Genomic DNA, 57,671 nt, shown 5'->3' with positions numbered 1-57,671 from the left:
CCGGGCCGCCCGCGTGCCAGCCCCTCCACGGGCACCCAAGACTTTCCCCCTTCGCGGCACCCCCGCCGCGTATCCCCCATTTCAGGGAGGCAACCATCATGGCTACCACTCTGCTGCGCAAGACCGTTCTGACCGCTGCCGGTGTCGTCGCCACCGCCGGTGGCATCGCCGGCCCCGCCATCGCCGCCCAGGCCACCCCGGCCGAGCGCGCCGCCGCCCAGGTCACCACCGACCGCAAGGGCCACGGCGAGCGGGAACTCGACGTCCGCTACGAAGCCCAGCCCAACTTCTACTTCTGCGGCCCCGCCGCCGCCCGCAACGCGCTGAGCGTGCAGGGCAAGAACATCGACGTACACGCCATGGCCGAGGAGATGGGCACCACCGAAGCCGGCACCAACTCCATCAACGACATCACCCCCGTGCTGAACAAGGAGACCGGTAAGGACGTCTACAAGTCCACCGAGATCCCCATGGACAAGGCCCGCGACCGCGACAAGGTCGACAAGCTGCGCGCCGACGTGGTCAAGACCGTCGACGACGGCCGTGCCGTGGTGGCCAACATCGCCGGCACCGCGACCGACACCGACGGCAACGCCCACTCCTTCGAGGGTGGCCACTACATCAGCGTGGTGGGCTACCGCGACGGCGGGAAGGTCGTGACGATCGCCGACTCGGCGAACCCGAACCAGGCCTCCTACCGGATGGACGTGGACGAGCTCGCCCGCTGGATCGCCAGCCGCGGCTACAGCTCCTGACCGATGACGAAGGGCCCGACCCCCACCACGGGGTCGGGCCCTTCGGCGTATCCAACGGCTGCCGTCCGGTCACCTCGTCGTCACGCGGGTGTCGTCACCCGGACGGGTCGCTCCACCACGCTGGGTCGCGCCGGACCATCCGGGCGACCGTGAAGGAGCAGCAGTGGCAGCCGAGGAGGCGACGAACCGCCCCGACGTGAGTGTCGTCGTACCGGTCTACAACACGCTGCGCTACCTGCGGCAGTGCCTCGACTCGCTGCTGCGGCAGACGATCGGGCCGGACCGGATGGAGATCGTGGCGGTGGACGACGGGTCCACCGACGGCAGCGGCCGCCTGCTGGACCGGTACGCCGCGCGGTACCCGGGCACCGTACGGGTGGCGCACCAGCCCAACTCCGGTGGCCCGGCCGCGCCGTGCAACCGGGGACTGGACCTGGCCACCGGCCGGTACGTCTTCTTCGTCGGCTCGGACGACCGGCTCGGCCCGGAGGCCCTCGAACGCCTGGTCGCCGCCGCCGACCGGTACGGCTCGGACGTGGTGCTCGGCAGGGTGGTGGGCGTCAACGGCCGGCACGTCTTCTCCGACGTGTTCGCCGACGGCAACGTGGTCGACGTGAGCCTGTTCGACTCGGCGCTGCCCTGGTCGCTGGCGAACACGAAGCTGTTCCGGCGCGAGGTGGTCGACCGGCTGGGGCTGCGCTTCCCGGAGGACATGCCGGTCCTCAGCGACCAGCCGTTCACGCTCGCCGCCTGCTACCACGCCCGGCGGATCTCGGTGCTGGGCGACTACGACTACTACCACGCGGTGCGCCGCCTGGACGCCCGCAACATCACCTACCACAGCCGGGTCGAGCAGCGCCTGGTCAGCGTGGAGCGGCTGTTCGCGTTCGTCGCCGGCCTGATCCCCGCGGGACCGCGCCGGGACGCGGTGCTGTGCCGCCACGTCGGGCTGGAGCTGGCGAACCTGGTCGGCGACGACTTCCGGCACCTGGACCGGGCCACGCAGGAACTGGTGCACGCCGGTGTCGCCCGGCTGGTGCGGCGGCACGTCACGGACGGCGTGCGGGACCGGCTCGGCATCGAGGCCCGGCTGCGGCTGGGCGCGGTGACCGCGGGCGGGGTCGACGAGCTGCTGGCGGTCATCGAGCAGGACACCGGCCGGGGGGTGCCGGCGACGGTGTTCGCCGGGGACCGGTGGCACGCGGGCTATCCGGGCGCCCCGGCCGGCTGGACGGACGTCACCGACGTACGCGCCGGCTGGCTGGCGCGGCTGGACGCCGTCGACGTGAGCTGGGCCGACGGGGACACGCTCACGGTGACCGCGCGCAGCCCGTACCCCCGGTTCGCCGCGCAGGCGGGACCGGTGCGGCTGCTGGCCGGTGCGGTCGTGGGCGCCACCCGGGTCGACGCCGGCGACCCGACCGGCCGCACGGTCCGCACGGAGTTCCCCCTCGACCGGCTCCTGGCCGCGAGCCGCGCGGGCGGCCGGCGGCATCCGGTACGCGCCGAGGTGGACGGCGGCCACGGGCGCGGCGGGGCCGCGGTGCGCGCGCCCCGGCTCGCCGCCGGGCGGCCCCGCCTGCTGCGGCACGGCGCCCGGCTGTACGCGGTCGCGGCCACCGTCGACCCCCGCAACGGTCAGCTCGTGCTGTCCGTGGTGCCGGTGACCGTCGGGCAGCTCGTCGGGCGGCTGCGCCGGCGCGGCCCAGCCGCCGCACAGACGTCAGCGCGCGGCCCGGCCGCCGCGCAGACGTCAGGGCGCGGCGCGGAAGGCCGGCTCGGCCGGCATGGACACCTGGAGGTACGTGGTGCCGCGCAGGTCCAGCCAGGCCCGCTGCGGCGCGCGGACCAGGCGCACCATCACTCCGGAACAGGCGGGACATCGCCCGACCAGGCCCGGGGCGTGCGAGTAGACGTGTAGCCCGGCCATCGGGCCGGTCGTCCCGCAGGTGTCGCAGCGCCCGGTGGTGGCGCTCAGGTCGACGGCGAACACCTCGCGCAACGGCCCGTCGAGCATGTTGCCATCCAGGTAGGACAGGTCGGTCATCCGCTCTCCTCGGGTCGTCAGCCGGTCGGGCCGAACCGTTCGGTCCGCACGCGCCGGGTCGGGTGGCCCAGCCCCACCAGCAGGTCGGCCACTGTCTCCACGAATCCGGTGGGGCCGCAGACGTAGCAGAGCGGCTCCAGGTCCGGCGGCCAGCCGTGGCTGTTCACGTCGGCGAGGCCGATCCGGTGCGGCTCGCCGCGCCAGCCGTCGGGCGCCGCGCGGGTGTAGACGTACGCGACGTCCAGGCCCTGGTCGTCGCGGGCGCGGCGGCGCAGCTCGTCGGCGTAGATCACGTCGTCCGGGGTGCGCACCGAGTAGACGAGCCGGAACGGGGTGCGGCTGCCGGCGGCCCGGCGCGCGCGGATCATCGCCATCAGCGGCACCACTCCGGATCCGCCGCCCACCAGCAGCACCGGCGCGGTCTCGTCGGTACGCCAGACGAACCAGCCGCCGACCGGCCCGCGCACCTCGATCGGGTCGCCCTCGGCGTAGGTGTCGGTCAGGTACGGCGACACCTCCCCGTCGGGCACCCGCTGCACCGTCACCTCGATCCGCTCACCGTCGGCCGGGCCGGCCAGCGAGTACGACCGGGCCGCCTGGTAGCCGTCCTCGGCGGTCAGGCGCAGGTCGACGTGCTGCCCGGGCAGGTGGCCGGGCCAGCCGGGCACGTCCAGCACCAGCGTCTGCGCGGTGGGCGTCTCGATCCGCCGCTCGACCAGCCGGGCCACCCGCCACATCAGCGGCGCGACGCGGCGGCCCTGCGCCTGCGCGGTCACCTCAGTCGCCCTGGTAGCGCTGCTCGCGCCACGGGTCGCCGTAGTCGTGGTAGCCGGCGGTCTCCCAGAAGCCGGGCCGGTCGTCGACGAGCAGCCGGATGCCGTGCACCCACTTCGCCGACTTCCACAGGTACAGGTGCGGCACGAGCAGCCGCGCCGGGCCGCCGTGTTCGGCCGGCAGCGGCCCCCCGTCGTACGTGTGCACCACCCAGGCCCGCCCGCCGCGCAGGTCGTCAAGCGGCAGGTTGGTGGTGTAGCCGCCGTAGGAGTGCGCCAGCGCGTACCGGGCGGTGGTGTCGACGCCGTCGAGCAGCGTGTCCAGGGAGACGCCCTGCCAGGTGGTGCCGAGCTTGGACCAGCGGGTGACGCAGTGCAGGTCCACCGTCGGCGTGTCCTGCGGCAGGCCCATCATCTCGTCCCAGGACCAGCGGTACTCCGCGCCGGTCTCGCTGGTCAGCACGAACTCCCAGGTGTCGAGCGGCACCCGCGGCGTCGGGCCGGCGGAGAGCACGGGAAAGTCCTCGGTGAGGTACTGCCCCGGCGGCAGGTCGGTCGCGGACGAACGGGGCCGGCCCTGGAAGCCCGGCGAGACGATTCCCACCCGTCAGTCGTACCACCGCCGGCCGTGCCGGGGCAGCGGTTCCCACCGAGTCAGGCGCCGCCTCCGCCCTGCACTTCGTGCACGACGGTGCGCTGGCCGTCGCCGCTGTTGCGGGTGGCCCGGAGGCTGGTGATGGTGACGATCACCAGGACGCCGATGATCACGCCGAGCGAGGCCAGCGTCGGAATCTCCGGCACGCCCTCCCAGATGCCGTGCGCCCAGTGCAGGCCCAGCTTGAGGCCGATGAACGCCAGGATGACGGCCAGGCCATAGCTGAGGTGCACGAGCCGGCTCAGCGCGGCGTGCAGCACGAAGTAGAGCGCCCGCAGGCCCAGCAGCGCGAAGGCGTTGGTGGCGAAGACCAGGTACGGGTCCTCCGTGATGCCGTAGACGGCGGGCACCGAGTCGACGGCGAACACGATGTCGGTGGCCAGCACCGCGACCACGACGAGCGCGAACGGGGTGAGCGCCCGGCGGCCGTTCTGCCGGATGGTCATCCGGGTGCCGTGGTATTCGTCGACCACCGGCATGACCTTGCGCAGCAGCCGCACCGACCGCATCTTGTTGATGTCGACCTCCTGCTCGTGCCCGCTGAGGGCGTCGCGCAGCAGCTTCACCGCGGTGGCGACGAGGATGAGCGCGAAGAGCAGGAAGGCGAAGTCGAGCGTCTTGAGCGCGGCGGCGCCGAGCGCGATGAACACACCGCGCAGCACCAGGGCGCCCGCGATGCCGTAGAGCAGCACCCGCTGGGCCAGCACGGAGGGCACCGCGAACGCGGCGAGCAGCAGCATGAAGACGAACAGGTTGTCGACCGACAGCGACTTCTCGACCAGGTAGCCGGTGAGGTACTCGATGCCCTGCTGGCTGCCCCAGCGGGACCAGATCCAGGCGCCGAACGCCAGCGGCAGCGCGATGTAGAAGGCCGACCAGCCCAGGGCCTCACGGATGGAGACCTCGTGCGGCTTGCGGGTGACCAGGAAGTCGAGCACCAGCAGCACGAGCACGCCGACGATCGTCACCGCCCACAGCGTGGGCGTGCCGACCGACGACAGTTCGGCCGCAGCCAGCGGGGACAATTCGGGCATGGAACCTCCTCGAACACCGTGTCATGTTCGAGGTCTCCTTCACCCACGTTTCCGTGGGCAACCACCCGGGGCTCGCCTCGGCGGCTTGCCGTACTGACCGGAATGATTTTTGGGAAGTACTCCCCTCGCCTGGACAAGGCTAGGTCACCGCCGGACCGGACGCCAAGTCGGGACACGGATGCTTGCCCTGGTCAACAGACTGGGCGGCGGCTCAGGGCATGGCGCCTGGTCACCGCGGCCCCTATGGTGACGCAGGTGACAGTCCAGGGACCGCTGACCGGCGTACGGGTGATCGAGCTGGCCGGGATCGGCCCCGGGCCGTTCGCGGCGATGATGCTGGCCGACCTCGGCGCCGACGTGGTGCGCATCGACCGGCCCGGCGGCGGCGGGTTCGGCGCGTTCCCGGGCGACCTGCTGAACCGCAACCGCCGCTCGATCGCGGTGGACCTGAAGCAGCCCGCGGGCCGTGACCTGGTGCTGGCGCTCGCCGCCCGGGCCGACGCGCTGGTGGAGGGCTTCCGGCCCGGGGTGACCGAGCGGCTCGGCCTCGGCCCGGACGACTGCCTCACCGCCAACCCGCGCCTGGTGTACGGGCGGATGACCGGCTGGGGGCAGGACGGCCCGCTCGCGCACAGCGCCGGACACGACATCGACTATCTGGCGCTGACCGGGGCGCTGCACGGGGTGGGCCGGGCCGGTGAGCGTCCGGTGCCGCCGATGAACCTGCTCGGCGACTTCGGTGGCGGGGGCATGATGCTGGCCCTGGGCGTGGTCGCGGCGCTGTACGCGGTACGCGGCGGCGCGCCCGGCCAGGTGGTCGACGCCGCCATCGTGGACGGCGTCTCGGTGCTGGCCACCCAGATCCACGCGCTGCGCGGCATCGGGCTGTGGCAGGACCCGCGCGGTGTGAACCTGCTCGACGGCGGCGCGCCCTTCTACGACACGTACGAGTGCGCCGACGGGCGGTACGTGGCGGTCGGCGCGCTGGAGCCGCAGTTCTACGCCGAACTGGTCCGGCTCACCGGTTTTCCGTTGGACGGCGACGACGGCCCGGACAGCGGCGACGCGCTGGACCGGGACGACCCGGCGAACTGGCCGGCGTTGCGGGCCGCCTGGGCGCGGCTGTTCCGCACCCGTACCCGGGACGAGTGGACGCAGCTGCTGGCCGGCACTGACGCCTGCGTGGCGCCGGTGCTCGACTGGGCCGAGGCGCCCGAGCACCCGCACCTGCGCGCCCGGGACACCTTCGTCGCGCCGGACGGGGTCACCCAGCCGGCGCCCGCGCCGCGTTTCTCGGCCACCCCGACAAGTGTGCGGCGCCCGCCGCCGGGGCCGGGCGAGCACACCGACGAGGTCCTCGCCGAGGCGGGGGTGGACGCCGCCCGGATCGCCGCGCTGCGGGCGGACGGTGTGATCGCCTGATCGTGGGCGGTCAGCGCCGGCGCGCGGCGGCCGGGGCGAGCGCCGGTTCCACCATGTCGCGGTAGTCGCGCGGGAACTGGACCACGACGTCCTGGAACTCGCCGCCGCCGATCGCCTCGCGCATCGTGGTGAACACCGCGCGTACGGCGTCGCGGGCGGTGTTCTCGTCGCAGTCCGCCCGGCGGGCGACCCGGGCCACGAACTCCGCCGCGCCGAACCGCTCGGCCGCCTCGTCCCGCGGGTACGGGCTGAGCAGCCCCTGCAGCGGTTTCGGCAGTTGCGCGGCCAGGTCAAGCACCTCGCCACCGGTCAGCCGCTGCGCGAACGTCTCCAGGGTGGCCGCGGTGAGCGTGGCGGCGCGGTCCTCGCTGGTGCCGGTGAGCCGGGCGACCCGGCCCACGAACGTCAGGTAGTGCATCGGTGGTACCCCCTTCGGTGCGCCCAGCGCGGCTACCCGCCCCGGCGCGGCGGAAACGGTTGCGACGGGGCGGCAGGTTTTCCGGTGGCGGCGGGCGTGAGCGGCGGCGCGGCGGGTAACCGCCGCCCGGTCGTGACCCCAACTACTGCCGCGAGGAGCCCGACTGATGGCGAGTTACTCGGATGTCCTGGAGTACCTGTCCGCGCTGGACTACCCGGCCGGGAAGGACGACGTCATCCGCGAGGCGGAGCGGGAGGGCGCGCCGCCGGACGTGTTGCGGGCGTTGCGCGCGCTGCCCCCGGTGGACTACGCCAACGGCACCGAGGTGGCCCGCTCGGCCGGCATCGACGCGGCCCCGGAGGTGAGCCGCTCGCAGCGCGCGGCGCAGGCCCGGGACAACCACCCGCGCGTGTCGCAGCACCTGCGCGGCATCTGAGCACGGCGGGAGAGCCGGCGGGCGACACGGCCGCCGGCCTCTGCGCGTGCGGAAAAGCTGGGCTCCTCTGTGGCCGGTCGCGCAGCCCGGACAGGCGAGCGCCCCGGGTCACGAACCGCGACCTGGGGCGCCACGCAGCACCTGTCCCCCGCGGTTCACGCCCGAACCGGGTCGCGACCGCGAGGCGGTGAGATGTTCGCCCGAACCGGGCGGGCATCGCTGCCACGATCATCATACGACGCAACATCAGCCGAACGGGTGAGATTCGCGGAACTGTGTCCGGGCGCACGTACGCGCTCAGGCGGTCACCTCGGCGTACCGGCGTTCCAGCTCCACTCGCGCCAGCGCTCCGACCAGCCACGACAGTTGTTCCGACTCACCACTGCCGGCCAGCCCGGCGAGGTCACCGGCGGTACGGCCCAGGCCGAGCCGGCGGGCCGCCGCGAGCGCTCGACGGTCGGCCACCGGCGCCGCCTCGCGCCACAGCGCCTGCGCCTCGCGCAGGAACAGGTCGCACACCTCGTCGTCCACTCCGGGCAGTGCGGTCAGCAGCCGCCGCTCCCCCGCCGGGTCCTGACGCGCGGCGGTGCGCAGCCGGCGCAGGTCGCCCCGGTACGTGTCGACGACCGTGCGGGCCAGGTCGCCGAGCGTGTCGGCGAGCCCGGCCAGGTCGCCGCGCAGCCCGGCGGCGCGCAGCACGCGTACCCGGTCCTCGTGGCGCGAGCGGGCCATCCGCGCCGCCGTGTCCCACCCGGCGTCCCGCAGCGCCGTGGCCGCGTCGACCGCGCGGTGGAAGTCGCCCCGGCGGGCCAGCAGGACGGACAGGTAGAGGACCTGGAACAGCTGGGCCGGGTTGTTCGTCACCCGGAACCCGAAGCACTCGGCGAACCCGCGGCCGTCCCCGGCGAGCCGGCGGGCGAGCCGCTTCTTGTCCGCGACGTCGCGCGGGGCGGTCTTTGTCGGCATGCCGTGGACTACCCAGGCGACGGCCCGGCATGCGGGTACGACGGTCAGCCGGATACGCCGCCGCTGCGGTCGCGGGCCTTGAGCCGGGTGGTGGGCAGCGCGGGCGCGGGCAGCGGCGGCGCCGCGTCGTCGGCGACGACGCCGAAGCGGCGGCCGGCCATCCAGTCCTCGCGGGCGGCCACCACCTCCTCGTGCGAGCGGCCGACGAAGTTCCACCACATCACCAGCGGCTCATCGAACGGGGCGCCGCCGAGCAGCAGCAGCCGGGTGCCCGGTTCGGCGCTCAGGGTCAGCGCGCTTCGCCCGAGGCCCAGGTACAGCAGCGCGCCGGGGGCCAGCGCCACGCCGTCGCAGTCGGCGGCGCCGGACATGGCCAGCAGCGCGTACTCGAAGTCGGGGCGCAGCGGCAGCGTGGCCGGCGCCGCGCCGCGGGCCTCGAGCTGCGCGCCAACGAGCGGGGTGTGCACGACGGCGGGCGAGCGTTGCCCGCCGAACTCACCGACGAGCACCGTGACGTCCAGGTCGCCGTCGCGCAAGCGGGGCAGGTCGGCGTGGTGGGCGAAGTCCGGGTCGCCGGCGCGCGCCGGGTCGGGCAGCGCCACCCAGAGTTGTACGCCGTGCATGAGCGGCGGGTGCACCAGCGGGGAGCGCTCGGAGTGGGCGATGCCGCGCCCGGAGGTCATCACGTTGAGCTGGCCGGGGCGGATGGGCTGGACGTTGCCGAGGCTGTCGCGGTGCAGGATCTCCCCGTCGAGCAGCCAGGTGACGGTCTGCAGGCCGGTGTGCGGGTGCGGCGGCACCTCCATGCCGGGCCGGTCGGCGACGTCGTCGGGCCCGAAGTGGTCGACGAAGCACCACGCGCCGACCATCCGGCGCTGCCGCTGGGGCAGCAGCCGGCGCACCGTGGTGTAGCGGCCGAGGGGGACGTCGTGCCCGGGCAGCAGCACGCTGCCCGGGTCGGTCGGGCCGACGCCGGGCGGGAGCGTCTGCGCGGGCAGGGATTCGGTGCGGTCCACCGCCCCGACTGTACGCTCAGTCCGCCGTGACGCTCACCGCGTTCGCGCCCGCCGCCAGATCGAGGTAGAGCCGTTCGGCCGCCCGGTCCCAGCCCGGTGAGCTGACCAGGTCACCGGCGGCGATCCCGCCGTGCCGCTCGTCGTAGACGGTCAGCGAGCCGGCCCCGGCGGCGACGCGCACCCGCACCGGCGGCCCGCCGGGCACGGTGACGGTCAGCTCGCTGACCCCGCCGGTCATCCGGACGGTGAGCGACCCGTTCAGCCGGGGCAGCAGCAGCCGGGTCCGCGACGCGCCGCCGACCAGGTCGATCCCGGCGAGCCGGGCGTCGCCCAGGTCGAGCCGCTGCTCGCTGACGCCGCCGACGAGCCGTAGCCGCCAGGTGACCCGGGAGTTGAGCACGACGTCCACGGCGGCCGGACCGCGACGGCCGTTCTCCTCGACCCGCAGGCGGACCCGGTCGCCGACCATCTGCGGGCGCGGCGTGACGCCGCCGTCCTCCGGCACGTCGATGCGGTAGAGGTCGTCGCCGAGGTCGGCGGCCCGCAGGGTGAACCTGGTCAGACCGTCGGCCAGCTCGAACTCGGCGCGCTGCCGGCCGCCCCGGGGCTCGGCGAGCGTCTGCGCTCCGGCGGCCTCGGCCGCGCCGACACCTCCGGCGCCGGTGGCGGGCGACGGCGGCGCGCCGCCGGAGAAGACCACGCCGAGGCGGCCCGGGTTGGACAGCGTCACCGCCACGGCCACCCCGCCGAGCACGACCACCAGCGCGGCGGCGGCGGCCAGCAGGCGGGCCGCGCCGGACCAGCGGGGTCGGGTCAGGCCGGGCTCATCCTCGGATGTGGTCATGGTCATCCCCTCTCGCCGGTCCCCAACGGGTCATACGTGTCCGTTTCCCGGTCGGTTCACTCCTTTTCCGTGGCAGCGGTACGGGAGCGCACCTTGTCGGCGCACGTGGTCAGCACGGCCTGGGCGTCCAGGCCGAGGCTCTCGATGGCGACGAGCGCGGTGAACGCCACGTCGGCGAGTTCGGCGGCGACCTCCTCGCGGGTGTGCGTCACCCCCTTGCGCGGGTTCTGCCCGAGCATCCCGATCCAGGCGGCGGCGACCTCGCCGGCCTCCTCGCCGATCTTGAGGATGCGACAGGTCAGCTCGGTGTCGCCGCGGCCGTTCGCGGCGTCCAGCCAGGCGCGCGCGTCCCGCGCCGTTGTCCAGATGGTGGCGTCCACGGCGACCAGTGAACCTGATCGCGCAGACCGTTCGTATCCTGGGGCGACGCAGGCCAGCAGGTCTGCGGCCCAGGCGAGAGGAGGTGCCCGTGATGCCGGAGACCGTCGAGTCGGTGTTCGCCGGCGTGGTCGCCCGGAACCCGGGAGAGCCCGAGTTCCACCAGGCGGTCCGCGAGGTACTGGAGAGCATCGGTCCGGCCCTGGCCCGGCATCCCGAGTACGCCGAGGTGGTCGAGCGGATCTGCGAGCCCGAGCGGCAGGTCATCTTCCGGGTGCCGTGGGAGGACGACCAGGGCCGGGTACGGGTGAACCGCGGCTTCCGGGTGGAGTTCAACAGCGCGCTCGGCCCGTTCAAGGGCGGGCTGCGCTTCCACCCGTCGGTCTACCTGGGCATCGTGAAGTTCCTCGGCTTCGAGCAGATCTTCAAGAACGCGCTGACCGGCCTGGCGATCGGCGGCGGCAAGGGCGGCGCGGACTTCGACCCGAAGGGTCGCTCCGACCGCGAGGTGATGCGGTTCTGCCAGAGCTTCATGACCGAGCTGTACCGGCACATCGGCCCACAGACCGACGTGCCGGCCGGGGACATCGGGGTGGGCGGCCGGGAGATCGGCTACCTGTTCGGGCAGTACAAGCGAATCACCAACCGCTACGACGCGGGCGTGCTCACCGGCAAGGGCCTGGCGTACGGGGGCGCGCAGGTGCGCCGGGAGGCGACCGGGTACGGCGCGGTGTTCTTCGCCGACGAGATGCTCCGCCAGGCCGGGGACAGCCTGGAGGGCAAGCGGGTGGTGGTGTCCGGCTCCGGCAACGTGGCCATCTACGCGATCGAGAAGGTGCACCAGCTCGGCGGCACGGTGGTGGCGTGCTCCGACTCCGGCGGCTACGTGGTCGACGAGAAGGGCATCGACCTGGCGTTGCTGCGGGAGCTGAAGGAGCAGCGCCGGGGACGGCTGGCCGAGTACGCCGAGCACGCCCGCAACGCCGTGGCGGTCCCGGACCGCAACGTCTGGGAGGTGCCCTGCGACCTGGCGCTGCCCTGCGCCACGCAGAACGAGATCGGCGGCGCGGAGGCCGCCGCGCTGGTCGCCGGCGGCTGCGTAGCCGTGGTGGAGGGGGCGAACATGCCCACCACGCCGGAGGCGGTGCGGATCCTCGGCCGGGCCGGGGTGCGGTTCGCGCCGGGCAAGGCAGCCAACGCCGGTGGCGTGGCGGTCAGCGGGCTGGAGATGCAGCAGAACGCCAGCCGCGACACGTGGACGTTCGGCGAGTCGGAGCAGCGGCTGCGCGAGATCATGCGGGACGTGCACGACAGGTGCTGGGCGACCGCCGAGGAGTTCGGCCTGCCGGGCGACTACGTGGCCGGGGCGAACATCCAGGGGTTCCGGCGGGTGGCCGAGGCGATGCTGGCGCACGGCGTGGTGTGAGCGGCACGCGGGACGGGCGCTGACCGAGCGGTCGGTCAGTGATTGACAGCTCTCGACGCCCGGCCTAGGTTCAGGGCGCTACCGGCCGGTAGGCATCCGTCCCGCGTCGTCACCCCCGTCCCGGGGTGGCACCGTCCCCCCGGGGAGCAGCGATGCAGCCCTCACCCGTGCGCCGCCGGCTGCTCGCCGTCGGCGTGGCCCTCACGTTGACGCTCGGCCTCACCGGCGCGGCCCCCGCCGCCGCCACCGGCCGCGACGACGGCAGCGGCCCGCTGCCCGGCTACACCATCGTCAACCCGCCGCTGCCGCCACTTGTCGTCGGCGGCGCCGCCACCACCGTGCGGCAGGGCGTGCACGCCAACGCCGGGTACGTCATCGAGATCCCCAGGCGCTGGAACGGCGACCTCGTCATGTGGGCGCACGGCTACCGCGGCCAGGGCACCGAGCTGTCGCCGGAGCCGCCCGGCTTCGACCTGCGGCAGCGCCTGGTGACCCAGGGGTACGCGTGGGCGTCGTCGTCGTACGACCGCAACGGCTACGACGTGCGCTCCGGCGTGCGCAGCACCCGCGCCCTGGCCGACCTGTTCAGCCGTACCGTCCGGCGCCCGCACCGGGTGCTGATCGCCGGGGTGTCGATGGGCGGTCACGTCATCGGCCGTTCGCTGGAACAGTACCCGGGCTTCTACGCCGGTGCGCTGCCGATGTGCGGGGTGCTCGGCGACCAGGAGCTGTTCGACTTCTTCCTGGACTACAACCTGGTCGCGCAGGCCCTCGCGGGGGTGCGCGCGTACCCGACGCCGCCCGACTACCTGACCTCGGCGGTGCCCCGGATCCAGGTCACGCTCGGCCTGGCCGGACTGGCTCCGGGCGGCCCCGACACCACCAACGACCTGGGCAAGCAGCTGCGCGCGGTCACCGTGGAGCGCTCCGGCGGGCCGCGGCCGGGCGCCGACGCCGCGTTCGCGGTCTGGAAGGACTTCCTGTTCGGCATCGCGGTCAGCGAGGCGGACGGCTCCCCCGCCCGGCGGCCCGGCCAGCTCGCCACGAACCTGTTCACCAGGTACGCGCCGAACCAGCCGGTCGACCTGAACGCGACGGTGCAGCGGGTCGCGCCGGAGAACCTGCGCCAGCGGCTCTCACCGAGTCTGACCGAGGTGCCCCGGATCGCCGGGCGGCCCACCGCGCCGGTGCTGAGCCTGCACGGCCTCGGTGACCTGTTCGTGCCGTTCGGCATGGAGCAGGCGTACGCCCGGGACGTGGCCCGGCACGGCCGGTCCCGGCTGCTGGTGCAGCGGGCCGTGCGCACCGCGCAGCACTGCGAGTTCAGCCCGGCCGAGGCCGGCGCCGCCTGGGACGACCTGACCCGCTGGGTCCGCACCGGCAAGCGGCCGGCCGGCGACGCGGTCACCGACCGGCGCGCGGTGGCGGCGCCGGACTTCGGCTGCCGGTTCAGCGACCAGGCCGCCCGGGCCGCCGGCACCGGCACCCGCCCGCTCTACCCGCCCTGCCCGCCTCAGTCCTCCTCGCGGCCGTACCAGCCGCCGCGGTAGACGGTGCCCTGCCGGGCCGACTCCGGCCCCGATTCCGGCGCCGGCGCCGCCTCCGCCGCGAGGGCGCTCCGGCGCGAGCGGCGGACCCGGCTGACCACGAACCAGCAGAACCCGGCGATCACGGCCACGATCACGATCTTCTGGAACGTGCCCGCGTACGCCTCGACCACGTGCCACTGCTCGCCGAGGAAGTACCCGGCGAGCACGAACGTGGTGTTCCAGATCAGGCTGCCCAGCGCGGTGTAGAGCAGGAACACCGGCACCGGCATGCGTTCCACCCCGGCCGGAATGGAGATGAGACTGCGGAAGATCGGAATCATCCGGCCGAAGAACACCGCCTTGACGCCGTGGCGCAGGAACCACGCCTCGGTGCGGTCCACGTCCTCCAGCTTGATCAGCGGCAGCCGCTCGGCCAGGGCGCGCATCCGGTCCCGCCCGAGGGCCGCGCCGATGTAGTAGAGCGCCAGCGCGCCCACGATCGACCCGATCGTGGTCCAGACGATCGCACCGACCAGGCTCATCTTGCCCTGGCTCGCGGTGAAGCCGGCCAGCGGCAGGATCACCTCGCTGGGGATGGGCGGGAACAGGTTCTCCAGCGCCACCGCGAGGCCGGCGCCGGGACCGCCGAGCCGTTCCATCAGGCCGGTGACCCAGCCGGTCACTCCGTCACCGGACGGCTCTGCCGCCCGCGCGGCGCTCACCCGGGGGCCGGCGAGCAGCTGTGCGTTTCCGATCATCCGACCAACGTTACGGGGCGAAGCTGCGGACGACCACGCGTCATGGAAACCATTATCGTGTACGCCATGCGTACGCCGTTGCGGATCGCCGTCGCCCAGCCGCTCACCCGCTCCGGCGACGTCGCGGGCAACGCGGCACGGCACGCCGACGCCGTGCGCGCCGCCGCCGCCCGCGTGGTGGTCTTCCCCGAGATGTCACTGACCGGGTACGAACTGGACGCCGCGCCGCTGGACCCGGACGATCCCCGGCTCGCGCCGCTGCGCGCGGCGTGCGCCGAGACCGGGACGCTGGCGCTGGCCGGCGCGCCGGTGCCCGGACCGCACATCGGGGTGCTCGCGATCGACGCCGAGGGCGTGCGGGTGGCGTACCGGAAGATGTGCCTGGGTGGCGCGGAGCCGCAGCACATGCGGCCGGGCCGGGAGCCGGCGGTGCTCGATGTGGACGGCTGGCGGCTGGGCCTGGCGGTCTGCAAGGACACCGGCACGCCGGAGCACGCGGCGGCGACGGTGGCGCTCGGCGCGGACGCCTACCTGGCCGGGGTGCTGGAGTCGGCCGACGACGCGGCGGTGCCCGACGAACGCGCCCGCCGGGTCGCCGCCGCGCACGGCGTGTGGGTGGCGACGGCGAGTTTCGCCGGGTCGACAGGGGGCGGGTACGCGCGCGCCGCGGGTGGTTCGGGGATCTGGTCACCGGCGGGTGAGCCGGTGGCCCGCGCCGGCACGGACACCGGCGAGGTGGTCACCGCCACGCTGCGGTGACACTCAGCCCTCGTCGCCGCCGCGCAGCCGCTCGTAGCCGTCGAGCAGCTTGCGCAGCGCGGTGGCGGTGACCGGGTCGATCTTGTCGTCCTCGGCGGCGTCGTCGATCTTCTCGCGCAGGTCCTCGACCCGCTTCTCCCGGTCCTTCGGCTTGCCCCGGTCCAGCTCGGCGACCTTCTTGCGCAGGTCGTCGGCGACCTTGCGCTCGATCAGCCCGATCGACTCGGCCCGGTCGAGCAACTCGTCGAACCGGTCGCCGAGCTGCCGCAGCGTCACCGGTTCGGCCGCCGTCGACGGCGGCGCCGCGCTGCTCGGCTCGGGCGCGGGCGGCTCGGCGGCGCCGGTCGTGGGGCCAGTCGTGGGCGCGGCGGCCGGCGGGGCGCCGGAGCCGTCACCCCACACCAGCGAGCCGACCACCGCGAGTAGCAGCACCACGGCGCCGGCGACCAGCAGCCCGAACAGCCGGTTCGAGGAGACCGCCGGACGCGGCGGCGCGCCGGGACGCCCCGGCGCGACCGGGCGGGCCGTGGCGGCCGGAACCCGCTCGACCAGGGTGGGCGAATGCGTCACCGGCGCCACGGTGGGCAGGATCGCGGTCGGCGGATCCACCGGGCGGCCCGCGCCGAGCCGCTCGGCGAGCCGGGCCGCGCTCGGCCGCCGCGCCGGGTCCACGTCCAGGCAGGCCAGCACCAGGTCGGCGATCTCCGGCGGCAGGCCGGGCACGCGCGGCGGCGGCACCGGCGGCCGGTTGCGCCGCACCTCCAGCACGTCGTCCCAGCTGCGCACCGGCAGCGGGGCCCGGCCGGTGAGGCTGCGGTACAGCAGCACGCCGAGCGCGTACACGTCACCGGCCGGATGCGCCGGGCCCGGGTCGAGGCGTTCCGGGGCGAAGTAGGCGGGGGTGCCCATCAGCAGCACACCGGTCTGCCCGGTGACCGGATGCGGGCCGGCGGGCGCGGCGATGCCGAAGTCGAGCACCTTCGCGCCGGTCTCGGTGAGCATCACGTTCGCCGGTTTGATGTCGCGGTGCACCACGCCGATGCGGTGCGCCGCGGCCAGCGCCCCGGCGACCTGCCCGGCCGTGCGGACCGCGTCCGGCCAGGCCAGCGGCCCGCCGGCCAGCCGGTCGGCGAGCGTCTGCCCCTCCACCAGCTCCATCACCAGGTACGGGACCACGACGCCGCCCGCAAGCGTCGCCTCGGCGTAGTCGTACACCTGGGTCACGTGCGGGTGGGTCAGCCGCGCCGCCGCGCGGGCCTCGCGCTGGATGACCGCGCGCAGTTGCGGGTCGGCGGCGAGCTGCCCGGCGAGAACCTTGACCGCGACGGGCCGGTGCAGCACCTCGTCGTCGGCGCGCCACACCTCGGACATCCCGCCGAGGCCGATGCGCTCACGCAGGACGTAGCGGTCGTGCAGGCGCAGGGCGGGCGTGAACGGCGACATAATTCACCAGGCTGCCATGCGCGGCACCGGCCGCACCAACCCGCGCCCCCGTTTCGTCCGTGTTCCGGCGTTCTTCCGCCCGAGTCAGGGCTTGCGGGCGACCCCGCCGTACATGCTGACGTCGACCACGGACGGCCGCGGCTCCGGCTCGCCGTCGGCGCGCCACTCGGCCACCGAACAGATGCCCGGCTCGACCAGTTCGAGGCCGTCGAAACAGCGTACGACCTCCTCCCGGCTGCGCAGGTTGATCACGCCGTGCGGGCCACCGCCCCGGGCCGCCGCCTTCGCCTCGGCGGCCACCTCCGCCGGAAGGTAGTCGTGGGTGGCGTGCGAGGCGGCCAGGTAACTGCCGGCGGGCAGCGCGTCGAGAAGCGTGTCGACCAGCGCGTACGGGTCTTCGCCGTCGGGCACGAAGTGCAGCACCGCCAGCAGCATCAACGCCACCGGCTGGGACAGATCGAGCGTGCGGCGCAGGTCCGGGTGGGCCAGGATCCGCTCCGGGTCGCGCAGGTCCGCGTCGAGGTAGGCGGTGACGCCGTCGGCCGAACTGGTCAGCAACGCGCGGGCGTGGGCCAGCACGATCGGGTCGTTGTCGACGTACACCACCCGGGCGCGCGGGTCGATCGCCTGCGCCACCTCGTGGGTGTTGTCGGCGGTGGGTATGCCGGTGCCGATGTCCAGGAACTGCCGGATGCCCGCCTCACCCGCCAGGTGACGCACCGCGCGGCGCAGGAACCGCCGGTTCTCCAGCGCGCTGATCCGGATGGTCGGGAACCGGGCGGCCATCGCGTCGCCGGAGTCCCGGTCGGCCTGGAAGTTGTCCTTGCCACCGAGCCAGTAGTTGTACCGGCGGGCGGGGTGCGCCACTGTCGTGTCGATCCGGTCGCCGGGCGGCCCGGAAACGGGCGCCGTCCCTGCTGCGTCGCTGGTCAAGGCCACCTCCACGACTCGGGTCCCACCGTCCACTGTCTCCGGTGCGGATCATGGTACTGCCCGGCGCCGGTCCGGTCAGGCCGGGTACAGCTCGTCACGGAGGCGGGCCAGCAGCTCACGGGTGCGCTCCGGCGGCGCGGCCTCCACGCACAGCCGTTCCATCGCCTCGGCGTAGAACTCGAGGTCGTCGCGCTTGTCCAGGTAGATCGCGCTGGTCAGCTGCTCGATGTAGACGATGTCCGGCAGGTCCGCGTCGCCGAAGCGCAGGATGCTGAAGGCCCCGCTGGCCGCGGCGTGCCCGCCGGCGGAGAACGGGACGATCTGCAGCCGTACGTGCGGCGCGGCGGTCGCCTCGATCAGCGCGTCCAGCTGCTCGCGCATCACCGCGGCCCCGCCGATCGGGCGGCGCAGCGCCGCCTCGTCGAGCACCGCCCACAACTGCGGCGGGTTGCTGCGGCGCAGCAGCTCCTTGCGCTGCATCCGCAGCTCCACCCGCCGGTCCAGCTCCGCCGCCGACGCGCCGCGGTGCCCGAGCAGGATCACCTGCCGGGCGTACGCGGCGGTCTGCAACAGCCCGGGCACGAACTGCACCTCGTACGTGCGGATCAGCGCGGCGGCGGCCTCCAGGCCCAGGTACGCCTGGAACCACGCGGGGAGCACGTCACCGTAGCGGTGCCACCAGCCGGGGCTGTTCGCGTCCCGGGCGAGCTTGAGCAGCGACTCACGTTCGCCGGCGTCGGTCACGCCGTAGAGCGTGAGCAGGTCGGCCACGTCGCGCTCCTTGAAGCCGACCCGGCCCAGCTCCATCCGGCTGATCTTCGACTCGGAGGAGCGGATCTCCCAGCCGGCGGTCTCCCGGCTGACCCCGGCCCTCTCACGGAGTCGCCGCAGCTGCCCACCGAGCAACATGCGCAGCACGGTGGGCCCGCTTGTCGGACCACCCTCGACGGGCACCGTCGCCACCTGACCGCCCTCGCATCCCGACTGCCCCGGCCGGGCGCCCCCCGGCCGACGAGTAAGCATGCCATGAACCGACAGTGAGGTGAACTCCTCCGGAGCGGTTAATCAGTCCCGTGTGCGGGACGGCGGGATCAGGTGGTCGAAGTCGCCGTCGCGCGCGCCGAGCACGAAGGCGGCGATCTCGTCCACTGTGTAGATCAGCGCCGGGCCCTCCGGGTGCCGGGAGTTTCGGACCGCGATTCCGGTGCCACCGGGCAGCTCGGCCAACTCGACGCAGTTGCCGCTGGGGTTGCTGCGACGACTCTTCGACCAGCGCATCGGGGGCAGCTCGGGCACGGGCACACCGTTCGGCGGTTGTTGCATGGGCGTCCTTCGGGATGAGCCAGCCGAGGCCGCGGGGAGGAGCGGTGGGTGGCGACGTCTGTCGACTGAGGAGTGAGATGCACGTGCATCTGCTATTGCATCTGCAATGGACGGAGAGCATGATAGCCGAAACGTACGGTGTGCCGGGTCGCTCACATTCGGTGACCCGAACCCGGCCTCCGGATGCCGCCGCGCGCGGCTAGGGGACTGCGGTGAGGAGGACGCGCGTGCCGGATCCGATGACCGTCGCCTCCGGCATATCCGCCGCGGGGGCCCTCATCTCGGCCTGGCAGTTGCGCCGCCGCGCCGTACGCGCCGAGGCCGAGATCGAGCTGCTCCAGGCCGAACTGGCCGCCGAACGGCACGCGGCCAGCCACGACCCGCTCACCGGCCTGCCCAACCGCCGCGCGTTCTTCCGGCTCGCCGCCACCCTGCTCACCGACCCGGCCGGCCAGCCACTGGTAGCGGTCGTGCTCGACCTGGACAACTTCAAGCAGGTGAACGACCGCTACGGGCACGCCGCCGGCGACCAGGTGCTGATCAGCGTCGCGCAGCGGCTCGCCGCGTTCGCCGGCAACAACCTGGTGGCCCGCCTCGGCGGCGACGAGTTCGCCGGCCTGCTGGCCAGCCCCACGGCCGACCGCCGGTGGATCGAGCACGCCACGCGGCGGCTCTGCGAGGCGCTCGCCGCGCCCATCCCGCTGGGCGCGCGCAGCATCCAGGTCACCGCCTCGGTCGGGCTCGCGCCGGTGCACTGCCCGACGCAGCTCACCGACGCGCTGTGCCGCGCCGACGCCGCCATGTACGAGGCGAAGACGCTCGGCGCGGCCCGCCCGACCCGGCAGCTCGTCGCGGAGTACTGACCGGCCCGGCCCAGAGCGCCCACGTGCCCGGCCGGTCCGTGTGCTCAGCCAAACAGCGTGGCCGGTCGGTCCGCGTTCCCGGCCGGCGCGGCTACCTGGCTGGCGCGGGTCCCGGGCGCGCGGTCAGCGCCAGCCGTAGCCGGCGCGCAGCGCCTGCCCGACCCGGTCGAACCGTGGCCGGTCCAGCACCGCGCCCTCGCGGCGGATGCTGTCCTCGCGCATGGTGAGCACCCGGTCCAGGCGCACCCAGGAGGGCCGGTTGTCCCGGTCCCACTCCCCCGGGCCGAGCGCCAGCCAGTGCCGCTGGCCGTCCCGGTCGCTCTGGCTGGACAGCATCAGCCCGAACAAGGTGCGGCTGTGCCGTCCGACCACCAGCACCGGGCGGTCCTTGCCCTGGCGGGGGTCGTCCTCGTAGGGCACCCACGTCCAGACGATCTCGCCCGGGTCGGCCTGGCCGTCCGGCTCCGGCGCGTACGACAACTCGCGGCGCTGCAGCGCGTTGACCTGGCGGCGGCGCGCGACCTGAGCCGGGATCGGCGCGCCCGTGCGGGGCGGGGCGGGCACGGCCCGGGTGATCCGGCTGAGCCGCGACGCCACGTTCTTCAACAGACCTGCCACGGCGGGCAGCCTATCGGCCGGGGTACGACCGCCCGGGAATCGGGTCGCCCGGTCGGGTGGACGGCGCCCGTTGCTCTGGACTGTTCACAGGTGTGCAGCGATTTGTGGCCGACCGACGCCGCCGACCGGCAGGTGTTCCCGAAGCGCCCTTGCGGCCGAAGCGCGAGGCAGCCGACGATCCGGCCATCTCTCCGACCTGAATGATCGATGTGTGTGACGCCGACGCTGTGTAACCCTCTCGCGATGCACGCTGAGGAGCAAGTCCGCAACCGGATCCGCGATGTGCTCGCCGACCCCGGCGTCAACGGCCTCGTCGCTGCCTACTTCGACCCCGATGGACCGTTCGCCGGCACGTTGTTCGACCTGCTCGGCGAGAACCCCCCTTGTGTGCTCACCCTTGACGACCTGCTCGCAACCACGCTATTGGACATCTCCTGGCAGCCCTTCGCCGTCCGTGCGCTTCTCGCTGCCGGCAACCAGGTCACGGCAGCACTCGCTGCGATCCCCACTGATCTGGATCTGTGGACTGCCGGTCCGGACGTCCTGCAGTCAGCAACAGCCTTGCATCATTGGTTGGACCGACTGCCGGGGGTAGGTCCAGTGATCGCGAGCAAGCTTCTTGCCCGCAAGCGGCCCCGGCTCGTGCCCATCCATGACAGCGTCGTGTTTCGGGTGCTGGCTCCGCCAAAGAACAAGTTCTGGATGACACTTGGGGCCGCGCTGACCGAATCCACCCTCCGACAGCAGATAGAGGACCTCCGCCCAGCAGGCGGCGACTCAATCAGCCTCTTGCGTCTGCTCGACGTCGCAATCTGGATGCGTCACAGCCGTTCGCGCAACGCCCGCAATGCCCGCAGGGCACTCGCGGTACCCGAGCCCGACCCGCTTCCACGCGCGAATTTGTGACGACCGCCGGAAGGATGCATGCGACCGGCGACACAAGGAGATGACATGAAAGCGCGACGGGTGCACCTGATATCCGGCGGTCTCACAGCGGATCTGCGCCCTGTCCGAGATCCTCTCGGTAGCCCCTCCTCTCGCAGACCTTTGCCCACCAAGGAGAACCTGGTTCGCAACCGCTTGAACGTCGACCTCGCGAACCTCGTCGCCGCGATGCGTACCGGTAGAGAGTCGACCGCGTGGGAGCTGCTACGGGAAGCGAGAGCCCTGGTGGCTCGGCTTCCCCGAGGCTCGTGCGAAGCCGAACGCCGCAAGATCAACTCTGCCGCGCTCGTGCTTCGCTCCACCGCCTGGCGGCAGAAAGCTGCCGATACAAGACATGGCCGAGGTAGGGCGTTAACGACGTAGGCGTCTTCGTTCCCGGCCAGCCACCCGGCCTGGTCGCGCTCCGCGAACGCGGTGTGGTGCGACCTGGCGTGCCAGGCGCTGCGGTGGCCGTGCGGGATGCTCCCTGTTAATAGGGGGCCCCTCTACTACCGGAGGCGTTAATAAGGGGCCCTTCCTTACGCTGGGGGCGTGCGGCTACCCGATGATCTGCCGGTGTTCGAGCGCAGCGCGGTGCGGCTGGTCGTGCTCGACGCCACCGACCACCTGCTGCTGTTCCACACCCGCGACCCGGACCACCCCGACCTCGGCGTGTGGTGGGAGCTACCCGGCGGCGGGCTGGACCCGGGCGAGACCTACCGGGAGGCGGCGGTCCGCGAACTGCGCGAGGAGACCGGCATCGCGATCGGTCCGGACGAGGTGGGCGCGCCGACGTGGCGGCGGCGGGCCAGCTTCCGGCACCGGCAGCGCCGCCACCTCCAGGACGAGGTGATCGTGGCGGTACGGCTGCCCGGCCCCGGACCGGACGTGGACGAGGCGCTGCGGCTGGACTACGAGGTGGAGGACTACTTCGGGTTCCGCTGGTGGCCGCTGGCCGAGGTGCTCGCCGAGCGGCCGCGCTGCTATCCCGGGCGGCTGCCCGAACTGCTGCCCGCGTTCCTGGCCGGCGAGGAGATCGACGAGCCGTTCGAGCTGTGGTCCTGAGCGCGGGCGTGCCACCCGGCGCGTGAGCGGGCAGAGTGGAGCCGTGACTCCCCTGCACGCACCACTGGCCCGATACGCCGAGCGGCTGCACCGCGCCGCCGGTGACACCCACCACGTCGCCTCGCCGCTGGGCGCGTGGCTGCTGCTGGCGCTGACCGGCCCGGCCGCCACCGGCGAGACCCGGGCGGCGCTGGCCGAGGCGCTCGACGCCGACCCGGACGACGCCGCCGCGGAGGCCCGGGCGCTGCTCGCCGCGCCGCACCCGATGGTCGCCGCGGCCACCGCGCTGTGGGAGCGCGCTCCCGCGCCGGAGCTGGCCGCGTGGCGGGCCGCGCTGCCGGAGAACACCGAACGCGGTCCGCTGCCCGACCAGGCCACGCTGGACGGCTGGGCCCGGGAGCGTACCGGCGGGCTGATCGACAGCTTCCCCGTCGACGTCACCCCGGACACGCTGCTGCTCCTGGCCAACGCGCTGGCCACCCGCGTGTCGTGGGCCGATCCGTTCGACACCGCCCCCGGCGCGGGGCTGGGCGCGGGCAGCGCCTGGTCGGGCCGGCTGAGCCGGGTGCTGCGCACGCCGCCGTTCGGGCACCGGTGCTGGGTGGCGGCCACCGACCGGGCCGGTGACGTGGCGGCGCACGCGGTGCCGGCCCGCACCGGCGACGACGGCGCCGGAATGCTCGTGGTGTCGGTGGCCGCCGCGCCCGACGTGCCGGCCGTCGACGTGCTGGCCGCCGCGCAGGAGCTGGCGAGCGCCGCCGCGCTCCTGCCGGACGCCATGCCGGGCCGCCGGTCGCTGTTCGACCTGCCGCTGGGCGAGACGCCGCTGTGGACGCTGCGGGAGGAGCCGACCCGGACGTACGCGGACGACGGCCGGGAGGAACGCGCCACCGCGGTGCTGCCCTGCTGGTCGGCGCAGAGCCGCCACGACCTGGCCAGGCCCGGGTTCGGCTTCGACGCGGCGGCGCGGGCGCTCGGCGAGCTGCTGGGCCTGACCGGGCCGAGGTTCGACGCCGCGCAGTCCGCGGTGGCCCGGTTCGGCCGCTACGGCTTCGAGGCCGCCGCGGTGACCGCGTTCGGCCGGGCGACAGCGCTGCCGCCGGAGGGTGTCGCCCGCGTCGCGGAGCTGCGCTTCGGTCACCCGTACGCGGTGGTCGCGGTGACCACCGACCCGGCCGGCGGCCCGTGGCACGCGCTGCCTGTCTACTCCGCGTGGGTGGCCGACCCGGAGGAGTTGCCCGCCGACGAGGCCGGATAGGCGGGAAGCGCGCTCGCGAGCTGGTCCAGTCCCAGCGAGCCGAGTTCCAGCGCCCGGTTGTGGAACGCGCGCCGGTCGCCGGGGAACGCCGCGCGTCCGTCGCGCCACACCCGCTCCCCCACCTTGTAGGTGAGCGCCTGCCCGGGCCGGCCCAGGTACCGGGCCACTTCCAGTGGCGCGTACGGGCCCTGGTGGCAGCGGTCGCGCAGCAGGTCCAGCGCGGCCTGCGGCGTCCACGGCGCGCTGCCCGACGGCATCGGCAGCTTCAGGTGCAGGCCGATGTCGAGCACCACCCGGGCCGCCCGCAGCAACTGCATGAACAGGTGGCCCAGCCGGGCGCCCGGCTGCTCGTAGAGTCCGAGTTCGTCCATCAGCCCTTCGGCGTACAGGGCCCAGCCCTCCTGGGCGCCGGAGAGCCCGCCGAGCAGGTTCAGCCGCTGCCCGGGGCCGCCCCGGCACGCCTCCGAGCCGAGGTGCAGGTGGTGGCCGGGGACGCCCTCGTGGTACGCGGTGCTGTACGCCCACCAGGTCGGGAAGCGCTCCTGACCGTCGGGCAGCAGCCACGAGACCCGGCCCGGCCGGGTCAGGTCCCGCGACGGCGCGATGTAGGCGGTGCCGCCCGACGTGGTGACCCGGGACTCGATGCGGCGCAGCGGCGCGGGGATGTCGAAGTGCGTGCCGTGCATCCGCTCGGTGGTGGCCTCCAGCAGCTCCTGGAGCCAGGCGGCGAACTCGTCCCGGCTGCGCAGCACACCTGGCGCGTCGGGGCGGTCGAGCCGTTGAAGCACCTCGGGCACGGTGCCACCCAGGGCTCTCGCCTCCGCGACCAGGTCCGCCTCGATGGCGGTGAACTCGTCCCAGCCCCACTCGTACAGCTCGCGCAGGTCCGGTTCCGTGCCGAGGAAGGTCCGCACCCAGAGGGCGTACCGCGCCGGGCCGAACGCCTCGTCGTCGCGCGCGAGCGGCGCGAGGTCCGCGGTGAGCGTCGTGGCGAACCTCCGGTACGCCTCCCGCGCGTCCCGCGCCGCCGCCTGCAACGACGCGCGCTGCGGCCCGTCGCCGTAGCGCTGCACGAGCGCCGTGTCCTCGTCGATCCAGGTGCGGCAGCGCTGCGTCACCAGGTCCACCTGGCGTCGTGTGGGCAGGTGACCGCGTTCGGCGGCGACCAGCAGGCTGGCGGCGTACCCGTCCAGGGATGCCGGGATCGCGGCCTGGCGCGCGCCGACGCGGGCCCAGCCGTCCTCGTAGGCCGCGCGCCCGGCGTCGCGGCCCGGCACCGCTGATTCGACGCACTGGCGGATGAGCTGGAGCGGGCCGGTGGCCGCGACGTGCAGTTCCCGCAGGTCCTCCCCGGCGTCGTGGAAGGCGATCCGGGCGCGCAGCCGTTCGGCGAGGTGCTCGTGCAGCGGGCTCGGGGCGGGCAGCGCCTCGATCCGGCGCAGGGCGCGCGCGGCGAGATCGGCGCGGGCCTGGTGACCCTCCGGGCTGTAGTCGGTGAGCCCGTCGACGTCCTGCTCACCGGCCTCGACCACCGCCACACACGGATCGAGGCGCCCCATCTCCCGCAGCAGCGCGTCGGTGACGTCCTCGCCCATCGCACCGATGCTACCCCCGGTGATCAAGAAGTTCGTGCCGGCCGGAAGGCCCGGAAAGGACACGAACTCCTTGATCAACCGGATGGGAGGCGGGGTCAGACCGAGACGAGCTCCTTCTTCTCGGCCTTGGCGGCCAGGCGCTTCTCACGCTCCTGGGCGCCGATCAGGTCGTCCGGCAGGGAATCCTCCACCTCGATGTCGAAGCGGCGCAGCAGCCGGATCGCGAACCCGCCGAGCGTGACCAGGACCAGCGCCGCGCCGAAACAGATGTACGCGAACCCGATGCCCCGGCCCGGTCCGGTGCCGATCACCGCCCCCACCGTGCCGGCCAGCGCTCCGCCCGGCGCGAGCATCGGCTCGAACAGCGCGGTGGCGCCCGGCGCCAGCAGCGCGAACCCGATCGGCAGCGTGGACCAGGAGATGGTCTGGTTGAGGCTGAACACCCGGCCGTGGAAGCGCTGCGGCACCTTCACCTGGACGATCGTCGCGTAGATCGACTGCGCGGTGGTCATCGACATGGCCAGCCAGCAGAACCCGACGCAGATCATCGCCACCGAGGCGTCCAGGCCGATCAGCATGCAGCCGATCGCGGTGCCCAGGTTGCCGATCAGCACGCCGATCATGCGGCGCTTGCGCGGCCCGCCCCACAGCGACATGAGGATGCCGCCGAGCACCGCGCCGACCGCCTCGGCCAGCGCGACCTGGGCGACCTGGGTGGGGCTGCCGAACGACAGCACCAACGGGGTGATCAGCACCAGCGCGGGCGCCAGGAAGATGTTGCCCAGCGCGAAGTAGCCGAGCATCAGCCGGAATCCGCGGTGCCGCCAGGAGTAGCGCATGCCGTTGGCGATGGCCACCAGCAGCCGCTCCCGGGGCCGCCAGCCGAGCGCGTCCGGGAAGCGGACCACGGCGAGCGTGAGCACCGCGAGCACGTAGCTGGCCACGTCGACGAGCAGGATGCCCTTCAGGTCGATGGTGGCGAGCAGGCCGGCCGCGAACGCCGGCATGAGCAGCGTGGCCACACCGGTGGACAGCTGGGTGATGCCCATGGCGTGCCCGAGGTAGCGCTTGGGCACCAGCTGCGGCACCGCCGACTGGAACGCGATCCGCTGGAACGACCCGGCCACCGAACTCAGCGCCACCAGCAGGTAGATGTGCCAGAGCACCAGGTTGTCGGTCCACAGCAGGCTGGCCAGCACCAGCTGGATGGAGCCGGCGAAGCAGCTGGCCGTCATCATGATCCGGCGGCGGCTGACCCGGTCCACCAGCGCGCCGGCGACCGGCAGCATGAGCACGCCGCAGATCAGCGCCAGCGCCCACAGCAGACCGAGGTCGGCCACCGAGCCGGTGCGGTTGAACAGCCAGATCGGCAGCGCGAACGCGGTCAGCGCGGAGCCGGTGCTGGAGACGAGCTGCCCGACCGTGATGGCCAGGAAGCGGCCCATGCTCGGCTTGACCGCGGTGCTGGCCTTGCGGGCCACGCCCACGCGCAGCGTGTCCGCCACCGCCCAGCCGGCGTCCTCACCCCGCGCCTGCGGGCTCAGCGCGCCGATGTCACCGGCGACCACCGCCGGGTGCGCCTGCGTGACGATCTCGGCCAGCTCCTCGGCGCGGTACTTCAGGAAGAAGTGACCTGCCTGGTCGAGCACGACCAGCCCGAGCGTGTCGCTGAGGAACTGCCACTCGGTGTACCGCTCGCGGTAGTAGTCGGTGACCGGGTCCTCGGAGCCGACCACCGAGATGATCGGCGCGCGCAGCTTCGTCGCCTGCTTGTCCAGCAGCCGGGTGAAGTACTCCTCCGAGGCGCGGGAGTCGGCCCGCATGTTGCTGATGATCCGGTCCGCCTGCTCCGGGTCCAGCTCGTCGGTGTCCACGCCCATCGACTTGAGCCAGCTCGCGTAGTGCTTGTTGCTGCGCAGTTGCTCCAGCTTGTTGCGGGCCGCCGAGAAGACGCCCTTGGGGCGGGCGAACGGGAACATCGCGCCGATGTAGACGGCCTCCAGGTCCCGGCCGGACGCCTCGACCTTGCGGGCCACCTCGGCGACGATCGCGCTGCCCACGCCGCAGTGGCCGTACAGGGCGATCGGTCCCTCGACCCGCTCCAGGATCTCGTCGGCGACCCGGCTGGTCAGCTCCTCGAACGGCAGCGCGTCCTCGGTGAGGCCGACGTCGTGGCCGGGGATGGCCAGCGACCACAGCCCGTACCCGGCCGGCAGCGCGTCGGCCAGCGGCTGGTAGACGATGGCGCTGCCGCCGCCGTACGGCACGCAGACGTACGTCAGCACCCGCTTGCCCGCCGGGATCGGCTTGGTCAGCTCGTAGAGCAGCCGGCGCGGCCCCTCCTGGGCGGCGTCGCCGGAGATGAACGCGGCCAGGTCGCGGATGGTGCGCTGCTGGAACAGGTCCATCACGCCGACCGCCCGGCCGCCCAGCTCCGCCTTGCGGATCTTCGCGACCACCTGGGTGGCGAGCATCGAGTGCCCGCCCAGGTCGAAGAAGTCGTCGTCGATGCCGAGCGTGTCCACGCCGAGCACCTCGGACCAGATCGCGGCCAGCGCCCGCTCGGTGTCGTCGCGCGGCTCGACCAGCGCCACCGACGCCTCGCGGGTGACCACCGGCGCGGGCAGCGCCTTGCGGTCCAGCTTGCCGTTCGGGGTCAGCGGCAGCGCGTCGAGCGTGACGAACGCGGCCGGCACCATGTACTCGGGCAGCGTGTCCTTCAGCGCCGCCTTCAGCGCGGCGTGCTCGGCCGCCCCCACCAGGTACGCGGTGAGCCGCTTGTCGCCCGGGCTGTCCTCCCGGACGATCACCGTCGCCTCGGTGACGCCCGGCTGCTCGCGCAGCGCGCTCTCGATCTCGCCCAGCTCGATGCGCAGGCCGCGCAGCTTGACCTGGTGGTCGATGCGGCCCAGGAACTCGATCACCCCGGCGCCGTCCGGGCCGATCACCCAGCGGGCGAGGTCACCGGTGCGGTAGAGGCGGGCGCCCGGTTCGGCGGAGAACGGGTCGGGGACGAACTTCTCCGCGGTCAGCGCCGGCCGGCGGTGGTAGCCGCGGGCCAGCCCGACACCGCCGATGTGCAGCTCACCGGCCACCCCGACCGGGCACTGCGCGCCGGACGGGTCGAGCACGTGCAGCCGCAGGTTGGCGATCGGCGCGCCGATCGGCACGCTGGTCACCTGCGCGAGCCGGTCCGGCTCGCACGCCCAGGCGGTCACGTCGATGGCCGCCTCGGTCGGGCCGTACAGGTTGTGCAGGCCGCACCAGGGCAGCCGGGCGGTGAAGTCGGCCGCCGAGGCCAGCGGCAGCTCCTCACCGGAGCAGATCACCCGGCGCAGCGCGGTGGCCGCCTCCACGCCGTCCTCGGCGAGGAAGACGGTGAGCATCGACGGGACGAAGTGGGCGGTGGTGATCCGCTCGGACACCAGCAGGTCACGCAGGTAGCCGGCGTCCTTGTGGCCGCCCGGCTTGGCCAGCACCAGGCGCGCGCCGGTGCGCAGCGGCCAGAAGAACTCCCACACCGACACGTCGAAGCTCGCCGGGGTCTTCTGGAGCACCGCGTCGTCGGCGCCGAGGCGGTACGTCTTCTGCATCCAGTCGAGCCGGTTGACGATGCCCCGGTGCGTGTTCGGCACACCCTTCGGGCGGCCGGTGGAGCCGGAGGTGTAGATGACGTACGCCAGGTGCTCCGGCCCGGCGGCCGGCGCCGGGTTGGTGTCGGGCTGACCGCTCCACACGGTGGCGTCGTCCAGTTCGAGCACCGTGGCGCCGGTGTCGGGCAGCACGTCGCGCAGGTGCGACTGGACCAGCACCACCGGCGCGTCCGCGTCGCCGACCATGAACGCGAGCCGGTCGGCCGGGTACTCCGGGTCCAGCGGCAGGTACGCGCCGCCGGCCTTGAGCACGCCGAGCAGGCCGGCGACCAGTTCCACCGAGCGTTCCGCGCAGACCCCGACCAGGGTCTCCGGGCCGACGCCGGCCGCGCGCAGCCGGTGCGCGACGCGGTTGGCCTGCGCGTTCAGCTCGGCGTACGTGCGGCTGTGGCCGTCGATGGTGACCGCCACCGCGTCCGGGGTGGCCGCGGCGCGCTCCTCGATCGGGCCGTGCAGCGTCTCGGCGCGCGGGAAGTCCGCGCTGGTGTCGTTCCAGGCGGCCAGCAGCTCCCGCTCGGCGGCGGGCAGCAGGGGCAGCCGGGAGACCGGGGTGTCCGGCGCGGCGACGACCGCGTCCAGCAGGGCGGTCCACCGCTGCGCCATCCGCTCCACGGTGGCCCGGTCGAACAGGTCGGTGTTGAAGACCAGCTTGCCCCAGAGCCCGTCGACGGTCTCGACCGCGTGCAGCTCGAAGTCGAACCGGGTGGCCCGCAACTCCATCGGGGTCCAGGTGAACGTGACCTCGTCGGTACGGGACACGCCGGTGAACCGGCCCATCTCGTAGTTCTGCAGCACGAACATGGCCTGGAACACCGGGGAGCGGCTGACGTCGCGCGGCAGGCCCAGCTCGTGCACGACCTTGGCGAACGGCACCTCGGCGTGCTCGAAACCGTCCAGCACGGTGCGGCGGGTGCGCTCCAGCAGCTCGGCGAAGGTCGGGTCGTCGCCCAGGTCGGCGCGCAGCGGCAGCATGTTGATGAACATGCCGACGAGGTTCTCCAGCTCCGGCGCGGACCGTCCGGCGACCGACGCGCCGATGGCGAAGTCGTCCTGGCCGGAGTGCCGGGCCAGCAGCACCTGGTACGCGGCGAGCAACGTCATGAACAGCGTGCCGCCGCTGTCGCGGGTGAGCGTGTTGAGCGCCTCGGTGGCGGCCGGGTCGAGCTGGAACTCGACGAAGTCGCCCCGGTAGGTCTGGGTGGCCGGGCGGGGCCGGTCCAGCGGCAGTTCCAGCGGGGTGATGCCGGCCAGCCGCTGCTTCCAGTAGTCGACGTGCGCCCGCGCCTGCGGGCCGTCCAGCTCCTGGGCCTCCCAGACGGCGAAGTCGCCGTACTGGATCGGCAGGGCGGGCGGCTCGCCGCCCCGGTAGAGCGTGATCAGGTCACGCAGCAGCACGTCCACCGACCAGCCGTCGCCGACGATGTGGTGCTGGGCCAGGAACAGCACGTGGTCGTCGGCGGCGAGCCGGATCAGCAGGGCCCGCAGCAGCGGCCCCTCGGCGAGGTCGAACGGCTCGGCCGCCGCCGCCTCGACCAGCGCCTGCGCGGCGGCCTCGTCGGGCGCGTCCACCACCGTCAGCGGCACGTCCGCGGTGTCCGCGATCACCACCGTGGGGCGGCCGTCGGAGTCGGCCGGGAAGCGGGTGCGCTGCGACTCGTGCCGGTCCGCGAGCGCGGTCAGGGCGGCGCGCAGCGCGTCCACGTCGAGCGGTCCGCGCACCCGCAGCGGCACCGCGATGTGGTACGCCGCCTCGCCCGGGGCGAGCTGGTCCATGAACCAGACCCGCTCCTGGGCGTAGGACAGCGGTACCTCGGCGCCGGCCGGGCGGGGGGTGATCCGGGCCGCGGTTGCGGTCTGGCGGGCGCGTAGCCGTCGGGCGATCAGCGCCTGCCGGGCCGCCTCGCGGGCCGGATCCTTCAGGTCGGTCATCAGTTGGTTCCCTCTTCCGCCGCGAGCAGCGCGGCGACCTCGGTGTCGGAGAGACCGTCGAGCTCGGCGGCGATCCGCTGTTCGATCTGGGCGGCCAGGTCCGCCACCACGGGGCTGCTGAACAGCGCCCGCATGGGCAGCTCCACGTCCACCTCGGCGCGGATGCGGGCCATCGCCCGCATGCCGCGCAGCGAGTTGCCACCGAGGGCGAAGAAGTCGTCGTGCGCGCCGACCTTCTCCACCTGGAGGATGTCGGCGTACACCTCGGCGACCAGGGCCTCGGCCTCGGTGCGGGGCGCGACGTAGCTGTCCTGCGCCGTCTCGGCCGACGCCGGGGCGGGCAGCGCGGCGCGGTCCAGCTTGCCGTTCGGGGTCAGCGGCAGCGCGTCCAGCCGGACCAGGGCGGCCGGCACCAGGTGCGCCGGCAGCTCGCGGGCCAGTTCGGCGCGGACCGAGTCCTCGTGGGCCGGGCCCACCAGGTAGCCGACGAGCATCGGCTCGCCGCCGTCGGCGCGGACCGCCGCGGCGGCGGCCCGTACGTCCGGGTGGGCCAGCAGCGCCGCCTCGACCTCGCCCAGCTCGATCCGCATGCCGCGCACCTTGACCTGGTCGTCGCGGCGGCCCAGGTAGTCCAGCGTGCCGTCGGCGCGCCAGCGGGCCAGGTCACCGGTGGCGTACATCCGGGCGCCGGGCGGACCGTACGGGCAGGGCAGGAACCGCTCGGCGGTCAGGCCGGGCCGCTCGTGGTAGCCGCGGGCGAGCTGCGTGCCGGTGACGTACAGCTCCCCCACCACGCCCGGGGGCACCGGGCGCAGCGCGGTGTCGAGCAGCAGCGCCCGGGTGTTCCAGGTGGGCGTGCCGATCGGTACCGGGCCGGCCGGGACCGGCTCGCCGGGGGCGATGCGGGCCGCGACGCAGCCCACAGTGGCCTCGGTCGGGCCGTACTCGTTGATCACCGCCACGTCGGGGTGCGCGGCCCGCCAGGCGGCGAGCTGCTCCCCGGTCAGCGCCTCGCCGCCGATGACCAGGTCGGTCGTCGGTGACAGCTCGCCGTCGAGCAGCGGCAGGTGGCTCGGCGTGACCTTGAGGAAGGTCGGCCGCCCACCGGCGCGGGCGGCGGGCTCGTCGATCGCGGCGAGCCGTACCGTGCCGCCTGCGGTGAGCGTGCCGAGCAGGCCGGTGACGGTGAGGTCGAACGAGACCGGCGAGTGCAGCAGCGCCACCCCGGAAAGCCCCGGGTAGGTGGCCCGGGCCCAGGCCAGGTACGCGGTCACCGCCCGGTGCTCGACCACCACGCCCTTGGGCCGGCCGGTGGAGCCGGAGGTGTAGAGCACGTACGCGGGGTGTTCGGGGCGCAGCGGGGCGACCCGGTCGGCGTCGGTGAGGTCGTCGCCGGGCTGGTCGGAGCCGACCTCGCCGTCGAGCACCAGCGCGTCGCCGGGCACCAGGGCGGCGGTGTCCGGGTCGGCCACCACCAGCGCGGGCGCGGCGTCGGTGAGCAGGTACGCGATCCGCCCGGCCGGGTACGTGGTGTCCACCGGCACGTACGCGGCGCCGGCCTTCAGCACGGCGAGCATCGCCACGACGAGGTCACAGGAGCGGGGCAGGGCCAGCGCGACCCGGGTCTCCGGGCCGGCCCCGCGCGCCACCAGCAGCCGGGCCAGCCGGTTCGCGGCGGTGTTCAGCTCGGCGTAGCGCAGCGTCGCGCCGTCGCAGACCAGCGCCGGCTCGTCCGGGGTGGCGGCGGCCTGCCGCTGCACCTCGTCGACCACAGTGGTCGCCGGCACGTCGTGGGCGGTGTCGTTCCAGGCGCCCAGCACCAGGTCATGTTCGTCGTCGGTGAGCAGCGGCAGCGCGGCGACGGTGCGCTGCGGCTCGGCGACGGCGGCGGCGAGCAGCCGCACGTAGCGGCGCACCACCGCCTCGGCGGTCTCCCGGTCGAACAGCTCGGTCCGGTAGACCAGGCGGCACTCCCCGGTGGTGATGTCGAAGGCCAGGTCGTCCTTCGTGGTGCCCAGCTCCACCGGGTCGAGGCCGGAGTCCGGGATCCAGTTCAGGGCGGTCTGGAAGATCGGCTGCACCGACGGGTCCCGCTGCGGGTCGACCGCCTCGACGATCTTCTGGAACGGCGCCTGGCCGTGCTCCATGGCGTCGATCAGGCCGTTGCGGATCCGGCCGAGCAGCGCCGCGAACGCCGGGTCGCCGGAGACGTCGCAGCGCAGCGCCACCGGGTTGACGAACATGCCGATCAGCGGCGCCAGCTCCGGGTTGTCGCGGCCCGCGGTGGCCACCCCCACCACCACGTCGGTGTCGCCGGAGATCCGCGACAGCAGCGCCGCGAAACCGGCCAGCAGCACCATGTACGGGGTGGCCTGCGCGCCGGTGGCCAGCGTGCCGATCCGGTCCAGCAGCCCGTCGGGCAGCGTGAAGCGCACCTCGTCACCGGCGAACCCGAGCTGGCCCGGACGGGGCCGGTCCAGCGGCAGGCCGATCACCGGCGGCGCTCCGGCCAGGTGGCCGGTCCAGAAGGCGAGCTGCCGGTCCAGTTCCTCGCCGGTGAGCTGCTGGCGCTGCCAGACCGCGAAGTCGGCGTACTGGATGGGCAGCTCGGGCACGGCGGGCTCGGCGCCGGTGCGCGCGGCCTCGCAGAACGCGACCAGTTCGTGGTGGAACAGCACCGCCGAGTGGCTGTCGAAGACGGCGTGGTGCGCCACGAACGCCAGCGCGAGCCCGTCCTCCATGCGGATCAGCCGGGCCCGCCACAGCGGCGCGGCGTCCATCGGGATCGGGGCGCGCGCCATCTCGCCGCGGATCCGCTCGAACTCGCCGCGCTGCTCACCGGCGGGCAGATGGGTGACGTCGGTGACGGGCAGCGGCGCCGGCTCGTGGGCGCGCACGACCTGCACCAGCGCGCCGTCGTCGACCCGCAGGTGGGTACGCAGCGCCTCGTGCCGGGCGATCACCCGGTTGACCACGTCGCCGGCCGTCTCGGCGTCCACGTCGGCGGGGAACATCCACGGGAAGGAGACGTTGAACACCGGCGACCCGGCGTCGAGCTGGTTGGCCATCCACACCCGCTCCTGGGCGTAGGAGGCCGGGAACGTCCACTCCTGGGTCATGAGAGGGCCTCGCGCACCGAGCGGGGACGCATGTCGGTCCAGACCTCGTCCACGTGGGCCAGGCACTCCTCGCGGCTGCCGGCGAAGCCGGTGTCGTGCCAGCCGGCGGGCAGCTCGCGGTCGGCCGACCAGATCGAGTACTGCTCCTCGTCGTTGCGGACGACCAGGAATCGGGATTCGGCCATGTCAGTTCGCTCCTGCGGTGTCGGGGGTGTGCGGCTCGGCCATCGCCACGGCGATCTTGCGGGGGCCGGTGAACGGCTCCCGGCCGTGCGCGGCGGTCATGTTGTCCACCACCAGCACGTCGTCGCGCTGGTAGTCGAAGCGGACCGTGGCCGCCCGGTAGGCGGCGCGCAGGTGGTCCATCACGTCGGCGGGGATCTCGCCGCCGTCGCCGTAGTAGGTGTTCGACGGCAGCCCGTCGGCGCCGAACATGGCCAGCAGCCCTTCCTGGTAGTCCTTGGGCAACGTGCTCAGGTGGAAGAAGGTGGCGTGGTTGAACCAGCGCGGGGTGTCCGAGCCGGGCCGGTGGTGCACCACGTCCCGGACCGCGCGGGTACGCAGGCCGTCCTTGCCGACCCATTCCACGGTGATCCCGTTGTCCGCCGCGTACGCCTCCACCTCGGCGCGGCTCTCGGTGTTGAACACCTCCTGCCAGCGGGTGCCGAAGTCGCCGTGGAAGTTGCGCACCAGCATCCAGCGGCGGCGGACGAACTCCTCGCGGACCGCCGGGTCGATCAGCTCGTACACCCGGCGCACGTCGGCCAGCGGCGTGGCGCCCTGGCTGTCCGGCGGCGTGACGCAGTAGAAGAACAGCGTCAGCGGCCAGCGCGCCTGGTACGAGTTCTCGTTGTGCAGGAAGATCTCCTCGTCCGGCGGGTAGTCGGTCGAGGTGTAGACCCGGCCCTTGATGGAGTGCCGGGGCGAGGAGCGCTCGGTGTAGGTCAGCGGCTCGCCGGCCAGCGCCCGTACGGCCTGGTCGAAGCCGTCCACGCCACCCACGTCGAAGCCGCGGAACAGCAGCCCTCCGCTGGCGACGAGGGTGTCCCGCAGCTCGGCGCGCCGGGCGGCGATGAGGTCGGTCAGCGGCCGGCCGTCGTTCTCGACGACCACCGGCAGCGTCGCGGTTGTCTCGCTCATGGTGCGGTGTCTCCTTGTTCCGTCGGATGTCAGCCGCGGGGCAGCCGCGGGATGGCCGGGATCGCCGCCGGGGCGGCCGGTTGGTCGGCGGGCGCCTCGGCGCGCAGCTCCTCGATCCGGGCGGCCAGGCCGGCCACCGTGGGGGTCTCGAAGAGGCTGCGCATCGGCAGCCGCACCCCGGTCGCCTTGCGCATGGCGGCGATCAGCTGCACGGCGACCAGCGAGTTGCCGCCGAGGGCGAAGAAGTCGTCGTCCACGCCGATGTCGGTGACGCCGAGACCGTCGCGCCACACCTGGGCGATGGTCTTCTCCAGCTCGGTGCCGGGTGCGGCCGAGCCGCCGCCGGTGGCCGCGGTCGCGCCGGCCGCCGCGTCGGTCTCCTCGGCGATGCTGTCGGTGGTGACCCGGGCGGCCCGGCGACGGATGTCGGCGACGGTGCGGGTGGCGATCACCACCTGGGCGCCGAGCCCGGCGGCGAGGCTGCGCCGGAACGCCTCCGCGCCGTCGACCGGGCGGATGTCCTCGGTCACCGGCGCCGGGGCGTCGGCGTCCGCCGGGGCTTCGGCCAGGTTGCCGGTGACCGCGTCCTGGTCGACCCGGCGCAGCACGAAGTCGCTGATCGCGACCAGTTCCCGCCCGTCCGGGTCGCGCAGCGACAGGTCGGCGGCGACCACCTCGTCGGTGGCGGCGGGCCGGTGCCGCAGGTGACTGTGGAACGTCGCCGGCAGCGCGCCGCGCACCACGATCCGGCCGTACGACAGCGGCAGGTAGGTGCCGGAGCCCTGGCCGCGGCCGAACGCGGTGGCCACGTCCAGCAGCGCCGGGTGCAGCCCCCACGAGGGCAGGTCGCCGAGCGCGGCGGCGGGCGCCTGCACGCGGGCCAGTTCCTCGCCGTCGGCGAGGTGGTGCTCGGCCAGCGCCGCCCAGCGCGGGCCGAACGTCAGCATGCTGGTGCGTCCCCGGCCGAACGAGGCGTCGTCGTCGACCCGCCGTCCGGCCACGGCGGGCACGGCGGCCGGCGGGGCCGCCTCGGTGGTCCACCCGGCGCTGCCGCGTACGTGGGCGCGCGCCTGGCCGGCGGCGAGGCTGGCGACGGTGAAGTCGGTGCCGTCCTCGGTCGGGGTCAGCTCGACCCGGTACTGGGCCACGGTGCCGTCCGGCACCGAGAACGGCTCCAGGAACACCACGTCACGCAGCTCGACAGCGGCGTCCGGCCCCGGCGCGGGCAGCGCGGCGGCCACCGCCGCGCGTACCGACTCCAGGTGGGCGGTGCCCGGCACCACCGGCACGCCGCCGATCCGGTGCTCGTCGAGCAGCCAGTGGGTGTCGGCCGCGACCAGGCCGTGCAGCACCGTGCCGTCCGGCCCGGCGACCATCGTGGTCAGCACCGGGTGCGTGACCGTGGTGGTCACGGTGTCCCGCCCGGCGGCCCGGAACGCGGCCGGCGCGGCGGTCTCCACCGCCATGCCGACCTCGGCCCAGCCGCCCCAGTTCTGCGACACGACCGGGGCGCGGAACCCGGTGCCGGAGCGCGCGAAGGCGTCCAGGAAGTTGTTCGCGGCGCAGTAGTCGACCTGGCCGAACCCGCCGATCACCGCGGTGATCGAGGAGCACAGCACGACGAAGTCCAGCGGCAGGTCGCCGAAGACCTGGGCCAGCGCGAGCGTGCCGGCCAGCTTCGGGGCCAGCACACGCTGCGCCTCGTCGCGCTCCTTGATCTCGGCCATGCCACCGCCGGGCAGGCCGGCGGCGTGCACGATGCCGTCGAGCCCGCCGAACCGCCGCTCGGCCTCGTCGCGGACCCGGCGCAGGTCGTCCGCGTCGGTGACGTCGGCGGCGAGCACCAGCACCTCGGCGCCCGCGGCCTCCATCCGGCGGATCGCCGCGATGGCGCGTCCGGCCCGGTCGGCGCCGCCGTGCACCGCCAGGTGCGCGTCCCACTCGTCGCGTCCGGGCAGCCCGGAGCGGGCCAGCAGCACCAGCTTGGCGCGGGCCCGGCGGGCGAAGTCCTCGGCCAGGGTGACGCCGATGCCGCCGAGACCGCCGGTGATCAGGTAGCGGCCCTCCTCGCGCAGCACGCCCGGCTCCGCCTCGGCCGCGACGCTCACCTGCTCGTAGCCGCCGAGCCAGCGGCGGTCGCCGCGCAGCGCCACCTCCGGGTGCTCGGCGTCGACCGGGCTGCGCAGCTCGGCCACCAGGGCGGCCACGCCGCGCGCGGCCGGATCGGTGTCCAGCAGCCGCACGGTCAGGCCGGGCAGCTCGGCCGGGAGCACCCGGGCCAGGCCGGCCAGCGTGGCGTGCTCGGGGCGGACGAGGTCGTCGCCGCGTACGTCGCCGATGCCGGCGGTGACCAGGTCCAGGCGTACGCCCGCCTCGTCGGCGGTCACACCGGCGCCCGCGAGCGCCTGCACCAGGTGCAGCGCGCCGAAGAAGCCGCGCTCCTGCGCCGCCCAGGCCGCCGCCGGGTCGGTGCCGGCCGGCTCGCCGTCGAGGGCGAACGCGTGCACGATCCGGCGGGGCACGTCGGCGCCGAGCGCGGCCAGAAGCTCCTCGGCGTCGGCGCGTACGCCGGGGCGCAGCCGGAAACCGCTCGCGGTGGCGGCGAACGCCTCGCCGGCGCGTACCTCGACCGGGTCGTCGCCGGCGGCGCGCAACGCGGCCACGAGCGCCTCGCCGCGCGGACCGTCGGCCAGCACCAGGCAGCGGCCCAGCGGCTCCACGGCGCGCGCCGAGGCGGCCTGGCGCCACACCGGCACCGCGAACCACTCCGGCAGCGGCCGGGGGCCGGTCTCGACGGGCGCCGTGGCCAGTTCCTGCTCCGGGTCCGGGTCGATCCAGTAGCGGCGCCGCTCGAACGGGTACGTGGGCAGCGGCACCCGCCGCGCCGCCGGGTCGGCCGCAAGGCGCACCGGCACCCCGGCGCACCAGAGCGCGCCGGCCGTGCCGAGCAGCGCGGCCAGGTCACCCGTCTGCTCGCCCGCGCCGGGCAGGCTGCCCAGCGGGGTCAGCGCGCGCTGCGCCTCGCCGGCCTTGGCGACCTGCATCCGGGCCAGGTTGGCCAGTTGCCGGCCGGGGCCGCACTCGACGAGCGCCCAGGTGCCCTCGGCGAGCAGCGTGGCCACGCACGCGCCGAAGCGGACCGGGCGGCGCAGGTGCGCGGCCCAGTACGCCGGGTCGGTGGCCTGCGCCTCGGTGATCCAGGTTCCGGTCACGTTCGACAGGAACGGCACCGCCGGGGCGCGCAGCGGCACGGTGGCCATCAGCGCGGTGAACTCGTCCAGGATCGGGTCCATCATCGGCGAGTGGAACGCGTGCGAGGTGCGCAGCAGCTTCGACTTGTTCTTGCCGCCCAGGCTGGCGGCGAACTCCTCCACGAGCGCGGTCTCGCCGGCCACCACGCAGGTGCCGGGGCCGTTGACGGTGGCCACCGACAGGCCCTGAGGCAGCCGGTCGGCCACCGCCGACTCGTCGAGCGTGACCGCCAGCATCGAGCCGGCGGGCAGGGAGTGCATGAGCCGGCCCCGGGCGGCCACCACGCGCAGCGCGTCCGCGAGGTCGAGCACGCCGGCGAGCGTGGCGGCCACGTACTCGCCGATGGAGTGGCCGATCATCGCGGCCGGGACGACCCCGGCGGCCCGCCACGCGACGGCGAGGGCGTACTCGACGGTGAACAACGCGGGCTGGGTCCACCGGGTCTCGGTGAGCTTGTCCGCCGCGTCCGGGTCGCGGCCGAGGATCAGGTCCCGGATGTCCAGGCCCAGCTCGGGGCGGAGCAGGTCGGCGCACTCGTCCACGGCGGCGGCGAACGCCCGGTCCTGGGCGTACAGTTCGGCGCCCATCCCGGCGTACTGCGAGCCCTGGCCGCTGAACAGGAACGCCACCCGGGGGGCGGGTCCGTCGCCGACGCCCCGGTGGCCCTTGCGCCGCTCGCGCAGCGCGGCGGCGGCGGACGCCGGGTCCCCGGCCACGACGGCGGCGCGGTGGGCGTACGTCTGGCGGCCGACGCGCAGCGTGTGCGCCACGTCGGCGAGCGCCACGTCGCTGCCGCCCTCCAGGTGCTCGGCGAGCCGGCGCACGGCGACGTCCAGCGCGGTCGGCGTCTTCGCCGACACCTGGAGCAGGTGCGCCGGGCGGGCCGGCGGCTCGTCCCGCTCCGCCGCCGGCGCCTCCTGGAGCACGACGTGCGCGTTGGTGCCGCCGATGCCGAAGGAGCTGACCCCGGCCCGGCGCGGCCCGCCGTCGGTGTCCCACTTGGTCAGCGTGTTCGCCACGTAGAACGGGGTGTCGGCGAAGTCGATGGCCGGGTTCGGCGCCTCGTAGTTGATGGTCGGCGGGATCAGCCCGTGCTCCATCGCCAGCACCGTCTTGATCACGCTGACGATGCCGGAGGGCTGGCTCAGGTGGCCGATGTTCGACTTCACCGACCCGATGCCGCACCAGCCGCGCTCGTCGGTGTCCTTGGCGTAGACGGCGGACAGCGCGGCGACCTCGATCGGGTCGCCGAGGGCGGTGCCGGTGCCGTGCGCCTCGACGTAGCTGATGCTGCGCGGGTCGACGCCGGCGAGCGCGACGGCCTGGGCGATGGCCTCCGTCTGCCCGTCGATGCTGGGGGCGGTGAAGCCGACCTTCCCGGCGCCGTCGTTGTTGATGGCGTTGCCGAGCACGACCGCGCGGATGTGGTCGCCGTCGGCGATCGCGTCGGAGAGCCGCTTGAGCAGCGTCACGCCGACGCCGCTGCCCCACACCGTGCCGTTCGCTGCGGCGTCGAACGGCCGGCACCGCCCGTCCGGCGAGGTGAAGCCGTCCATGCCGAGGTAGCCGACGTGCGGCAGCTCGATGTTGACGCCGCCGGCCAGGGCCATGTCGCACTCGCCGTTGCGCAGCGCCTCGCAGGCCAGGTGGAACGCGACCAGCGAGGTGGAGCAGGCGGTGTGCACGGTCATGCTGGGGCCGCGCAGGTCCAGCCGGTACGACACGTTCGTGGCCACGTAGTTCGGCGAGTTGCCGGTGGCCAGCGACACCGCGCCGTGCGGGTTCCCGCCGACCCGCTTGTTGCGGTACACGTTGCGGTGCAGGTACGTGTTTCCGCCGGTGCCGGCGTACACGCCGACCGCACCGTCGTAGCGGCCCGGGTCGTAGCCGGCGTCCTGCAACGCGGTGTAGCAGGTCTCCAGGAACAGCCGGTGCTGCGGGTCGGTGATCTCGGCCTCGCGGGCGGTCATCCCGAACAGGCCGGCGTCGAACTCGTCGTAGCCGTCCACCAGCGGGGCACGGTTGACCCAGCCCGGGTCGTCGACCTCCTGCGGCTGCGCGCCGCGGGCGAGCTGCTCCTCGCGGGTCAGCTCGGTCGTCGACTCCACGCCGTCGACCAGGTTGCGCCAGAACTCGTCGACGTCGGCCGCGCCGGGCAGGCGGGCGGCGAGCCCGACGATGGCGATGGGCTCGACGCCGTCGTCGGCGGGAATGTCGTTCTGCATGGGGGTTCCTTCATTCACAAGGGATCGCGTCACGGGTGAGGTCGGCGTGGCGGCGGGGTTCGGCGGGCGCGGCCCCGCCGCGCGGCGGCGCGCAGCGCGGCGCGGGCCAGTTCCGGCCGGTCGGCGGCCCCGTCCAGGCTGGCGGCGAGCGCCCGCACGGTCGGGTGGCGGAACAGGTCGAGCATGGTGATCGAGCGGCCGGTGGCCTCGGTGAGCCGGGCGTACACGGCGGCCAGGGCCATCGAGTGGCCGCCGATGTCGAAGAAGTTGTCGGTGACGCCGACGGTGTCCCGGCCGAGCACGTCGCGCCAGATGCCGGCGATCAGCTCCTCGGTGCCGGTGAGCGCGTCCGAGCCGGTGGGCAGCGGCGCGCGGGCCGGTTCGGCGGTGGCGACGGTCATCGCGCCGAGCGCGGCCACACGCACCGCCGGGCGGGGCAGCTCGGGCGCCACCTCGGCGGCCGGCGCGTCCGGATCGGCGGCGAGCGCGCCGACCAGGGCGGCCAGGTCGGCCAGGAGCGCGCTGATCCGCTCGGCGGTGAACAGGTCCGGGTTGTGCACCACCTCGACGCCGGCCCGCCCGTCACGCTCCACCACGTAGACGGTCAGGTCGAACGGCGAGCCGGGCTTGGGCACCGACACCGGCTCGGCCGCCAGGCCGGTCAGCGCCAGCCGGGGCGGGGCGAAGTTGAGCACGTTGAACAGCACCTGCACCAGCGGGGCGCGGGAGGTGTCCCGGCCCACGCCGAGCGCCTCCACGATGCGTTCCAGCGGCGCGCCCGGGTGGGCGGTGACCTCGTGCAGCTCGGCGGCGGCCCGGTCGACCTGCTCGGCGAAGCTCGCGCCACCGGAGCGGACCCGCACCGGCACGGTGTCGATGAAGAACCCGATCACCTCGTCGAACGCGGCCAGCCGCCGGTCGGCGACGATCGCGCCGAGCACGTGCTCGTCGCCGCCGGTGACCCGGCGCAGCAGCTCGCCGAACGCGGCCAGCAGCACCGCGGCGACTGTGGTGCCGCGCCGCGCGGCCAGGTCGCGCACGTCCCGGTCGGCGGCCTCGTCCAGCCGTACCGCGGCCTCCGCGCCGGCGTACGTCTGCACGGCCGGGCGGGGCCGGTCGCGGGGCAGGTCCAGCACCGTCGGCGCGCCGGCCAGGTGCGCGGTCCACCAGGCCAGGTCGGTCTCGCCGCGGCGCCGGTCCCGGTCGGCGCGCCACACGGCGTAGTCGGCGTACGTGGCGGGCAGCGGCGGGCGGCCCGGCACGGACCGGCCGAGCGCGCGGGCGTACGCGAGCGCCAGCTCGTCGTAGAGCAGCGCCTCGGACCAGCCGTCGAAGACCGCGTGGTGCACGGTGACCGCGAGCACGTGCTCCTGCGCGGCGAGCCGGTACACGGTCACCTGCCAGGGCGGGCCGGTGGCCAGGTCGAACGCGTGCCCGGCGCCGGCCGCGAGCATGCCGGCCAGCTCGGTGTCCGGGTCGGCGGCGGCGGTCAGGTCGACCACCGGCACCGCCACGTCGGTGGGTTCCTCGCGGACCGCGTACGGCACGCCGCCGTTCTGCGGGATCCGCCAGCGCAGCACGTCGTGCCGTTCGGCGACGGCCCGCAGCGCGGCGCCGAGCGCGGCGACGTCCAGCGGCCCGCGCAGCCGGTGCGCGACGGCGATGTTGTACGGCGCGCTGGACGGGGCGAGCTGGTCCATGAACCACAGCCGCCGCTGCGGCGGGGACAGCGTCGGCGGGTTGCCGGTGGTCAGCCCGTCGGCGTCGGCCGGGTCGGCGGCGCGGACCCGGTCCACCAGCGCGGCGAACGTGCGGTCGGCGAACAGCACCCGGGTGTCCACCTGCCGGCCCAGCTCCGCGCGCAGCGCCGCGACCAGCCGCATCGCGGCGATGGAGTTGCCGCCGGCGGCGAGGAAGTCGCTGTCCGGGGCGGGCGCGGCGCCGAGCAGCCGGGTCCAGACGCGCCGGACCGCCGCCGTCACCGGGTCGTCGTCGGCGGACGCGTCGGCGACTGCGGCCGGGGTCGCCGCGGCCAGTTCGCGCAGCGCCGGCCGGTCCAGCTTGCCGGTGACCGGGCTGACCGGCAGCGCGTCCAGCCGCACCGTCCGGGCCGGCAGCATCGCGGTGGTCAGCCGCGTCTGCGCGTACGCCCGCAGCTCGTCGTCGCCGGGCGCGCCGGCCGGGGTGAGGAACGCGACCAGCTCGGCGCCGGCCGGGCCGGGCACCGCCTCCACCGCGACGCGCTCGACGCCGGGGCAGGCGGCCAGCACCGCCTCGATCTCGCCCAGCTCGATGCGCTGGCCGCGCACCTTGACCTGCCGGTCGGCGCGGCCCAGGTAGACGATCCGGCCGTCCGGGCCCTGCCGGACCAGGTCGCCGGTGCGGTAGAGCCGCTCGCCGGGGACGTCGCCGAACGGGTCGGGCACGAACCGCTCGGCGGTCAGGCCGGGCCGGTTCAGGTAGCCGTCGGCCAGGCCGGGCCCGCCGATCAGCAGCTCGCCGGTCTCGCCCGCCGGCACCGGCCGCAGGTCGGCGTCGACCACGTACGCCCGGTGGTTGGGCAGCGGCCGGCCGATCGGCATCGGGTCGGTGTCGGCCGGCGTGAGGTCGCAGGTGACCGCCAGCACCGTGGTCTCGGTGGGGCCGTAGCCGTTGAGGAACCGCCGGCCCGGCGCCCAGCGGGCGACCAGCTCGGCCGGGACCGCCTCGCCGCCGCAGAGCAGCACCCGCCATGACGGGAACCCGGCCGGGTCGAGCAGCGACAGCACGGTCGGGGTGATGAAGCCCCAGGTGACCTCGTGCGCGGCGACGAACCGGGCCAGCCGGACCGGGTCGGCCCGGTCGTCGGCGCCGAGCAGCTGCACCGCGCCGCCGAGCGTCAGCGGCACGAACAGGTCCATGGTGGCCGCGTCGAAGCCGAGCGAGGCGATGCCGAGGCTGCGGATCGAGGCGTCGGCGCCGGTCAGCGCGCTCACGCCGGTGACGAACTCGACGGCGTTGCGGTGGGTGGTCAGCACGCCCTTCGGGCGGCCGGTGGAGCCGGAGGTGAACAGCACGTACGCCGGGTCGCCGGGGCGGGCCGGGCAGGGCGCGAGCGGGGCCGGGCCGGGCAGGCCGAGCGCCGTCACGCCGGGCTCGTCGCCGAACTCGGCCGCCGCCGCGTCGCCGACGACGACCCGGACGCCCGCGTCGCGGACGATGCCGCGCAGCCGGGCCCGGGGGCCGCCCGGCTCCAGCGGCACGTACACGGCGCCGGCGAGCAGCACGCCGACCACCGTCGTCACCAGGTCGGGGGTACGCGCGCCGCACACGCCGACCCGGTCGCCCCGGCCGACGCCGTGCTCACGCAGCGCGGCGGCCACCCCGGCGGCCCGGTCGACGAGCTGCCGGTAGGTGAGCCGGGTGTCCCACTGGCGCACCGCCACCGCGTCCGGGGTGCGGGCCGCCTGCGCGGTGATCAGGTCGGCGAGGGTGGCGTCCGGCCAGGGCAGGTCGGTGCCGTGGACGGCGCTGACGGTCAGGGTGTCGGTCACCGGAGTGCTCCAAGGTGCTCGGCCGGGTCGGTGATCTGGAGGCGCAGTTCGCTGACGTAGCCGCGGCCCTGGGCGTCGGGCACCCAGGCCTCGGCGGGGGCGGGCAGCAGTTCGGAGACCACCACCGGCACGTCCGGGCCGGTCCGCAGCGCGGCGTCGACCATGGCGCACAGGGACTGCGCGTACAGCGGCCCGGTCAGGTCCACGTAGCAGGGTTTGATCTCGGTGCCGACCTTGACGAAGACCCGCTCGGGCAGGCCGGTCTCGGCGCGCCAGCGGCGTACCGCCAGGTAGCGGGAGGTCTCGTCGGGGTGGCCGCCCAGCCCGCACGCCCCGGCCGTGGTGCGCCAGGTGCGCCGTGCCACCACCAGCCGGTCGATGGTGATCCGGGGCGTGTACGCCGCGGCGCCGAGCAGCTTGAACGCGTCGAGCAGCAGCGAGCCGAGCAGCGTGGCGAAGACCTCCATCAGCGGCCAGCGGGCGCCGTCGGGGAAGACCGCGGTGAGCGTGTCGCCGGTGCGTTCGACCAGCACGGCGGTGGCCGGGACCAGGCGGTCCACGTCGGCGCCGTGCGCCGTGTCGATGCCGAGCTGGCGGTCCGCCGGGCCGGTCAGCGCGTACGTGGTGCGGGTGGTGCGGCGGGGGAAGCTGTCCGGCCACAGCACCCGCAGCCGGACCGGGCCCAGGTCGGCGTCGAGGTCGGCGCGCAGCGCCGCCGGGTCGGGGTGGAACGGGCTGAGCACCGCGCTGTCGAACGCGACCGACGCCGGGTGCAGCTCGCCGAGCACGAGCAGGAAGTCGCCGCGTTCGACGGCCTCCGGCGAGGCGGCGCACAGCTGCACGTCCGGGTTGTGCAGCCGGGCCGACGGCCAGCCGGGTCGGGTCGCCGGGAACAGTTCCCGGACCCGGTCGGTCAGGTCCGCGGCGCGCAGCCGCAGCTCCGGCTGCCCCTCGGGCAGGTCGGCCAGGCCGAACAGCTCGGCCCAGCGTGCGGTGAGCGTGGCGCCGGCCCGGCCGATCGGGCCGTCCGGGGAGACGAGCGTGCCCTGGGCCAGCAGCCACAGGTCGGCCAGCCGCACCGGGCCGTCGGCGGCCAGTTCCTCGTGCAGTTCGGTGAAGACCTCACCGCAGCGGGCGGCCACCTCGCCGGTGAACCAGCGGGCGGTACGCAGCACTACGGCGAGGGGCTCGGCGAGCGCGTCGATGACCGCCGACCCGATGCGGAACTCCAGTTCGCGGGCGGTCTCCTCGTAGCAGACGGTGCGGGCGGCGTACATCTGCCCGCTGTGCCGGGTGGCCGGGCGGCCGGTGACGGCGGTGAACTCGGCGTTGAGCGCGGCGAGCGCGGCGCCGAGCCGGTCCGGGTCGCCGGCCGACGCGGCCACCTCGTCGCGGGCGGCGCGCAGCCGGCCGAACTCGGCCGCTGTGGCGGCGCGGACCGGCTCGTCGCCGATCGCGGCGATCCGCGCTTCGAGCACCAGTTCGGCGTCGGGCGCGATCGGCAGGTTCGCGCCCCAGCTGAGCTGGCCGCGCTCGACCCACCGGTCCAGCAGCAGGTAGACGTCGTCGGCGCTGTGCACGTCACCGGCGTCGCACAGCCGCTGCGCCAGCTCCACCGCGGGGGTACGCCCGTCGCAGGCGCCGAGCACCAGCGCCTCGACCGGGGTCAGCGCGATCGGCGGGTGCAGCGGCCAGCGCAGCTCCCGGCCGGCGACGGTCAGGTGCGGTTGCAGGGCGGGCGCCCACCAGCGGCGCACCGCCAGGTCGTCGGCGAGCCGGTCGGCGTACGCGATGAGCGCCCACGCCTCGAAGTACACCCGCCGCCGGTGTACCAGCGCGGCACCGGGCACGGTGTGCACGCCGGGCCGGGTGGTGTCGAACGTGCCCCAGCAGACCGGGCCGAAGAAGCCGATGGTCTCGGCCTTGCCGCAGTAGCGCTGCCAGTAGCGCAGCAGGCTCAGCTCGCGCTTGCGGCGGCGCACGTTGCGGACCTGCGGGTCGGTGCGCAGCAGCCCGTCCAGCGCGATCAGCATGTCCGGGTTCTGCCAGGTCACCGCCTCGCGCAGCAGCGGGTCGGCGGCCAGCTCGCCGGCCACCGCGGAGGACTCGGCGAACGCCTCGCGCAGCGTCTTGTCGAACACCTCGGCGCCGGTGTCGCCGGCGATCAGCGCGTCCGCGACGGCGGCGCAGTCCGGCGCGGCGAACCGGTCCAGCCCGGCGGCCGGGAAACCGGCGGTCCGCAGGACCACGTCACGCCACACCGACCAGCCGGTGTCGCCCAGGGGCACCAGATGGCTCACCGGTGGTCCTCCCGCCGGGCGTCGGTGATGTGCAGGCGCAGCTCGCTGAAGTAGCGGCGGCCCTGTCCGTCGGGCACCCACGCCTGCTCCGGGGCGGGCAGCATCTCGCTGACGGTGAACGAGACGTCGTCGCCGCCGTCGACCCGGGCGGCGCGCGCCATCGCGCAGAGCGTGGTGGCGAACGCCGGCGCGGACAGGTCGACGAAGCAGGGCTTGGTCTCGGTGCCGAACTTGACGTACACCTGTTCGGGCAGGCCGAGGCGGCGGCGCCAGTCCCGGACGGCGAGGAAGCGCTCGCGCTCCCCGTTCGGGACGGCCAGGCCGCTGTCGCCCACTGTGGTCCGCCACGTCTGCCGGGCCAGCACCAGCCGGTCCACGGTGATCCGGGGCGTGTACGGCGCGGCGGCGACCAGCTTGAAGCCGTCCACGGCGTGCGCGCTGAACGGCTCGGCGAAGATCTCGGTGAGCGGCCAGCGCTGCCCGTCCGAGGCGGTCGCCACCAGTTCGCCGTCGACGTCGTCGACGACCAGGTCCACTGTGGGCAGCACGCGGGCCGGGTCGGCGCCGGGCGCGTCGAGGAACGCCAGGTGCCGGTCGGTCGGGCCGGTCAGCGACTCGGCGGTACGGCTGGTCCGGCGCGGCCAGTCGGCCGGGAACAGCAGCCGGACGCGCCGCTGCCCGAGGTCCGCCGCCAGCGCGTCGCGCAGCCGCTCCACGTCCGGGTGCGACGGGGTGAACACGGCGCAGTCGAACGACGACCAGGCGGCGTGCAGCTCACCGAGCACCACGGTGTAGTCGCCGCGCCGCAGCGCGTCCGCGTCGGTGGCGCAGATCTGCAGGTCGGGGCTGTGGATGGCGGCGTTGGACCACTCCGGGCCGGCGCCGGGGAACACCGCGTCGATCCGGTCGGCGAGGTCGGCCGCGCGCAGCCGTACGTCGGTGGTGCCGGCGGGCAGCGTGTCCAGGCCGAACAGCCCGGACCAGCGGGCGGCGAACTCCGCCGCCACCGCGTCGACGGGCCGCTCGCCGTCGCCCCAGAACATGCCCTGGGCCAGGAACCACAGGTCGGCCAGCGGCACCGGGCCGCCGGACTCGGCGCGCAGTTCCTCGTACAGGCCGCGCAGCACGTCGAGGTAGGCGCGGGCGAGCGCGTTGGCCAGCCAGCGGGCGGCGCGCAGCAGCACGTCCAGCGGGGCGGCCAGCTCGGCCAGCAGCGGCGCGCCGAAGACCACGTCCAGGTCCCGGGCGCTGTCCTCGTAGCAGACCGTGCGCCCGGCGTACATCTGTCCGGCCCGGCGTACCGCGGGCACGCCGGTCAGCTCGGTGAACGTGGCGTCGAGCGCGTCCAGCGCGGCGCGCAGCCGCTCCGCGTCCCCGGCCGCCGCGGCCACCTCGTCGCGCGCGGCGCGCAGCCGGTCGAACCCGGCGCGGGCGGCGGCGCGGGCCGGCTCGTCACCGATCGCCTCGATCCGGTCGGCCAGCACCCGTTCGGCGTCCGGGCTCACCGGCAGGGCCGCGTCCCAGGTGATCAGTTCGCGCTCAACCAGGCGGTCGAGCAGCGCGTAGCCGTCCTCGGGGCGGCGCAGCCCGATCGCCGGGTCGGCGACCAGGTCGGCGGCGGGGCGCCGCCCGTCGGCCGCGCGCAGCAGCTCGGCCTCGACCGGGGTCAGCGTCAGCGGCGGACGTCCGGGGCGCAGCACGGCCCGGTCCCGGACCGCCAGGTGTGGCCGGAGCATCGGTGGCCACCAGCGGCGGACCGCCAGGTCCGCGCCGATCCGGTCGGCGTACGCGGTCAGCGCCCACGACTCGAACCACACCCAGCGTCGGCGGGTCAACCGGTCGCCGGGGTTGACCCGGGCAACTTCCGGCTGTGCCGGATCGACTGTGACCCAGCAGCTGGGCCCGAAGAAGCCGACCGTCTCGTTCTTGCCGCAGTAGCGCTGCCAGTACTTCAGCAGCGCCCGTTCCCGGTCGCGGCGGCGTACGTTGCGGGCCGCGTCGGCGCCGCCGCGCACCAGCCCGTCGAACGCGACGAGCGCGCCCCGGTTCTGCCAGGTGACCGCCTCGCGAAGCAGCGGATCGGCGGCCAGCGCGCTGAACCGCTGCGCGCCGGAGCGCAGCGCCTCCTCGAACTCCTTGTCGAACCGGTCCGCGCCCGCGCCGGTGGCGAGCAGCTCGTCGGCGGCGGTGGCGGCCCGGGGCGCGCTGAACAGCTCCAGCCCGTCGGCCGGGAACCCGGTGGTACGCAGCACCGCGTCGCGCCACACCGACCAGCCGGTGTCGCCGAGGGGGACCCGGTGCGCGGCGCCGGCGGTCCCGCGGCCGGCGGCGCGCACCGGGTCCGGACCCGCGTCCGGCGTGCCGGCGCGGGGGTCCGAGAGCGCGGCGGTCAGGTCGGCGCGGATCAGCGCGGCCAGCTCGGGCAGCCGGTCGTGCAGGAAGAAGTGCCCGCCGTCCAGCTCGTGCAGGGTGAACCCGGCCGCGGTGTGCTCGGCCCAGGCCGCGTTCTGGTCCCGGGTGACCGCCCGGTCGGTGCGGCCGGCGAACGCGACGATCGGCACCGGCAGCGGTTCGCCGGGCACGTGGCGGTAGTCGTCGACCCGGCCGAAGTCGGCGCGCAGCAGCGGCAGCAGCAGTTCCACCAGCTCCGGGTGGTCGAGCAGTTCGGCGGGGAGGCCGCCGCCCTCGCCGAGGCGGCGCAGCAGCTCGTCGTCGCTCGCCCGGGACAGCCCGTCGAACGGGCCGGGGGTGCGTACGTGCGGGGCGCGGGCGCCGCCGACGTAGAGCCGCAGCGGCAGCGGGCGGCCGGTGCGGCGCAGCTCGCGGACCACGTCGAAGCCGAGCCGTCCGCCCATCGAGTGGCCGTAGATCGCGTACGGGCGGTCGGCCCGGGAGGCGATGGCGTCGGCCACCTCGGCGACGCTGAAGCGCGGGTCCTCGGTGATCCGGTTCTCCCGGCCGGGCAGTTGCACCGGCGTCACGTCGACGCTCTCGCCGAACTCGGACGCCCAGCGCCGGAACGCGCTGGCGCCCGCACCGGCGTAGGGCAGGCAGAACAATCGCACCGGGGCCTCGGGTCGGCTTCCGGCGGAGACGAACCAGTTCACCGCGGACCTTTCTGCACGGGGTCGATCCAGTGCCGGCGGCGCTGGAACGGGTAGGTGGGCAGTCCGGTGCGACGCACCGTGCCGTCGGGGTGCAGCTCGTGCCAGTCGACGTCGCGCCCGGCGACCCAGTCGGCGGCCGTCTCGCGCAGCGGACCGCCGTCGCCGGCGATCCGGGCGTCGGTGTCCAGCAGCACGTCCAGGGCGGACAGTGCGGCCGGCAGGTCGGCGGCGACCACCGCCGCCCGGTGCGCGAACGCCCGCCGGCCGAGCGCCAGCGTGGCGGCCACGTCGGACAGTGCCGGGGCGGCGCCGGCCAGGTGGGTCCGCAGGCGGGTCAGCGCGGCCCGCAGCGCCGCCGGGGTACGCGCGGAGACCGGCAGCAGCCACGGCCCCTCGCCGGGCGGGTCGGCCGGCTCGGCCGGTGGCGGCTGTTCCACCACCACGTGCGCGTTGGTGCCGCCGAGGCCGAACGCGCTGACCCCGGCGACCCGGCGCGCGCCGTCCGGCCAGTCCCGCGCCTTGGTGGGCACGTAGAACGGTCCGGCCGTCAGGTCGATCTCCGGGTGCGGGCGGGTGAAGTGCAGGTTCGGCGGGATCACCCCGTGCCGGACGGCGAGCACCGTCTTGATCAGCCCGGCGATGCCGGCGGCGGCGTCGAGGTGACCGATGTTCGTCTTGACCGAGCCGAGCGCTGTGGACTCGGCGGGCGCGGCGCCCGCGTACACCTCGTGCAGCGCCGCGACCTCGATGGCGTCACCGAGCGGCGTGCCGCTGCCGTGGCCCTCGACGAAGCGGACCTCGCCCGGCGCGACCTCGGCGGTGGCGAGCGCGCCGGCGACGGCGGCGGCCTGCCCGGCCGGGCCGGGCACCGCGAAGCCGGCCCGGTCCGGGCCGTCGTTGGTGACCGCCCAGCCGGGCAGGATCGCGTAGATGCGGTCGCCGTCGGCCTGCGCGTCGGCGAGCCGGCGCAGGGCGACCACGCCGGCGCCGGAGCCGAAGCCGGAGCCGGCGGCGGCCTCGTCGAAGGCGCGGCACCGGCCGTCGGGCGAGACGAGCCCGCCCGCCCGGTGCCGGGGCCACATCACGGTGGAGCCGCCGGCCAGGGCCAGGTCGCACTGGTAGTCGGCGAGGCTCTGCGCGGCCACGCACACCGCGACGAGCGAGCTGGAGCAGGCGGACTGCACGGCCATCGCCGGGCCGGTCAGGCCGAGCCGGTAGGCCACCTGCCCGGGCAGGTGGTCGGTGAGCTGGCGGCCGACGAGCCGGGCCTCCCAGTCGTCCGGGTCGACGTCGCCGACCACCGCCGGGTTGTCCATCAGGTGGAACAGGAAGTAGCGGTTTGCCGAGGTGGCGGCGTAGACGCCGACCAGCCCGGGGAAGCGGGCCGGGTCGTGCCCGGCGTCCTCCAGCGCCTCCCAGGCGGTCTCCAGGAACAGCCGGTGCTGCGGGTCGGTACGGGCGGCCTCGTCGGCGCCGAAGCCGAAGAACTCGGCGTCGAAGTCGGCCACCCCGTCGAGCCGGCCGGTGGCGCGCACGTGCCGGGGGTCGGCGAGCAGGCCGGGCCCGACGCCGAGCGCGGCCAGTTCCTCGTCGGTGTGGTCGTGCACCGAGTCGACCCCGGTGCACAGGTTCCACCAGTACGTGGCCACGTCGGGTGCGCCCGGGAACCGGCCGGCGAGGCCGACCACGGCGATCTCGTCGCCGGTGTACTCGCGGGCGGCGCGTACCGGCGCGGCGGGCGCGGGCAGCACCGGGGCGCGGACCGCCTCGGGCGGGGCGTCGAGCAGCGCCGCCTGGGTGGCGACGGTCGGGTGGTCGAACAGGCGCAGCATCGGCAGGCGGACGCCGAACCGCTCGGCGAGGCGCTGCTGAACCTGGCCCAGCAGCAGCGACTGCCCGCCCACGTCGAAGAAGCTGTCGGTGCGGCCGACCGCGTCGCGGCCGAGCACCGCGCACCAGATGTCGTGCACGGCGCGCTCGGTCTCGGTGGCCGGCGCCGCGTCGGCGGGCACCTCGGTCACCGGGTCGGGCAGCGCCCGCTCGTCGACCTTGCCGGTGACGGTGAGCGGGAACTCGTCGACCACCACCACCGCGCGGGGCACCGCGTAGTCGGGCAGCTCCGCGGTCAGGGCGGCGCGCAGCGCCGCCGGGTCGGGGCGGGCGCCGGCCGGGCGGGCGTACGCGAGCAGTTCGCCGTCGCGCACGATGGCGCGGACGCCGGCGACGCCGGGCTGGGCGGACAGCACCGCTTCGATCTCGGTCAGCTCGACGCGGTGCCCGCGTACCTTGACCTGACGGTCGAGCCGGCCGAGGCAGACCAGTTCCCCGCCGGGCAGCAGCCGGCCGAGGTCACCGGTGCGGTACGACGGCACCCCGTCGACGTCGACGCCGAACCGGTCGCTGTCCTGGTTGAGGTAGCCGGGGGCGAGGTGCCGGCTGTGGACGACGATCTCGCCGGTGTCCGGGGCGAGGTCGAGCCGGTAGCCGGGGAACGCGGTGCCGACCGGCAGCGGCCCGCGGGCGTCCGGGTCCACCTCGGACAGCGGCTGCACGTGCCGGGCGGCGAACGTCATCTCGGTGGCGCCGTAGCCGTTGACCAGCACGCACTCGGGGGCGAACCGGTCCCGGCCGCGGGCCGCGTCGGTCCAGGTGGCCTGTTCGCCGCCGAGCAGCACCGCCCGCACCGTGGCCAGCCGGCGCGCGCCGAGCGTGTCGAGCAGGAAGCGGTAGACGGTGGGCGTGCAGTGCAGCACCGTGGCGCGGTGCCGGTCGAGCTGCTCGACGGCGTACGCGAGTCCCTGGCGGCGCAGGTCGACCGGGACGACGGCGGCGCCGGTGAGCAGCGCCGGGTAGAGGTCGGGGATGGCGGCGTCGAAGCTGAACGACGCGAGCAGGCTGAGCCGGTCGTCCGGTCCGACGCCGAGTGCGGCGATCTGGTTGTCGACGACGTGGGCCAGGTTGCGGTGGGTCTGCCCGACCGCCTTGGGCACGCCGGTGGAGCCGGAGGTGAACAGCACGTACGCCAGCGCGTCCGGCTCGGCCGGAACCGGGCGCAGTGGGGCCGGCGGCACCTCGTCCAGCGGCACGACCGGACGCTCGCCGGCCAGCGCCGAGGCCAGGTCGCGGTGCTCGGCGGCGCACGCGACGGCGGTGACGCCGGCGGCGTCGACCATGTGGCGCAGCCGGGCGACGGGGAAGCCCGGGTCCAGTGGCACGTACGCGCACCCGGCGGCCAGGGCGCCGAGCAGCGCCGCGACGGTCGGTGCGCCGTGCGCGGTCAGCAGCGCGATCCGGTCTCCGGGACGCAGGCCCGCGGCGGCGAACACGGCCATGTGCCCGCCGGCCGCCCCGGCCAGCTCGGTGTAGGTGACCTCGTGGGTCTCACCGAGAAGTGCCGGACGTCCGCCGTGTACTGCCGTGATCGCGCCGAAACGATTGATAATCATCGGCTCCGCCATGTCAGGAAGCGGGATACGCTCCACAGAGGACAGGCACGCAGCAATCGACGAATGTGATCATTGATCCCCCCCAGGACTTCACATTGGAAGCAGAATATTGCTCAATCACCGCGCCGGAAGAGCATCGATGCGGCTTGAGCCGAAGGGAGGAAGACGTCCTGGAACCTCGGACGGAGGAATCCGTCCGATCATCCCTCTAGCGCGTAGACGTTTTACAGCGTACGCGAACGCCGACGAGTTATTTTACGGTGAAAATACTTTCTGGCAGTCGAATCTTCGTCGGAGCGGCCCCGGTGCCGCAGCTCAACCCGGATCGCGGGGAGCCTGCTCAGACATCGTAGGGTGGCCGCGGGATCGGGTCCACCATCGCGTCGAAGCCCTTCGGAAGCTGCGCGACGAGGTCCTGGAACTCCCCCACCGTCACCGTGTCGCGCAGCGTGGCGAGCACCGCCACCGCGCCCACCTCGGCGACCGCCGGATCCACCGCCGCACGCTCGGCCACCCGGTACAGGAAGTCCACCGCGCCGCCGGTCACAGCGATCCCACCCGGCTCCAGATAGCCGCCGACGTCGTCCGGCAACTGCGCCGCCAGGTCGGCCGTCTCGTCCGCGGTGACCCGCTCGGCGAGGGTCTGCAACACCGCCCGGGAGATGGTCGCGGCCTCGTCGGACGGCAACTCGGACCGCCGCGCCACCGCCTCGACGAACAGGGGGAACCGCATCCCACCCCTCCCCTCGCCGCCGGCGGGCACCACGCCCGCACCGGTCGGCCCCGGCGGGTACCCGCCTCCACCCCGGCCAAACGCCCCCGGCCCGCGGCCGGTCACCACGAGTGGCTGCCGCACCACGAACCGGGAGTAACATCCGGCCCATGGCCCCCGTCACCACCCATCCCGGCGCCTGCCCGCTGGACTGCCCCGACACCTGCGTCTGGCAGCTCACCGTCTCCGACGGCGTCGCGGTCGGGCTGCGCGGCGACCGCGACCACCCGTTCACCAGGGGCGCGCTCTGCGGCAAGGTGAACCGCTACCTGGACGCGGTGAACGGGCCGGACCGGCTCACCACGCCCTGGGTCCGCACCGGCCCGAAGGGCGCGGGACGGGTCGCGTACCGGCCGGCGAGCTGGGACGAGGCCCTGGAGCGGGTGGCCGCCGGGCTGCGCGCCAGCATCGAACTCCACGGCCCGGAGTCGGTGCTGCCCTACTACTTCGCCGGCACGATGGGCCTGGTCCAGGGCTGGACCATGGGACCCCGGCTCTTCGCCCACCTGGGCGCGTCCCGGCTGGACACCACCATCTGCACGGCGGCGGCGCGGGCGGCGCTGCGCTCGCTGTACGGCGCCTCGGTCGGCTTCGAACCGGAGTCGATCGTCGAGGCGGAGCTGATCGTCCTCTGGGGCGCCAACCCGCTGGTGACCAACCTGCACCTGTGGCCGTTCGTGCAGCAGGCCCGCGAGCGCGGCGCGTACGTGGTGACGATCGACCCGCTGCGCACCGACACGGCGGCCCGCAGCGACGAGCACGTCGCGCCGCTACCCGGCACCGACGCGGCGCTCGCGCTCGGGCTGATGCGCCACGTCCGCGACGCCGGGGCGGCCGACGAGGCGTGGCTGGCCGCGCACACCACCGGCTGGCCGGAACTGGCCGCCCGGCTCGACGACTGGCCGGTGGAGCGGGCCGCCGCCGAGTGCGGCCTGCCGCCCGAGGTGGTACGCCGCCTCGGCGAGCGGATCGCCACCACCCGGCCCACCGCGATCCGCGTCGGGCTGGGCCTGCAACGGCACCACGGCGCCGGGCAGGCGATCCGGGCCATCTGCGCGTTGCCGCTGGTCACCGGCGACTTCCGGTACCCCGGCGGCGGGGCGCTGGTGACCACCAGCGGCCACCACCGCATCGACAACGGTCCGGTGATCCGGCCGGCCGGCATGCCGGCCCCACCGGCCCGGACGCTGAACATGAGCCGGCTGGCCACCGTGCTCACCGGGGAGGCCGACCCGCCGGTCACCTCGCTCGTGGTGTTCAACGCCAACCCGGCGGCGACCGCGCCGGACCAGGCCCGGCTGCTGGCCGGGCTGGGCCGCGCCGACCTGTTCACAGTGGTGCTGGAGCAGCGCTGGACCGACACCTGCGACTACGCCGACGTGGTGCTCCCGGCCACCATGCAGCCCGAGCACCTGGACCTGCAGACGTCCTACGGGCACCACTACACGACGCTGAACCTGCCGGTCACCCGCGCGCCGGGCGAGGCGCTGCCGAACACCGAGATCTTCCGGCGGATCGCCGCCGCGCTCGGGATCGACCACCCGGCGTTCTCGGACAGCGACGAGGACCTGGCCCGGCAGTTGCTGGCCGGCGCGCCGATCACGTACGAGGAGCTGCGCGAACGCACGTACGCCCGGCTCACCGGCGTGCCGGTCGGGTCCGCGCCGTACGCCGCTGGTGGTTTCCCCACCCCGGACGGGCGGGCCCGGCTGCACGACCCGGCGCTCGCCGCGCTCGGGGTGGACCCGCTGCCCGGGTACACGCCACCGGCCGAGGCGGCCGACCCGGAACTGGCCCGCCGGTTCCCGCTGACGCTGCTCACCCCGGCCAACCGCTACCTGATGAACTCCACGTTCGCGTCGCTGCCCTGGCACACCCGCCGGGCCGGGCCGCCGCGGCTGCACCTGCACCCGGCCGACGCGGCGGCGCACGGGCTCGCCGACGGCGACGCGGTGCGCGTGCACAACGACCGGGGCGCGTTCCTCGCCGCGGTGGCGGTGGACGAGGCGACCCGGCCGGGGTGCGCGTTCACGTACAAGGCGTACTGGGCGCGGCGCAGCCCGGGGCGTTCCACCGTCAACGCGGTCACCGGCGTCCGCGACACCGACCTGGGCGAGGCGCCGACGTTCCACGACTGCCGGGTGGCGGTCGAGCCGGTGCCGGCCGCCCTACTGACCGCCGAGCCGCCCCTGGACGAGGTCGCCGAGCCGGTAGCAGCTGGGTGATTCGGGACCTCCGGCCCCCTGACCTGGTCATTGCGCCCCTGCTCCTCCCCCGTCGCCGCGGCCTAGCGTCGGGGGCGGACACAGGGAGGTTCGCCATGCGTACGTGGCAGGTGCAGGACGTGATGACCAGGGACGTGGCGTCGGTACGGGAGGGCACGGCGTACCGGGAGATCGTCGACGTGCTGACCGACCGGCACGTCACGGCGGCGCCGGTGGTGGACGAGACCCGGCGGGTGCTCGGCGTGGTGTCCGAGGCGGACCTGATGTACAAGGTGGAGCTGCTGGGGCAGCCCCGGGAGCGGCGGATCCTGCCCGACCGGCACCGCCGCGAGGCGCAGGCGAAGGCCGGTGCGACGCTCGCCGCCGACCTGATGACCGCTCCGCCGGTCACGATCACGCCGGACGCCACGATCGTGGAGGCGGCCCGGCTGATGGACACGCGCGGCGTGAAGCGGCTGCCGGTGGTCGACGACCTCGGCCGTCTGGTCGGCATCGTCACCCGCGGTGACCTGCTCAAGGTGCACCTGCGCCCGGACGCCGGCATCCGGCGCGACGTGGTCGAGGAGGTGCTGTGGCGCAGCCTCGGCGTGCGCGACGGCGTGGTCGACGTGACGGTGCAGCGGGGTGTGGTGACGCTGACCGGGCAGGTGGAGCGACGCTCCACGGCGCAGCTCGCGGTGCGGCTGGCCCGGCAGGTCAGCGGCGTGGTCGAGGTGGTCGACGCGCTCGGCTACGCGATCGACGACGCCCCGATGGCGGCCCTGCGCGTCGGCGTCGCCTGAGCCTGGCCGGCCCGCGTCGGTCCACCCGGCGCCCACCGGTGTCACTCCTGGGCGAGCGCGTCCAGCACCAGCGCGGCGGTCCAGCTGAACGCCGGTGAGCCGAGTCCGGCGCCGGTGTCCGGATGGAAGTACTCGTGGCAGCCGGCCCGGTCGACCAGGTCGAGCAGCGACTCGCGCAGTCCGGCGGCCAGGTCGGCCCGTCGGTGGGTACGCAGACCCTGCCAGAGCAGCCAGCCGGTGTTGATCCAGCTCGGCCCGCGCCAGTAGCGCAGCGGCTCGAAGTCCGGGGCGGTGCGGTCGTACGTGGGCAGCGGCCGGTCCATCCGGGCGGCCAGCCCGAAACGCGGCGAGCACGCCTCGGCCAGCACCGCCGACACCTGCGCGGCGGGCAGTTCGGGCAGCGCCAGCGGCATCAGCCCGAGCACGGTACGGGCCGGCACGAGGCGGTCGGCGCGCACGTCGCGGGGACGGAACGTGCCGGTGACCGGGTCCCAGAGCCGGGTGACGATCGCCTCGGTGATCCGGGCCCCCCGGTCCCGGTGCGGCCCCGGGTCGGCGCCGATCACCGAGGCGATGCGCGCGAGGGCGTACTCGGAGACGCCGAGCGCGGCGTTCACCAGCGGGCACTCCACCAGGAACGGGTGCCGCCCGAGCAGCCCCTCGTCCCGGTAGCGGCCGGCGCGGTACGACTCCACCAGCGCGACGTAGCGCGCGTAGTCCAGGTCGGTGGGGCGCTGCGCCGCGTCGGCGTGCGCGGTGTCGTGCCGGCGGTACGCGCGCATCACCGCCTCGTCGGCGGGCACCCCGGCCAGCGGCGCGTCCCAGGCCGGGCTGTTGTCCAGTCCGGACTCCCACGGGTGCACGATCGCGGCCAGCCCGCCGCCGCCCGCGTCGCGCCGCCCGGTCAGGTAGCGCTGCTGCGCGACGAGCCTCGGGTAGAGCCGCCGCAG

39 protein-coding genes and 1 pseudogene (1 of these 40 cut by a window edge) are annotated in these 57,671 nt (G+C 74.7%); 13 read left to right on the top strand and 27 right to left on the bottom strand.

Annotation, left to right across the window (positions count from 1 at the left end):
* Nucleotides 1-98 precede the first annotated feature (98 nt).
* Together PVK74_RS04335 and PVK74_RS04330 are read left to right on the top strand one after the other, a co-directional pair.
* Complete coding sequence (locus PVK74_RS04335; protein WP_274478253.1) at nt 99-755, top strand: C39 family peptidase; 657 nt, start codon at nt 99-101, stop codon at nt 753-755.
* A gap of 163 nt (nt 756-918) precedes the next feature.
* A complete protein-coding gene (locus tag PVK74_RS04330) occupies nt 919-2,676 on the top strand; it encodes a glycosyltransferase family 2 protein (RefSeq protein ID WP_274478252.1) in 1,758 nt (585 codons plus the stop codon).
* Here the strand turns inward: PVK74_RS04330 and PVK74_RS04325 are convergent.
* The 4 genes and pseudogenes from PVK74_RS04325 to PVK74_RS04310 all read right to left on the bottom strand — a co-directional run.
* Nucleotides 2,602-2,772, bottom strand: a pseudogene (locus PVK74_RS04325) (DUF6510 family protein); the annotation flags it as partial. The gene PVK74_RS04330 and the pseudogene PVK74_RS04325 overlap by 75 nt on opposite strands.
* A gap of 47 nt (nt 2,773-2,819) precedes the next feature.
* On the bottom strand, nt 2,820-3,539 hold the full coding sequence (locus PVK74_RS04320; RefSeq protein ID WP_176722796.1) for a ferredoxin reductase: 720 nt from the start codon (nt 3,537-3,539) through the stop codon (nt 2,820-2,822).
* 40 nt (nt 3,540-3,579) lie between these two features.
* Nucleotides 3,580-4,179, bottom strand: coding sequence for a sulfite oxidase-like oxidoreductase (locus PVK74_RS04315; protein ID WP_043324587.1), 600 nt, complete (start codon nt 4,177-4,179; stop codon nt 3,580-3,582).
* Nucleotides 4,180-4,229: 50 nt separating this feature from the next.
* Complete coding sequence (locus PVK74_RS04310; RefSeq protein ID WP_064446173.1) at nt 4,230-5,264, bottom strand: TerC/Alx family metal homeostasis membrane protein; 1,035 nt, start codon at nt 5,262-5,264, stop codon at nt 4,230-4,232.
* 243 nt (nt 5,265-5,507) lie between these two features.
* On the opposite strand from PVK74_RS04310, the gene PVK74_RS04305 reads away from it, so the two are divergent.
* Complete coding sequence (locus PVK74_RS04305; RefSeq protein ID WP_043324590.1) at nt 5,508-6,686, top strand: CaiB/BaiF CoA transferase family protein; 1,179 nt, start codon at nt 5,508-5,510, stop codon at nt 6,684-6,686.
* Nucleotides 6,687-6,696: 10 nt separating this feature from the next.
* Here PVK74_RS04305 and PVK74_RS04300 read toward each other — a convergent pair whose 3' ends face one another.
* Nucleotides 6,697-7,104: a DUF2267 domain-containing protein gene (locus PVK74_RS04300; RefSeq protein WP_064446174.1), complete on the bottom strand. Its 408-nt coding sequence runs from the start codon at nt 7,102-7,104 to the stop codon at nt 6,697-6,699.
* A 166-nt stretch (nt 7,105-7,270) separates the two neighbouring features.
* On the opposite strand from PVK74_RS04300, the gene PVK74_RS04295 reads away from it, so the two are divergent.
* A complete protein-coding gene (locus tag PVK74_RS04295; protein ID WP_030502657.1) occupies nt 7,271-7,540 on the top strand; it encodes a DUF2795 domain-containing protein in 270 nt (89 codons plus the stop codon).
* Between the two features lie 297 nt (nt 7,541-7,837).
* Here the strand turns inward: PVK74_RS04295 and PVK74_RS04290 are convergent, their stop codons facing one another.
* The 4 genes from PVK74_RS04290 to PVK74_RS04275 are packed head-to-tail and all read right to left on the bottom strand — an operon-like array spanning nt 7,838 to nt 10,746.
* Nucleotides 7,838-8,506 (bottom strand): hypothetical protein, encoded by a 669-nt coding sequence (locus PVK74_RS04290; protein ID WP_187692769.1) that lies wholly within the window; start codon nt 8,504-8,506, stop codon nt 7,838-7,840.
* A 44-nt stretch (nt 8,507-8,550) separates the two neighbouring features.
* Nucleotides 8,551-9,522 carry a pirin family protein gene (locus tag PVK74_RS04285; protein WP_209961628.1) on the bottom strand — a complete coding sequence of 324 codons (972 nt, stop codon included), beginning with the start codon at nt 9,520-9,522 and terminating at the stop codon, nt 8,551-8,553.
* Between the two features lie 16 nt (nt 9,523-9,538).
* Complete coding sequence (locus PVK74_RS04280) at nt 9,539-10,366, bottom strand: hypothetical protein (protein WP_069088214.1); 828 nt, start codon at nt 10,364-10,366, stop codon at nt 9,539-9,541.
* Between the two features lie 56 nt (nt 10,367-10,422).
* Nucleotides 10,423-10,746 carry a MazG-like family protein gene (locus tag PVK74_RS04275; RefSeq protein ID WP_209961626.1) on the bottom strand — a complete coding sequence of 108 codons (324 nt, stop codon included), beginning with the start codon at nt 10,744-10,746 and terminating at the stop codon, nt 10,423-10,425.
* Between the two features lie 92 nt (nt 10,747-10,838).
* On the opposite strand from PVK74_RS04275, the gene gdhA reads away from it, so the two are divergent.
* Both gdhA and PVK74_RS04265 read left to right on the top strand, forming a co-directional pair.
* A complete protein-coding gene (gdhA, locus tag PVK74_RS04270) occupies nt 10,839-12,170 on the top strand; it encodes an NADP-specific glutamate dehydrogenase (RefSeq protein WP_209961623.1) in 1,332 nt (443 codons plus the stop codon).
* 152 nt (nt 12,171-12,322) lie between these two features.
* Nucleotides 12,323-13,720 carry an alpha/beta hydrolase family protein gene (locus PVK74_RS04265; protein ID WP_274478249.1) on the top strand — a complete coding sequence of 466 codons (1,398 nt, stop codon included), beginning with the start codon at nt 12,323-12,325 and terminating at the stop codon, nt 13,718-13,720.
* Here the strand turns inward: PVK74_RS04265 and PVK74_RS04260 are convergent.
* On the bottom strand, nt 13,684-14,457 hold the full coding sequence (locus PVK74_RS04260; RefSeq protein WP_187692773.1) for a DedA family protein: 774 nt from the start codon (nt 14,455-14,457) through the stop codon (nt 13,684-13,686). The genes PVK74_RS04265 and PVK74_RS04260 overlap by 37 nt on opposite strands.
* Nucleotides 14,458-14,523: 66 nt before the next feature.
* On the opposite strand from PVK74_RS04260, the gene PVK74_RS04255 reads away from it, so the two are divergent.
* Complete coding sequence (locus PVK74_RS04255) at nt 14,524-15,216, top strand: carbon-nitrogen hydrolase family protein (RefSeq protein WP_210886724.1); 693 nt, start codon at nt 14,524-14,526, stop codon at nt 15,214-15,216.
* Nucleotides 15,217-15,219: 3 nt separating this feature from the next.
* Here the strand turns inward: PVK74_RS04255 and PVK74_RS04250 are convergent, their stop codons facing one another.
* The 4 genes from PVK74_RS04250 to PVK74_RS04235 form a co-directional block, all read right to left on the bottom strand.
* Entirely contained in the window at nt 15,220-16,659 is a 1,440-nt protein-coding gene (locus PVK74_RS04250) for a protein kinase domain-containing protein (RefSeq protein ID WP_274478247.1), read from the bottom strand.
* 84 nt (nt 16,660-16,743) lie between these two features.
* Nucleotides 16,744-17,592 (bottom strand): SAM-dependent methyltransferase, encoded by an 849-nt coding sequence (locus PVK74_RS04245; RefSeq protein ID WP_274478246.1) that lies wholly within the window; start codon nt 17,590-17,592, stop codon nt 16,744-16,746.
* A 75-nt stretch (nt 17,593-17,667) separates the two neighbouring features.
* Nucleotides 17,668-18,555 (bottom strand): helix-turn-helix domain-containing protein, encoded by an 888-nt coding sequence (locus PVK74_RS04240; RefSeq protein ID WP_043324606.1) that lies wholly within the window; start codon nt 18,553-18,555, stop codon nt 17,668-17,670.
* Between the two features lie 102 nt (nt 18,556-18,657).
* Nucleotides 18,658-18,915 carry a DUF397 domain-containing protein gene (locus tag PVK74_RS04235; RefSeq protein WP_030502645.1) on the bottom strand — a complete coding sequence of 86 codons (258 nt, stop codon included), beginning with the start codon at nt 18,913-18,915 and terminating at the stop codon, nt 18,658-18,660.
* A gap of 227 nt (nt 18,916-19,142) precedes the next feature.
* Here PVK74_RS04235 and PVK74_RS04230 point away from each other — a divergent pair, with 227 nt between their 5' ends.
* Nucleotides 19,143-19,778, top strand: a complete 636-nt coding sequence (locus tag PVK74_RS04230; protein WP_043324610.1) for a GGDEF domain-containing protein — start codon at nt 19,143-19,145, stop codon at nt 19,776-19,778.
* Nucleotides 19,779-19,901: 123 nt separating this feature from the next.
* On the opposite strand, the gene PVK74_RS04225 is transcribed toward PVK74_RS04230, so the two are convergent.
* Nucleotides 19,902-20,396, bottom strand: coding sequence for a type II toxin-antitoxin system PemK/MazF family toxin (locus tag PVK74_RS04225; protein WP_274478245.1), 495 nt, complete (start codon nt 20,394-20,396; stop codon nt 19,902-19,904).
* A gap of 243 nt (nt 20,397-20,639) precedes the next feature.
* On the opposite strand from PVK74_RS04225, the gene PVK74_RS04220 reads away from it, so the two are divergent.
* The 3 genes from PVK74_RS04220 (at nt 20,640) to PVK74_RS04210 (ending at nt 23,643) form a co-directional block, all read left to right on the top strand.
* Nucleotides 20,640-21,302: a DUF6308 family protein gene (locus tag PVK74_RS04220; RefSeq protein ID WP_274478244.1), complete on the top strand. Its 663-nt coding sequence runs from the start codon at nt 20,640-20,642 to the stop codon at nt 21,300-21,302.
* 570 nt (nt 21,303-21,872) lie between these two features.
* Nucleotides 21,873-22,385 carry an NUDIX hydrolase gene (locus PVK74_RS04215; protein ID WP_043324617.1) on the top strand — a complete coding sequence of 171 codons (513 nt, stop codon included), beginning with the start codon at nt 21,873-21,875 and terminating at the stop codon, nt 22,383-22,385.
* A gap of 43 nt (nt 22,386-22,428) precedes the next feature.
* Nucleotides 22,429-23,643, top strand: coding sequence for a hypothetical protein (locus PVK74_RS04210; protein WP_274478243.1), 1,215 nt, complete (start codon nt 22,429-22,431; stop codon nt 23,641-23,643).
* Here the strand turns inward: PVK74_RS04210 and PVK74_RS04205 are convergent.
* The 11 genes from PVK74_RS04205 to PVK74_RS04155 all read right to left on the bottom strand — a co-directional run bounded on the left by PVK74_RS04205 (nt 23,589) and on the right by PVK74_RS04155 (nt 53,675).
* Nucleotides 23,589-25,238, bottom strand: a complete 1,650-nt coding sequence (locus PVK74_RS04205) for a DUF885 domain-containing protein (protein WP_274478242.1) — start codon at nt 25,236-25,238, stop codon at nt 23,589-23,591. The two genes, PVK74_RS04210 and PVK74_RS04205, sit on opposite strands and share 55 nt — an antisense overlap.
* Nucleotides 25,239-25,333: 95 nt before the next feature.
* Nucleotides 25,334-30,820, bottom strand: a complete 5,487-nt coding sequence (locus PVK74_RS04200) for a non-ribosomal peptide synthetase/MFS transporter (RefSeq protein ID WP_274478239.1) — start codon at nt 30,818-30,820, stop codon at nt 25,334-25,336.
* Nucleotides 30,820-33,939 (bottom strand): non-ribosomal peptide synthetase, encoded by a 3,120-nt coding sequence (locus PVK74_RS04195; protein WP_274478238.1) that lies wholly within the window; start codon nt 33,937-33,939, stop codon nt 30,820-30,822. Before PVK74_RS04195 ends, PVK74_RS04200 begins: the two co-directional genes overlap by 1 nt.
* On the bottom strand, nt 33,936-34,124 hold the full coding sequence (locus PVK74_RS04190; protein WP_043324625.1) for an MbtH family protein: 189 nt from the start codon (nt 34,122-34,124) through the stop codon (nt 33,936-33,938). Before PVK74_RS04190 ends, PVK74_RS04195 begins: the two co-directional genes overlap by 4 nt.
* A 1-nt stretch (nt 34,125) precedes the next feature.
* A complete protein-coding gene (locus tag PVK74_RS04185) occupies nt 34,126-35,079 on the bottom strand; it encodes a TauD/TfdA family dioxygenase (protein WP_043324628.1) in 954 nt (317 codons plus the stop codon).
* A 29-nt stretch (nt 35,080-35,108) separates the two neighbouring features.
* Nucleotides 35,109-40,556, bottom strand: a complete 5,448-nt coding sequence (locus PVK74_RS04180) for a type I polyketide synthase (protein ID WP_274478237.1) — start codon at nt 40,554-40,556, stop codon at nt 35,109-35,111.
* 29 nt (nt 40,557-40,585) lie between these two features.
* Complete coding sequence (locus PVK74_RS04175) at nt 40,586-44,089, bottom strand: amino acid adenylation domain-containing protein (protein ID WP_274478236.1); 3,504 nt, start codon at nt 44,087-44,089, stop codon at nt 40,586-40,588.
* The gene (locus PVK74_RS04170) at nt 44,086-46,389 is read right to left on the bottom strand and encodes a lantibiotic dehydratase (protein WP_274478234.1); all 2,304 of its coding nucleotides are present in this window, start codon (nt 46,387-46,389) and stop codon (nt 44,086-44,088) included. Before PVK74_RS04170 ends, PVK74_RS04175 begins: the two co-directional genes overlap by 4 nt.
* On the bottom strand, nt 46,386-49,496 hold the full coding sequence (locus PVK74_RS04165; protein ID WP_274478233.1) for a thioesterase domain-containing protein: 3,111 nt from the start codon (nt 49,494-49,496) through the stop codon (nt 46,386-46,388). Before PVK74_RS04165 ends, PVK74_RS04170 begins: the two co-directional genes overlap by 4 nt.
* Nucleotides 49,493-52,942 carry a beta-ketoacyl synthase N-terminal-like domain-containing protein gene (locus tag PVK74_RS04160; protein WP_274478232.1) on the bottom strand — a complete coding sequence of 1,150 codons (3,450 nt, stop codon included), beginning with the start codon at nt 52,940-52,942 and terminating at the stop codon, nt 49,493-49,495. Before PVK74_RS04160 ends, PVK74_RS04165 begins: the two co-directional genes overlap by 4 nt.
* Before the next feature lie 340 nt (nt 52,943-53,282).
* On the bottom strand, nt 53,283-53,675 hold the full coding sequence (locus PVK74_RS04155; RefSeq protein ID WP_043324646.1) for a DUF2267 domain-containing protein: 393 nt from the start codon (nt 53,673-53,675) through the stop codon (nt 53,283-53,285).
* 149 nt (nt 53,676-53,824) lie between these two features.
* Here PVK74_RS04155 and PVK74_RS04150 point away from each other — a divergent pair, with 149 nt between their 5' ends.
* Nucleotides 53,825-55,939: a molybdopterin-containing oxidoreductase family protein gene (locus tag PVK74_RS04150; protein WP_274478231.1), complete on the top strand. Its 2,115-nt coding sequence runs from the start codon at nt 53,825-53,827 to the stop codon at nt 55,937-55,939.
* Nucleotides 55,940-56,034: 95 nt separating this feature from the next.
* Nucleotides 56,035-56,721: a CBS domain-containing protein gene (locus PVK74_RS04145; RefSeq protein ID WP_064446192.1), complete on the top strand. Its 687-nt coding sequence runs from the start codon at nt 56,035-56,037 to the stop codon at nt 56,719-56,721.
* A gap of 41 nt (nt 56,722-56,762) precedes the next feature.
* Here PVK74_RS04145 and PVK74_RS04140 read toward each other — a convergent pair whose 3' ends face one another.
* Nucleotides 56,763-57,671: the 3' portion of an MGH1-like glycoside hydrolase domain-containing protein gene (locus tag PVK74_RS04140; protein ID WP_274478230.1), read on the bottom strand. Its footprint extends 429 nt past the window's final position; only the last 909 of its 1,338 coding nucleotides appear in the window; its start codon lies beyond the right edge, outside the window; it ends in the stop codon at nt 56,763-56,765.

The organism is Micromonospora chalcea, assembly GCF_028768405.1.
Taxonomy (GTDB): domain Bacteria; phylum Actinomycetota; class Actinomycetes; order Mycobacteriales; family Micromonosporaceae; genus Micromonospora; species Micromonospora chalcea.
The sequence above is the reverse complement of the archived record's forward strand: the minus strand, read 5'-3'. Positions and strand labels throughout refer to the sequence as shown.

What these genes read in the sequence shown, in the direction of transcription:
- PVK74_RS04335 (WP_274478253.1), top strand. Translation starts at nt 99, where the DNA reads ATGGCTACCACTCTGCTGCGCAAGACCGTTCTGACCGCTGCCGGTGTC.
- PVK74_RS04320 (WP_176722796.1), bottom strand. Translation starts at nt 3,539, where the DNA reads ATGTGGCGGGTGGCCCGGCTGGTCGAGCGGCGGATCGAGACGCCCACC.
- PVK74_RS04310 (WP_064446173.1), bottom strand. Translation starts at nt 5,264, where the DNA reads ATGCCCGAATTGTCCCCGCTGGCTGCGGCCGAACTGTCGTCGGTCGGC.
- PVK74_RS04305 (WP_043324590.1), top strand. Translation starts at nt 5,508, where the DNA reads ATGGTGACGCAGGTGACAGTCCAGGGACCGCTGACCGGCGTACGGGTG.
- PVK74_RS04300 (WP_064446174.1), bottom strand. Translation starts at nt 7,104, where the DNA reads ATGCACTACCTGACGTTCGTGGGCCGGGTCGCCCGGCTCACCGGCACC.
- PVK74_RS04295 (WP_030502657.1), top strand. Translation starts at nt 7,271, where the DNA reads ATGGCGAGTTACTCGGATGTCCTGGAGTACCTGTCCGCGCTGGACTAC.
- PVK74_RS04290 (WP_187692769.1), bottom strand. Translation starts at nt 8,506, where the DNA reads ATGCCGACAAAGACCGCCCCGCGCGACGTCGCGGACAAGAAGCGGCTC.
- PVK74_RS04280 (WP_069088214.1), bottom strand. Translation starts at nt 10,366, where the DNA reads ATGACCACATCCGAGGATGAGCCCGGCCTGACCCGACCCCGCTGGTCC.
- gdhA (WP_209961623.1), top strand. Translation starts at nt 10,839, where the DNA reads ATGCCGGAGACCGTCGAGTCGGTGTTCGCCGGCGTGGTCGCCCGGAAC.
- PVK74_RS04265 (WP_274478249.1), top strand. Translation starts at nt 12,323, where the DNA reads ATGCAGCCCTCACCCGTGCGCCGCCGGCTGCTCGCCGTCGGCGTGGCC.
- PVK74_RS04260 (WP_187692773.1), bottom strand. Translation starts at nt 14,457, where the DNA reads ATGATCGGAAACGCACAGCTGCTCGCCGGCCCCCGGGTGAGCGCCGCG.
- PVK74_RS04255 (WP_210886724.1), top strand. Translation starts at nt 14,524, where the DNA reads ATGCGTACGCCGTTGCGGATCGCCGTCGCCCAGCCGCTCACCCGCTCC.
- PVK74_RS04250 (WP_274478247.1), bottom strand. Translation starts at nt 16,659, where the DNA reads ATGTCGCCGTTCACGCCCGCCCTGCGCCTGCACGACCGCTACGTCCTG.
- PVK74_RS04235 (WP_030502645.1), bottom strand. Translation starts at nt 18,915, where the DNA reads ATGCAACAACCGCCGAACGGTGTGCCCGTGCCCGAGCTGCCCCCGATG.
- PVK74_RS04220 (WP_274478244.1), top strand. Translation starts at nt 20,640, where the DNA reads ATGCACGCTGAGGAGCAAGTCCGCAACCGGATCCGCGATGTGCTCGCC.
- PVK74_RS04205 (WP_274478242.1), bottom strand. Translation starts at nt 25,238, where the DNA reads ATGGGCGAGGACGTCACCGACGCGCTGCTGCGGGAGATGGGGCGCCTC.
- PVK74_RS04200 (WP_274478239.1), bottom strand. Translation starts at nt 30,820, where the DNA reads ATGACCGACCTGAAGGATCCGGCCCGCGAGGCGGCCCGGCAGGCGCTG.
- PVK74_RS04195 (WP_274478238.1), bottom strand. Translation starts at nt 33,939, where the DNA reads ATGACCCAGGAGTGGACGTTCCCGGCCTCCTACGCCCAGGAGCGGGTG.
- PVK74_RS04190 (WP_043324625.1), bottom strand. Translation starts at nt 34,124, where the DNA reads ATGGCCGAATCCCGATTCCTGGTCGTCCGCAACGACGAGGAGCAGTAC.
- PVK74_RS04185 (WP_043324628.1), bottom strand. Translation starts at nt 35,079, where the DNA reads ATGAGCGAGACAACCGCGACGCTGCCGGTGGTCGTCGAGAACGACGGC.
- PVK74_RS04180 (WP_274478237.1), bottom strand. Translation starts at nt 40,556, where the DNA reads ATGCAGAACGACATTCCCGCCGACGACGGCGTCGAGCCCATCGCCATC.
- PVK74_RS04160 (WP_274478232.1), bottom strand. Translation starts at nt 52,942, where the DNA reads ATGATTATCAATCGTTTCGGCGCGATCACGGCAGTACACGGCGGACGT.
- PVK74_RS04155 (WP_043324646.1), bottom strand. Translation starts at nt 53,675, where the DNA reads ATGCGGTTCCCCCTGTTCGTCGAGGCGGTGGCGCGGCGGTCCGAGTTG.
- PVK74_RS04150 (WP_274478231.1), top strand. Translation starts at nt 53,825, where the DNA reads ATGGCCCCCGTCACCACCCATCCCGGCGCCTGCCCGCTGGACTGCCCC.
- PVK74_RS04145 (WP_064446192.1), top strand. Translation starts at nt 56,035, where the DNA reads ATGCGTACGTGGCAGGTGCAGGACGTGATGACCAGGGACGTGGCGTCG.